Below are 57,671 nucleotides of genomic sequence, written 5' to 3'. Positions count from 1 at the left end.
GCTGGAGCGCAACGCAGTGATGATTGCATTGAGTTCGGTTTGGCTGTCGTTCAGGAGGGCCACCACACCCTTAGTGACACCATCGCCACTAGCACTGCTATGTGAGGCGGCAACCGCACTTTGCAGGTGCTGGGACAGGTTGGCAAAGCGCGTCGCCAGGTCGTTGATGCCTTGTTCGGTCTGCGAGCGCGCCATTTCGATCTGGCTGGACCAGACCGGCAGCACGCCCACGCACAGGGGTTCCAGGCCCGCTATGGACTGGGCTAGCACGCCGTGTTCGACGCGCCGGCGCAGGGCACGGGCTTGCCCCATGGCCCACCAGGCTGTGCCCATCGTGAGCAACGCCATACACGCTGCCAGAACCAAAGGGGGCAGGTCCAAGGGAACCACGATGGCCGCAATGCCGAACGCACCACATGCAACAACCGGTCCGCTCGCCTGGTAAATACCACTCCAACTTACAGTCTTTCGCATGCTCGTCCATTCCCAGGGTTGCCTTGTACGGTGGCTGTCTCAGTCCAAAAAAAGACCCTGACACTGGCATGGAGAATGAACGAATTGGGAACAATGGACTATCAGGCGATCTTGATTTGCATGTAAGGAAATGTGTCAAATGTGTAGGGATTGAGCCAAAAATTGGTAGGCCCATTCCTACACCAAGAAGAGAGTATTCGCTCTCCCCATCGGTTCAATGCAGCGTTCGGGCCACCACCCCCATCTCGGCGCTGCCCATGAGCGTGACGATGTCCAACAAGATCAACATGCGGTCATCCAGCGCACCAAGAGCCAACAGGTGCTCGTTTCCTATGACCGACGACAACTCGGGCACCGCACGCAGTTGGTCTGGCATGAGAGTCATGACATCCGACACTCCATCAACCACCATACCTATCACCCGCTCGCCGATGTTGAGCATGATGACCACCGTCGCGTCGTCATAGTTCACCTGCTCCAGGTTGAACTTCATGCGCATGTCAACGATCGGCACAATCACGCCGCGCAGATTGATCATTCCCTTGATGAAAGCCGGTGCGTGCGCCATGCGGGTGGGCTCCTCATAGGAGCGCACCTCTTGCACGCGCAAGATGTCGATGCCGTATTCCTCGCTTCCGAGTTTGAAGGCCAAGAATTCTCGGATGGAGGTGATTTGCTGTTGCTGCATGCCATCGCTTCCAACAAGGTTGTTGAGTGATTTAGGTCATCAGCCCTCGCCTAAAGGGCGCGAGAAGCTATCAAAACAGTAGCGTTTCTAGGTTGACTCCTGCCGATCGTGGGTATCCCACTCAAGCGAAAGACGCCCACCATTCGTGACAAATCACTGGCCTTGTCCTGCAGGGCGCTGGCCACGACCCCGGTTTCCTCCACCAGCGCGGCGTTTTGCTGCGTAACCGAGTCCATCTGCGCAATGGCGATGTTGATCTGCTCGATGCCCAGGAACTGCTCTCGGCTGGCGATAGTAATTTCACCCATGATGTCGGTCACCTTTTTGACGCTGTCGACGATGTCACCCATCGTCGCCCCAGCTTCGCCAACCAGGCGGCTGCCAACCTCAACCTTGCTGACCGAGTCATCGATCAGGGTCTTGATTTCTTTGGCGGCGTCGGCCGAGCGTTTGGCCAAGCCACGTACCTCGGACGCCACGACGGCAAAGCCGCGGCCTTGCTCCCCGGCCCGGGCCGCTTCCACGGCGGCGTTCAGGGCCAGGATGTTGGTCTGGAACGCAATGCCATCGATGACACCAATGATGTCCACGATCTTGCGGGAAGAGTCGTTGATGGAACCCATGGTCCGAACCACCTGCGCCACCACCTCACCCCCTCTGACGGCCACTAGCGACGCCGAGGTCGCCAGCTCGTTGCCCTGGCGCGCATTGTCCGCATTGGCCTTCACAGTACTGGTCAGCTCCTCCATCGCGCTGGCCGTATTCTCCAACGCGCTGGCCTGGTTTTCGGTACGTGTCGCCAGCTCCTGATTGCCTGCGGCAATCTGGCTGGTAGTACTGACGACGATGTCGGTGCCCGCGCGTACCCCACCCACGATGCCGACTAGACTGTCGCGCATGGCTTTCATAGCCGCCATCAAGCTGCCGCGGTCATTGGGCTCGGTATGGATGGCCACCGTCAGGTCGCCAGACGCAATCCTGGTGGCAATGTCGGCAGCATCGTTGGGTTCGCCCCCCAGTTGAGCGAGCAACCCGTGCGCGATTCTCCAGAAGATCAGGGCGACCAAACCACTGGAGGACAGCAGTAGCACCAGCATGACCCAGTTGGCGTTCTCGATTGCCGATCTGGCATTAGCTTCGTCGGTTGCATTGCGTTTGTTGGCCAGCTCCACCAGGGTGTTGATGGCGCTGCGATGCGCATCGTAACTTTGCTTCATGGCGTCCAGCGCAGCATTGGCCGCGGCCATGTCATCCTTTTCCAAGGCAGGTATCAATTGACCCAAGGCGACTTGGTAGAACGCCTGTGCTGGCTTGTCGGCTTGGTTGAGCAGTTGGTCCTTGAGCGCCGTATCCAGATTTTCCTTGACCCAAAAGTCGTGCCGAATGTCATAGTCCTTTTTTAAGGCTTTGAAACTGTCAATCAGGGCCGGGCGCTGGGCGGGCGGTGCGGCCATCAGCTGCAGGGTCACCAGATAGGACTCGATGATGTATTCAGGGGGTGGGAGGATGTCGGCAATCAGATCCTTGCCCTGCACAATGCGCTGATAGAACGGTCCATTGACCTTCAGGTTGCTTAGTACCTTGAACGACCAGGCGCCATAGGCTACAAAGCTGAGTAGGATGATGAGCAACAAAGCCAGCAGACGCTGGGACAATTTCATACGTTTGAAAATCATGGGGACACTCGGTGGGAATAGCCGGAAGACGACAGACTACAAAAATCCTTCCCATCAGACCATCGGACCGGTCTGATTTACTTGTAGGGATATGCAACTATGCCCATAGGGATGGCCCTACGGCAACCCACTCCTATCACACGCCAACGATGCGAATCTTCAGCGTGGTGCCATGATCAAGAGAGGATTCAATAAATAGCTCGCCACCCAGGTGGAGCGCTCCCTCGGCCAGACCGATCAGCCCAAAGCAATCATTGTCACGCGGTGCCGCTGGGTCAAAGCCACAACCGTTGTCGTGCACAACCAGGCAGCAGACGCCATCGGCGGCAACGAGCGAAACAGACACCTGCGTGGCCGCCGCATGCAGGGCGACATTCAGCAGGGCTTCCTTCGTGGCACGGTACAAGAATGTGCTCGACGCATCGCTGAACACAATGCCATCTTGTAAGGTCAGGACGAAGTCGAGTCCAACGCCCTTGAAATCGTCCGTAAGCCATTGCAAGGCGGAAACCAATCCCAAGTCGAGTACCGCAGGCCGCAGCGCGGATACCATACCGCGAATGCGGACGATGCCATAGTCTGCAATGCCGTGCATAGTTTTGAGCACTTGCGCGTGTTTGGCGTCGGCATCACCCATCTCCAGCGATGCGAGGTGCAAGCGCAGGGCCGCAAAGTTCTGGGCCAAGTCTTCATGCATTTCGTAGGCCAGCCGTCTGCGCTCCTTCTCGCGCTCGGTTTCTTGGTGCGCGGCCAGTGCGCGCACAATATCGCGGGATCTTCGCAGGCGCTCCTCCGCGATCCTGCGCTCCGAAATATTCAAGACAAAACAGGTCAGGCCCACGACCACACCGGCCTCCGAACGGATGGGTGCCCAGTGGTTCAACCAATGCTGGCGGGAAAGCAGCTCGCTGCCATAGGTTTCTTCCAACACAAAACTCTGGCCTGCCAAAGCGCGGTCCATGCTAGTTTGGGCTACTAGGCGGTCTGGATGGTCGCCAATCACATCCAGCATGTTCATGCCAATGCTGATGTCATTTCCCCAAATGGCTTGCATCGTCACCCGGTGTTTTTGGTTGAAGGCCAAGTAACGGTACGTTGTATCCAGCGCAAAAATGATGATCTCGGGCGAGCTCTCAACGATGGCCTGCAAGAGCCCATTGCGCGACTGAATGTGCGCCTCGCTGGCCCGCAAGGCCAGTTCAGCTTCCTTTCGTTCAGTGACATCGCGGGCCATACCGATCACACCTGCAACCTTCTCATCGGCTCCGTAGACCGGCACCTTGCGCGTTTCAAACAAGGCGCATTGCCCCTCGCTGGCGTACTTGACCCGCTCCTCCAGTCAGCAGGCCAGCTTTCCGGAATAGGAATCGAACTTGCTTGAGTCAACCCGCCTTGAGTAGCTAAGCTCACTCTCATGTGAACTCAGATACTTCTTCAGGGCGTTTCGAGCCATGCCTGTACGCTCGGAAATATCGTTGATGGACATGTTTTCCCGCAATGCCCAACGCCTGATGACATTCAATGTCTCCACGTTTACCCTTCCTAAGGCCCCCTGCTTTCAAAACTAGCAGGGTAGGTCTTACGTGAGTCAGATCTCGGCGGAAATCGACGCTGACAATAGCAATCAGTTGCAATTCACCCATGGATTTCCTTACGCTATGGCACGTTCGCCGAACGAATCGTAGAGACGCTGCGCCCGGATAACCATAAGGAATTCTTGTTTTTGGTGTAAGGAGAAAAGCAACACCCGTAAGGATTGCCTTCATGTGGCTAGTCCACTAGACCATGGGCAAGTGCATATCGCACCAGCTCGGCATTGCTGCGAATGCCCATTTTCTCCATGAGACGCGCCTTGTGTGTGCTAACCGTCTTATTGCTGATGGCCAATTCCTCGGCGATGTTATTGATACTTTTGCCAAGACTCCACAGCCGCAGGATGTGGAGCTCGCGATCCGTCAGGCGTTGGTGACGGGGCGCCTGGCCATCGTTACTCCCCGCAAACGCAATGCGTTCAGCCAATTTCGGGTCAATGTACTGCCCCCCAGTAGCAGCCTTTCGGATGGCGGCCATCAGGTCTTGCGGATCGTTGTCCTTGGTCAGGTAGCCGGTTGCGCCGGCCCGCAGCACCCGTACGACGACTGTTGGTTCGTTATGCATGCTCAGCACCAGAATGGGAAGTGCCGGGAATTTGGCTTGCACCCAGCAAATCAGGTCTACGCCGCTGACGTCGGGCATGGTGAGATCGAGCAACATCAAGTCGAACGCCCCCTCGCGCAGCAGCTCCATGACCCGAGCACCATTCTCGGCTTCAGCCGCAACCACCACGTCGTCGCTAAGGGCAACTATCTGCTTCAGGCCCTCTCGCATAAGGGCATGATCGTCAGCGACCAGCAATCGGATCATTGTCAACTCGATACTGCATATACCGAGAGCGTATCGGTAATCAAGCCTTTGCGCTGTCAGGCGATCTTGATTGTTGGTAGGGATTTACTCAATCAGGCCATGCGCGACGGCATAGCGCACCAACTCAGAGTTATTCTGAAAGTTCATTTTCAGCATCAGCCGCGCCTTGTGGGTGCTTACGGTCTTGTTGCTAATAGCCAGCTCTTCGGCGACGTCGTTGACGCTCATGCCCCGAACCAACAAACGCAGAATATGAAACTCACGGTCCGAAAGAAGCTCATGGGGCGGGCGTTGCGCAGAACTACCCACTTCGAACACCATTTGCTCAGCCAGACTCGGATCAATGAAGCGCCCGCCAGTTGCCACCTTGCAAATGGCCGCAATCAAGATCTCAGGCCGACTGTCCTTGGTCAGATAACCCGATGCTCCCGCATTGAGCGCACGCCGAGCAACTTGGAGTTCGTTGTGCATGCTGAGCACCAGAATGGGGGGCGCTCCGTCTTGCGCACAGATACGGTTAATTAGATTCACCCCGCTTACTCCAGGCATGGTCATGTCGAGCAGCACCACGTCAAAACGCTCTCTACGCAAAACATCCAATACCTGAGCACCATCGGTCGCCTCACCCGCCACTACGACATCGACGTCCAATGCAAACAGTTGCTTCAACCCCTCGCGCACGATGGCGTGGTCATCAGCTATCAATACCCGTATCATGTCTCTACCGCATTCATTGGCTGATGGTGAATAGGAAATTCCAAACAGACTGTTACCCAGCCCGGTGTACCAGATATCTCCACCTTCCCTCCCAAAAGCAGGGCCCGCTCTCGGATACTGACTAGTCCGAAGGATTTTTCGTGGCGCAGGGAAGGGTCAAATCCCCTGCCATTGTCACGCACTTCTAACCAAACGCAATCGCATTTTTGCTGCAACGTAATATTCACTTGAGTAGCTTGCGCGTGCCGCACGATGTTGGTGAGCGATTCTTGGACAATTCGGAAAATCGCTGTGGCACGCTTATCGTCCAGCGGGATATCGTCCTCGCAGAGATGGAGTTCACACTGAATGCCGGTTCGTTCAGCATAGTCGCCGGCCAACCACTCCAGGGCCGAAACGATGCCCATGTCGAGCGCCGCTGGACGCAGTGAAGTCACGACATTGCGCACCACTTTGATGGTGGAATCCACCATATCGACCAAACGCAGTGTTTTCTCCCGCAGAGACGCATTGCTTGCCCCAAACTCCAAGTCCACCACCGAAATGCCGAGACGCAGCGCCAACAAGTACTGCCCCAACTCATCGTGCAATTCCCGTTTGAGATGCAGACGCTCATCCTCGCGTGCAACCTCGTTACGCGCGGCCAACTGGCGCAGCAAATGCTGTGACTCTTCAAGATGGCGCTCCATCTGCCTGCGTTCGGTAATGTCGCGTGAGATACCCACAATCCGATGAATGCGACCGCTGTCGTCGCGCACAGGAATAAGGGTTGAATGGTAATGGCGTGGCCCACTGGGCATATCGAGCGATACTTCTTCCTCAATCGCCTTGCCTGCCGCAATGCATCTGCGGTATTTGGCAATGACGGGTTCGGCAATTTCTTGCGGCACCGTTTCTTCGATGAACTTTCCTACGAGTTCTGTGTTGGAGATGCCTGACGACTTCTCAAATGCTGGATTGACTTCAAGATTACGAAAACGCCCGTCGGGAGTCACTTCAAGTAAATAGAGTGTATCGAGAACATTGTCGAAAATTCCTCGGAAACGCTGCTCCCGTTCGCTCAGCGCCTGCTCCATGCGCTTGCGCTCGGTAATGTCCCGAGAAAGACCTATGAAGCGCGGTTCTCGCCCCGCAACGACATTTTTGCGAGCGACCGAGAGTTCAAACCAGAACGTTCCGTGGGGAAGTTTTAGTTCCAACTGTTTACCAAACGACGTGCCGGTTTCGTGAGCCTCGCGCAGTGCCGACATGCAAGCCTCCGCCGACTCAGCGGACATAACGTCAAACACCGTTTTTCCGATGAGATCTTCAGGTGGTGCAACCAGCAAACTGGATTGGGGGGGATGCACGCTGTAGTAACGGCCATCCAGCCCCAGCTCGAACAACAAGTCCGGCATCGCATCCAGGGTAGCCTGTAGCTTGTTCTGAGAGCGCCGCACTTTCTCATTCAGTATCTTCAGCTTGCGATTGGAACGCCGCAGATGGAGCAAGAAATACGCGCCTCCGGTGCAAACAAGAGCACCGTTTCCGAACAGTGTCCATAACCAGCGCTGCTGAAATTCGCGTTGGCGCAGCTCGGCCGTCTGTTGTGCATTGCGTTGCGTTAATGCATCAATTTCTCGTTGCTTGCCCTCCGCCTCATGCTGTTGGGCGAGTTCGACTGCGTGTACGCCGGTTCTTCCTGCCCATACCGCAGTTGGCAGGCCAAGGCACCCACACAACGCCAACCAACCAACCAACGCTTGCACAAACGTCGGACAGATGCTTCTTGCACGTAGCAAATAGACACCCGCTTTCAACCACTTTGTCGGTTTCACGTGCATCAAGTTCATCCAAACAGATTTGCGGTCAATGAATCGTGTTGAAAATGGGCTAGCACATCGATTCGTCTATAAAACCTTCGCTACAACACTACTTTTTTGCGAAAATGAACGCTATGGATTGTAGTTCCGTGGTGTTCATTTTGTTAGGGCTAGACCCTTAACAAATCTTCAAAACATCCACTTCTATATGGAACTTAGACACGCCATTGTGAATGGCTTTGAAAAAAGCAAGAAAGGCGAATGGACTTATCCATGAAAACTTTTCTGCTGTAGTAAACCGGACTTACCTGAATAGGCTTGAACGGAGGCAGAATGCCCCTACCCACGGACAAGGTCCATGTGCTCACCTAAACCCTTGACGTTCCTGCCCAGAACCTTGTGACATTGACCCCTCTTTGTTCGAACAAGGAATCCGATATTGATTTGATCTTTGGAAAGATCAGAGCTGAAATTGATGGCCTCACGAGGAAGGCTAGAACTAACTCAAAAATCCAGTTCTCGTTTTCTTCTCAACAACTCTTTCAGTTCGTCATGTGGCAATGGTTTGCTGAAGTAATAGCCCTGCATCTCATCGCAATCGTGTGCCAGCAAAAAATCCAGTTGCGCACGTGTTTCCACACCTTCTGCAATGACCTTCATTCCCAAGGAATGTGCCATGTCAATAATGGTTCGAACAATGGCGCAGTCATTCAAATCGTCGGGCAAGTCCGCCACAAAGGAACGGTCTATCTTGAGATAGTCCAGCGGAAATGTCTTGAGGTAACTGAGCGACGAATAACCTGTTCCAAAATCATCAATGGAGAGGCGGACTCCAATCTCCCTCAATGCCTCCAGCGCTTGTAAAACCCGCGCCGTATCGTGCACCAACATGCTCTCGGTCAGCTCAAGTTCGAGCAAGTGAGCGGGCAAGCCCGTTTCCTCCAGTACACGAACGACCAGCTTGAAGATGTCGGTGTCCCGCAGTTGGCGAGCCGATAGATTGACCGCCACGTTGACTGCGACATGGCCCTCGTCCTGCCACTGCCGTGCCTGGTGGCACGCCTCCAACAATACCCACTCCCCTATGGGCAGAATCATGCCATTGCGTTCGGCTATGGGGATGAAGTCGGCGGGAGAGATCTGACCCGCATCCTGCGCACACCAGCGGATCAGCGCTTCAACCCCGGTCACTTTCCCATTGCCCAGCGACACGCGTGGCTGAAAATGCAAGGTGAACTCAGACTTTTTAAGCGCACTGCGCAACCGGCTACTGAGGTCAACGCGCCGTTGTATGGCTGAATCCATTTCGGGGGTGAACCACTGGGCTCGATTTCTTCCGGCGTCTTTCGCTCGGTACATGGCGGCCTCAGCGTTACGCAGCAGCGCATTGCCATCACCCTGATTGAAGGAATAGATCGCGACGCCAATGCTGCAACTCACAATGATTTCGTGGCCTTCAATGACGCGTGGTCGAGCAACTTCGCTCAACAGAGCGTTCACCCGCTGGCCGATTGCCGGTTGGCTACCGCCGTCCCCGATCAGCACAGAAAACCCATCCGCCCCCATCCGAGCCGCGGTGTCAGACGCGCCCATTGAGGCCATCAGTTGCCAGGCCACGGCTTTGAGCACCTCATCCCCTATGGCGTGCCCCAATGTGTCGTTGATATCCTTGAAGTTGTCGAGATCAATGAACAAAATGCCCAGCACTTGGTCACGGCACAGCGCAATTGCCCGCTCCAGTTGCTCACAGAAGAATCTGCGATTTGGCAAGGCGGTCAAAGCATCGTAGCTGGCCTGAAACAGCATCTGCGATTCGTATTGCCGCAGGTCCGTTGCGTCGCGCAACACAAAAAAAATGCCATGCACATCACCCGTCGCGTCACAAAATTGCGTCGCATTGCAAACAATATCCGTCACGTCACCACTTGCATTTACGACTTTCCAAGCGTTATCGCGCACTTCCCGCTCCAGCAATATCCGCTGAAGAATCAGCCGAACCAGTTCAGGCTGAGAAAAATAAAGAACAAACTCGCTGCCCAGCAACTGAGCGCACGAAACCCCTGTCATCTTGGCCATGGCTGCGTTGGCTTCAATAATCGTACCCCGCAGATCAACAACGACCAATGGGTCCGAGCTGAACTCGAACACATCCGTAAACAAGCGGCCTCTGGCGGACATGTCGATCCACGCGGACTGGGTGAGCGAATGGCCCATTAGCGCCTACCCTGCAGCGCCCGAAGAATCTCCCCGGGGATGTCATCCAACGGCAACACCCGATCCACAGCCCCGAGTTTCACCGCCTCCTTGGGCATGCCGTACACCACGCAGGTCTCTTCATCCTGGGCCAGCGTGCGGGCGCCGGTGTCATGCAGCTCCTTCAACCCACGCGCACCATCGTCCCCCATGCCGGTCATGATGATGCCCAGTGCATTGCGGCCCGCGCACTTGGCCACGGAGCGAAACAGCACGTCAACCGAGGGACGGTGGCGGCTCACCGGCGGGCCATCGACGATCTCCACGTGATACTGGGCGCCACTGCGCTTGAGCAGCATGTGGCGCCCCCCAGGTGCAATCAGCGCCCGCCCCGGTATGACGCGGTCGCCATTTTTTGCTTCACGCACTTCGAGCTTGCACAAGCTGTCAAGCCGGTTAGCAAAGGCCTCTGTGAATTTTTCCGGCATATGCTGAACTATCACAAGACCTGGACACACCCGAGGCAGCGAGGTGAGCACAGCTTCGAGCGCCTGGGTGCCCCCGGTGGAGGTTCCAAGGGCCACCACCCGATCTGTGGTCTCCGCCATGGCGTGGGTGGATGCGGGGAGTACCGCGTCTGCCGACAGCTTGGGGGGAACGGTTTGCTGTACACCAGCCGGGACCAAGCGGCGCACATTAGAGCGCGCCGCGACCTTCACCGCGCTGATCAGATCATTAGAACTGTCTTGCAAGAACTGCTTGAGACCCAGTGTGGGCTTGGTGACGATGCAGACCGCCCCGGCAGCCAGCGCGTGCATGGTTGTGGCCGCGCCCTTTTCGGTCAGCGTGGAACAAATCACCACGGGTGTGGGATGTTCGGCCATTAGTTTTTTTAGAAAGGTGATTCCGTCCATGCGCGGCATCTCCACATCCAGCACAATCACATCCGGCCATTGAATGCGCATACGCTCCATGGCAAACACGGGGTCGGACGCAGCCCCAATCACTTCGATTCCCGGGTCCTCACCCAGCGTTGCCGTGAGCACCTGGCGTACCACGGCGGAATCATCGACGATCAACACCTTCACTGCTCGCATAGCAAGCCTTTTGAAATGTCGCCAAGCACCGGTGGTTGGTGGCGCATCCAGACGCGACCATTCCACAAGTCAAACATCAGGTTGCGATGTCCCGCCCCCCCTAAGTGTTCGGCGTGTGTCAAAAAGCCATGGCGCTTCATTAACGCGTGCGCCATCTCCACATTTTTTCTTCCCACATGATCAACGCCAACGGTTTGGTATGCAGAGAACATATGTCCGCCACCAAAAAGCTTGACCTGGTATTCCATAGGTGTGGTGCCGGCTTCGCGTATCTCGCGCAACATTAACTCCATGGCTTCATCGGCATAGCGGCCGTCCAGCGCATGCGGTCTTTCACGCGGGATGCGTGGCAGCATGTAGTGACACATGCCACCGACAAGCATGCCCGGATGCCACATCGTGATGGCCACGCAAGAGCCCAACAGGGTTCGTATGCGTGTGTCGCGTCCCCCAAAAAAGACATCGCCCGGCTGCAGAAAAATATCGACAGTGTGCGCCGGCTTGTACATCAGTCTGGCTTTCTGTATATCGCCGGCGCAACGGGTTTAACCTCGGATGTGATCCCATTGAGCGTCTCTGAATGTCCCACCAAGAAATAGCCACCAGGACGAAGCAATGGCAACAGATTTCTCACCACTTTTTGCTTGGTTTCCTGATCAAAATAAATCATCACGTTGCGCAGAAATATCACATCGAACTCACCGAGCTTACCGGGCGCGTCCGTCAGGTTGTGCGGCAAGAAACGTACACGTTCACGCAAGGTTTTATCAATCAACAAGGTGCCGTCATATTCGCCAACTCCCTTGAGACAATGGCGACTCAGATACGGCTTGGGGATCTCAGGTAGGCGCTCCAGACTAAACAGACCATTACGAGCCTTGTCCAGAATACGGGTACTGATGTCCGACGCCACCACCTCCCACGGCTGGTTTCCCAGCAGCTCATCGAGAACCATGGCAATGCTGTAGGGCTCCTCGCCACTGGAGCACGCCGCACTCCACACACGAAAACTCGTGCCTTTGCGGCGCTCAGGAAGGATGCGCTGGCGCAAAAAATCAAAGTGTTTGGGTTCGCGAAAGAAGTGCGTCTCGTTGGTGGTCAACATGTCCACCGCCATCTGTAATTCGTTCTTTCCCTGGGGCGAATTGATCAACCGGAAGTAGTCAGCGTAACTGTCCAGGTTGTAGTGTTTCAGTCGCTTGGCTAGGCGACTGGAAACCAGCGGCTTCTTGGTCGGCGCCATGTTGATGCCGGCAATGCGGTACATCATGTCACTGAACTGAGCGAACTCCCTATCCTGCAAGACCACCACACCCGCCAGCACACCATTGTTGTGATTTGGCACGGACATATTTTTTTCTGCCGACACCGACATTGATTTTCCCCGCTATCAAAATCCGTTCACCTTGAAACGAAGAACAGTGGAGGAAGAATGGCCCAGATTGGGGATGCCGCCTATCAGGCAATCTTGTTTGTTCTGTAGGGATTCAGCAATCGCATGTAGGGATTTCTTTACCCGCAGACCGACAACTTTTCTTATTTGCAATTGCACAATCCCACTCCGCAGCGGCAATAATCCAGTAGGGCGTGTGGCACACGACCTTAAAAACAGAATTTTCAGGCGTGTTGCTGCCTTGGCACAAGCCCGCCAGAAGCACCTGAATCAAGATAGCGAAAGCAACCCCACCATGGAAAGCCCTCCGAGCGCGCAGGTACCGCTGTCAAACATCTTGGACGAAAACCGGGAAACGGTCGAAAAAGACCTTGCCCGGCGCTTGGGCAAGCAAGAGATGGCATCCGGTTTGTTTTCATTTCTCGGATACGTGCCACAGGCGCTGTTTTTGAAGGATGTGATTCGTCACGATTTTCTATTGACATGGCTGGCCGTGGTGGTGACAGCGGAAATGACCAATGCGGCGATCAGTTTCTTTCTGCAAAAATCGTTCGAACAACCCGCCCGGCGCCGGCGTCTCACGGGCTTTCTCATGGTCAGCCAGGCGATCAGCGGCAGCGTCTGGGGAAGCGTCATCCTGCTTCCCGGTTTGACAGACGCCCCCATTACCTTGGCTCTGCAGCTGGTTGCCATCGGAATCGTTGCCATTGCGTCCACACAGGCGCTCGCAGCGCACCGGGGCTGTCTGGCCATATTCACCTCTGGGATGCTCGCGTCGACGATCCTGTCGGGCCTTTTCGGAACAACCGTTCCCCTTCCCTTCGGCATCATGGCCATCGGTCTCCTCATCATGTGCCAGCTATACGGTTGGACGACGCGCAAACTGATGATCGACACCATCGTGGCGGAGCTGAACATCCGCAAGGCCAAGGATGCCGCAGAGACCGCCAACAGCGCCAAAAGTGTGTTCCTTTCCAACATGAGCCATGAGTTGCGCACGCCACTCAACGCCATCCTGGGCTATACGCAAATACTGTCCCGGGAAGACAACATGACGGGGCAGCAGCGCAGGCAGCTCGGAGTCATGCATGCCAGCGGCGAGCACCTGCTGACCCTCATTGGTGACATACTGGACCTCAGCAAGATCGAAGCGCAAAAGATGGAGATCACCCATGCGCCCTTTTTGCTGGGCAAGCTGTTGGAGCATGTCATTGATATCACGCGCCCTCGGGCGATCCAGAAAGGCCTTGACCTGTGGCTTGAGGTGGATTCGTCGCTTCCGCTCTGGGTGCTAGGCGACGAAATCCGGGTCCGGCAAGTCCTGCTCAACCTCTTGGCCAATGCGGTGAAGTTCACCCCCGCAGGCAGCGTCACGCTGCACGTCCGCCACTCCGCACACAACGGCGGCACCCTGGTCTGCGAAGTGGAGGACACGGGAATCGGCATGCCCGAAGACACGCTGCAGGAGATCTTCGAACCCTTCACGCAACTGGCTCCCGAAGCCCAGCGACGGGAAGGCGCGGGCTTGGGTCTGACGATCTGCCGCCGCTTGGCCGCACTGATGGGCGGAAACGTTACGGCCACCAGTCGCCTTGGCTTGGGCAGCGTATTTCGCTTCCATGCCTCGCTGCCCGCTGCCCTTGCTGGCGAAACGGTCAGCGCACCGCTGCAGCAAAAAATCTTCGGCTATCTTGGGGCACGCAAACATGTGCTGGTGGTGGACGACAACCCGATCAATGTCATGCTGCTGGCGGATATCCTCGTACCCCTCGGTTTCGAGGTGAGGATGGCAAGCTCGGGGAGAGAAGCCATACGCCTTGCCCAGGAATCGCCCCCCGACCTCTTTTTGCTGGACTTGGTCATGCCGGACCTGGACGGCATCGAAACGGCCCGCGAACTGCGGAGCCACACAAAGTTCGATGCCATGCGTATCATTGGTGTATCGGCGACGGTCACTGACGGCGAGCGCAAACAGGCATTTGCCGAGGCTTGTGATGCCTTTCTCGGCAAACCCGTGCAGTTGGACGCCTTGCTGAAAACTATCGGCAACTTGCTCGGTCTCGAATGGCAGATGGCCGACCAGGCCGCACCGAAACAACCTGCAGCAAAACTCACTCCTGACATGCTGATCGCTTTGGCGCCCGATGTCCGCAAGGATCTTGGCGATGCCGCCTTGGCTCTCGACGGCGAGCGCATTGCAGCCCTTGTCACCCATATAGCGACCCTTGCCCCCGCCTTGGCCCGAACCTTATCCGACCTCGCCGAGCGTTTCGATTACCAATCGATACTGAACGCGCTCGGCGAAGAGCACATCTAAGCGAAGAAACACCATGCTGAGCAAAGGGAGCATTCTCGCGATTGACGACACCGAAGCGTCGCTGAAGGTTCTCTCCGATCTCTTGAAGGAGGCGGGCTACTCGGTCCGTTCGGCGATCAGCGGAGAACTGGCCTTGCGCTCGGCTGCCCATCAGGCGCCCGACCTCGTGTTGCTCGACATCCGCATGCCGGACATGGACGGATTCGAAGTTTGCCGGCAACTCAGGGTACGACCAGAAACGCGGGATGTTCCGGTTATCTTCTTCAGCGCTTTGACTGAGACTGCCGACAAGATCCGCGGATTCGAGCTCGGTGCGGTTGACTACGTCACCAAGCCCTACCGCCGCGAAGAACTGCTGGCCCGCATCGCGACCCATGTCAATCTGCGACGAAGCCAGTTGCAGATAACAGCCCAGAACGAGGAATTGCGGCACTATCGGGCAGAATTGGAAGAGCTGGTAGCCCAGCGCACAGCGGAACTACAAGAGAGCAACAGGCAATTGGTTTTGGCGAGTTTCGCGCTGGATCAGGTGCGCGAAGCGGCCTACTTGTTGGATGGAAAAGGCCGCTTCTCCTACGTCAACCAGGAGGCATGCCGGGCACATGGCTACGGCGCCGAGGAGTTGTGCCGCATGAACGTGACTGCGATCGATCCCGACTACTCACCGGAAATGTTTGCCTCGGTCTGGACACAGGTCCTAGCAGAGGGCGCAGTTACTTTCGAGACCAGGCACCGTCGATGCGACGGCACGATATTCCCCGTCGAAATTACCTCCAGCGCTATCCGCTTCGAAGATCGCGACTTCGTTCTTGCTCTTGCCCGCGACATAAGCGAGCGCAAGGAAGCCGAACGACGTCTGCACGAGTCCTACGCCCAGCTTCATGAGCTGAGTTCCCGCCGCGAACTCGACCGGGAACAGGAACGCAAGCGCATCGCCCATGAACTTCACGATGAACTCGGCCAACACTTGACAGCCCTGCACCTCGGACTCAGTACGATTCTCTATCGCATGGGAAACGAAAATGCCTGGTTGACCGAACGTCTGGAGGTATTGACTTCCAACGCGCACGAAACCATCCAGGTGGTGCGCAATGTTGCTGCTTCGCTTCGCTCGCCCGTGCTAGACATGGGTATCGGGGAAGCATTGGCTAGCCTAGCCGAACAATTCCGAACGACTACAGGGCTGATCTGCAACGTCACCCTACCCACACCGTTCCGCACCTTGACCGAAGAGGCATTGATCGCGCTGTACCGCGTCGTGCAGGAAGCTCTGACCAACGTTGCCCGCCATGCGCAGGCTACCACTGTCGACATTACCATCGGGCAGAACAACTCTCAGTGCTGGCTCGAAATATGTGATGACGGCCAAGGATTTGATCCGTCAGTGAACCGGGGCAAGTCATTCGGATTGCTTGGTATGCAGGAACGTATCGAACTACTTGGCGGAGAATTTTCTATCAGCACCACCTCCGGGAAGGGCGTACGCATCGAAGTACGCATCCCCGGTTAGCAACTCGCCTAGGGTGGGTCTGCAAAACCACTGCTGAATTGGCAGTTCTGCGCATGGTCTCACGGCAAACGGCAGACATCCGCCCATTTGCCGACCTTCCCTAGGTCATTTGTGCGACAAAACATCCGCTAACTGACGCTGAGCACTCTCGGGGGTGATCTTTGGATCATTGAAGAAATCTGCAACGATATCAATCCACCCCTGGGACATTTGCGATGGCATGATCATGGATTGAGCGGAAACCTGGGTATTCGGACGCGAAATCAAATCTAAACCGATTTTTCCGCAGGCATCCAGAGTTTTACGTTGAATATCGGTTCGCACCGGAATCGACCCCTTGGAGCGATTGAAGGCGAGTTGATTATCAACATTCATGACTTGGCGCGCAAAGCGAAGCTGGGATTGGCGGTCTTGGTCATTATTGGTAGACGGAAAAGCAAAAGCATCAATAACGACAAAATATACTGATTCTGTCCCCGGTGCCAACGAGCAACGATAGTCCTTATCGACAACAAGGCCGGCTGCAGTTAGTTCGCCCTTGGCATAGTCGCCCATAAACTGCATTCCAGCTTTCCCTCGACCAACAGAGAGTGCTGCGTCGGCCCACGACTTACCAGTGCGCTCAGTGGGAACAAAAGCACTGAGACGCCGCAAAATGCCAAGTGCTTTTAACATCTCTGGGCGCATTGCGAAACTCGGATCGCCTGCGGCCATCAAGCGTGCATACCCACCAGGGCCATAAACAGAATAAACAATGTCATTGAAGATGAGAGAGACCTCCCATGTGCCGGATCCAAGTGCAATGGGGGTATAACCGGCGGTTTTGATTTTGGCGGCACTATCCAGAATACTGTTCCAACTTGTCGGAGAGGGAAGTTTGAGTTTGTCGAATATCTTGGTGTTGGTCCATATCCAGTTTTCTGCGTGGATATTGGTTGGCGCAAAATAAATATGCCCTTTGTAACTTATCTGATTAAGCACAATTTGAGGAAGAAATTCTCGCCAACGATCGGCGGTTGCGACCTCTTCGATATCCTGGATGATGCCCATCATCGGCAACTCCTTGCTACCTTCATTCGCGTGCCATTGCATGACAGTAGGAGGATAGCCATTGGCAATCCGATCTGAAACCATTTTCAATTCAGCTTGCTTATCCTTGGTCGGCGTATCGATCCATTTGCCACCAAGATTCTTCCAAGCGCCGCGATATACGTCAAGGGCATTGCTTTCACTTCGTGAAATCCAGAAATGCGTCACCTCTATGCTGGGTTGAACGGTACTATTGGTAGGCACTGAAGGTGATTCAGCATGCACGAATGATATTAGGGACAATGGGAACAGCAAGGCCACGCATCGCGGAAGAAAATAATATATGTTTCTTGTCATTACCAACTCTTTTTAGTAAGGGGTTTTTATAAAATTACATTGAACCGCTGCATACAACGGCTTGACTTCGATATTGTGTTGGATCAAACGAATCATACGGAAATTCACCTAATTCCAACCCACGCGTTACCATTTCGAATGGTTGCGGTTGTGCGAAGAAATATCCTTGCACAATATTGCACCCTGCTTGTTGCAAAAACAGCAACTGTGCCTCAGTCTCCACGCCCTCTGCAATACTGCTATTTCCCAGGTTTCTGGCGAGATCAATCATCGATTTAATAATTTGTTCTGATTTTGCATCAACTCCTATATTAAAAATAAAACTGCGATCAATCTTGATGTCATCAAATGGAAAATCCCGCAGATTGGTTAGAGATGCAAAACCAGTCCCAAAATCGTCTAGCGCGATTGACACTCCAAGCTCGCGCAATTTGATGACGGTTGCCGAAATTTGTTCTGTATATTTACTCATAAAAACATCTTCCGTAATTTCAATCGCAAAATCACTCCACTCGAGTGCGTGATGTTTCACTGCATGGGCCAGCATGTCAAAGGCCACTCCGGAAATCAAAATCGCTTCGGGCATATTGATGGCCACACTTCCTGGAGATAGCCCCTTATCACGCCAACGTCGGATGTCTTGGGCCACCTGATTGACGACACACTCCGTCATCGACGTAATCGAGGATCCGGTATTGAAGAGATGCAAAAAACGTCCCGGCGATAGAATGCCGTATTCGGGGTGAGGCCACCGTACCAGTGCTTCAAATGCCACTTGGTTATTTTGAATATTAATCTTAGGTTGATAATAAACAACGAGATCATCATTCTCGACAGCTTTGAACAACGCGGTTCGGAGCTCACTTTCTGCAAGACGGTCCGCCATCATTTCCTCATTGAAGATGACCACGTTGTTACGCTTTGTTTTTGCCGCATAAAGTGCCAGATCGGCACACCGAATAATATTACTGGCGCTCGTACCATGGTCAGGGAACATGGCACCACCGATACTGCCTGATATACGAAGCGTGTGTCCATCGGTAATAAAAGGTTTCGATAAATTTTTGCGTATTCGCAAAGCGACTTCTTCGGCCTCGACGGGGTTGGACAGATTGGGTAATAGAATCGCAAATTCATCTCCTCCCAAGCGTGCGGCGAAAGATCCGCCCTCCAAAGCTGAGGAGATTCGCTTTGCAGCTTCGACCAACAGCGCATCGCCGGTCTGATGCCCAAATATGTCGTTAACCGACTTAAAATGATCCAGGTCAATCAAAAGAAGTACGAACGAGTCACTTTTCAAATATCCTTCATCTGGATTTTTGAGTTTGACAAGTCGATCAAACATTTGATTAAATGACATTCGGTTAGGTAGATTAGTTAGCTCATCCCTATGTGCACGAATTGATAATTCTTGTTCAAATATCTTCTTTCTCTCATACTCCGCCCGTAGTTTTTTTTGTAATGGCATTAAGACAAAAACACCCACGATGAATAGTGCGACCAGAGGTGACAGGATCAGCAACGCGCTGATGCTCTTTGCCGTACTGATACTCTCCTCGCTCATGGAAAATGATTTTTGAATCTGCTCTTGAAAGCTACGCATGATGAAACCATCCGACGCAGTGGCAAAATCAATGGGGCCCCAAAATGCATAACGGCGACCACGACTGATATGGTCAATATCGGCCAGCCGCTCTGCCCGCTCTAAAAATGTTTGAAGACGAAGATCAAGATCGCTGGGCGCAGAATTCTTGTCGAGACGGAGATGAAGAATAAGTAATTGGGCATTAATATCTCTGAGTTCTATGATCTCGTGGTGCATCTCTTCGGTTAACTTATCAAGCACTTTGCTTGGAATAGTTTCGTCTGCAGATGCTCGCATTAATGCGCGCGCCGTATTGGCCAGTTGCTGAAATTTAATGAATTGATTACTGGTGAGAAAACTGACGTTTTGCTGCACAGAATGCCGGTCAAGGACAAGCTGCATGCCCGCATAGATAATGAGCGCTACGATCGTAATCGCAGTTAATGCACTCACATAATAGCGAGAAGCCGATTTAATATACTGATCAAGTGAAACGCGATCAATTTTTTCGATATGGCTATATTTCATGAGAGGATCTCAATCTTTTTTCATGCTCCCATTGCGTATTGGCCTGATCTGTCATCAGATTTGCTTGCAGAGTTCAGAATCGCCTTCCTAACGACTGCTGTGAAGCAATATGTACCCCGGCTCCCTCCAAGAATGAAGGAACGGAAGAACTATGGCTATCAGACATTCCTGAAATTCACGTCAGCAAATGACTACAGATCGTAGGGATGAAAGGGTGGTGTTCGGCGCGGTTTTTTAGATGTCGCAACAGGAACTAGCCGACCTGCGCAAGGTCACGAGGCTGAACCGCCACAATTCCCTGCTCAAGACTCTCTGGCCATGTCTTCGGAAAGATGGGCCGTAGGGATGCGCTGGTGACCCACAAGCTCTTTGTCCAAGCCATCCCATTTTTAGAGCAACACACTCTTCACAGTTCTTTGCAATCGGCCAAGGAACCCCTCTAGAAATTTGCACCTCTCACCCTACCTGTGGGGCAGTCGCCCGCGCAATCGGTGTGCGGCGCGGCGTTCCATAGCCATGTTCTTTCTGACGGAGGTACTTCACCATGGAAGCCAAAGAGAAATTGATGTACGTCAAAGCCACGGTGGCTGGGTTGCTGATCTCCAGCTGCCTCATGGGAGGCTACGCGCTCTCCCAGCGCAGCCTGCCGCCCCCTGTGGAGGAAGCAGCTCCCGCGGCACTGGTACGCAGCGCCGATGCGCACACGCCAGCCCCGCCCAACTTTGCCGACATTGCCGAGCAGCAGGGCTTGGCCGTGGTCAACATCAGCGTGGCTGGCATGGTCAAGACCAGTGGCCGCCCCGGTGTGCCCCAGCTGGACCCGGGCGACCCCTTCTACGAGTTCTTCCGCCGCTTCCAGGCGCCGCAGGCTCCCAGCGACACGCCCACGCGTGGCACGGGCTCGGGTTTCATCGTCAAGTCTGACGGTGTGGTGCTGACCAATGCCCACGTGGTCGCCGACGCCAATGAGGTGACGGTGAAGCTGCGCGACAAGCGCGAGTTCAAGGCCAAGGTGATTGGGCTGGACAAGCTATCTGACGTGGCGGTGCTGAAGATCGACGCCAAGGACCTGCCCACCGTGAAGATTGGCGACCCCAAGGCTGCGCGCGTGGGTGAGTGGGTCGTGGCCATCGGCTCGCCCTTCGGCTTCGAGAACACGGTCACCGCGGGCATTGTCTCGGCCAAGTCGCGCACGCTGCCGGACGAGGGCTATGTGCCCTTCCTGCAGACCGATGTGGCCATCAATCCCGGCAACTCGGGCGGCCCGCTGTTCAACCTGGCGGGCGAGGTGATCGGTATCAACTCGCAGATCTACAGCCGCAGTGGTGGCTACCAAGGCCTAAGCTTTGCCATTCCGATTGACGTGGCCATGAAAGTGGAAGGCCAGTTGCTCGCGCACGGCAAGGTCACCCGCGGCCGCCTGGGTGTGACCATCCAGGAAGTGAGCCCCGAGCTGGCGGAGTCCTTTGGCCTGGACCAGCCCACCGGCGCGCTGGTGAACTCGGTGGAAAAAGGTACGGCGGCTGACAAGGCTGGCCTGCAGCCCGGCGATGTGATCCTCAAGTTCAACGGTACGGCAGTGAGCCAGTCGTCTGAATTGCCGCCGCTGGTGTCAGACACTGCACCCGGTGCCAAGGTCAGCGTCACCGTATGGCGCAAGGGCCAGGCCAAAGACATCAGCCTCAGTCTGGGCCAGATGGAAGTCGCCCAGGCCGCGCCCGAAGCCAGCCCCGCGTCAGACAAGCAGCTGGGCCTGGCCGTGCGCCCACTGACGCGCCAAGAGCGGTCGGAGGCCCAGGTGGCGGGCGGGCTGGTCGTGGAAGACGTGGCCGATGGCCCAGCCAAACGCGCGGGCCTGCGCCCGGGCGATGTGATCCTGTCGGTGAACGGCGAGATGGCGGGGGTGGACAGCCTCAAGGCCCAGCTGGGCAAAGAACGCAAGAAGTTGGCCCTCTTGGTGTTGCGCGGTGACGACCGGCTGTTTGTGCCCCTAACCCTGGGCTAGCCCGCGTGGAACCTGCGCCAGCAGCTATAGTTTCAGGAGCATTTGCGCCAACACCAGGCGCGCACTGGACAGGTTGGTGGCGCAGGGTACATCGTGCACATCGCAGGCACGCACCAGGGCATTGATGTCGGGTTCATGCGGCTGAGGGGTCATGGGGTCACGCAAAAAGATCACCACGTCCACCTCACCCACGGCCAGCCGCGCGCCGATCTGCAGGTCACCGCCCCAGGGGCCGCTGAGCATGCGCTCCACATTCAGCCCCACTTCATTGACCAGGCGCCCGCCTGTGGTGCCGGTGGCCATCAGCGTGCACCGCTGCAGGTACGGCGCGAACTCGCGGGCGAGCTCAACCATGGTGTCTTTTTTGCGATCGTGCGCAATCAGCGCGATACGCGGCCGGTCAGAGAGGGTGGGGGTGGCGGGGGCGTTGCTCATGCCCCCAATGCTAATCCAGCAGGCGCGAGGACTTGGGCACGTGGGCCATCAAAAACTCCATCTGGTCCGCCAGAATGCGGCGGTTGCGCAGGATGAAGTCTTCCCACAGGCTAGGCACATACGGTGTGTAGAGCAAGGGCATGTGGGCCTGCTCTGGCGTGCGGTGGCTCTTGCGGTGGTTGCAGGGCTTGCAGGCGGTGACCACGTTCATCCAGGTGTCGATGCCGTGCTGGGCGAAGGGAATGATGTGCTCGCGGGTCAGCTCACTCTCGTGGAAATGGCCGCCGCAGTAGGCGCACACATTGCGGTCGCGGATGAAGAGCTTGGCGTTGGTCAGGCCGGGGCGCAGGTTGAAGGGATTGATGTTGGGCACACCGCGTGTGCCGATGATGCTGTTGACCTTGATGATGGACTGCTGGCCGGTCATGGCGTTGTGCCCGCCGTGGAACACGGCGACCTCGCCCCCCGACTCCCAGCGTACCTCGCCGGAAGCGTAATGGATCACCGCCTGTTCCAGCGAGATCCAGGACTGGGGAAGCCCCTGGGCCGACAACTTCAAGACTTTCACGCAACGCCTCCATCAACGGTAAAACCTACCACCAACACGGACTGCCAAATGTCTGCAAGTGCGCGCCAGACATGTGTCTGGGCCCTGCTAGGTGACAATATACAGTGTTTCCATGACAAATTGGCTTCAAGCCCCGGCAGCGTTTGCGCGGCCTGCTATCAAAAAGATAACAACCCATGAAGGTTTTCCGCGGTTTCAAGCACCCTGGCGTTGCCAGCGCGAGTGCGGTCACGATTGGCAATTTCGATGGAGTCCACCGGGGCCACCAGGCCATGCTGGCCCTGCTCAAGGGCGAAGCCCAGCAGCGCGGCGTAGCCAGCGTGGTGCTGACCTTTGAGCCCCACCCGCGCGACTATTTCGCCGAACTGCACAAAAAGCCCGACCTGGCCCCGGCCCGCGTAGGCACCCTGCGCGACAAGCTGGAAGACCTGGCCACGGCCGGCGTGGACCAGACCGTGGTGCTGCCCTTTGACGCCCGGCTGGCCAACCAAAGCCCGCAGGAGTTCATAGACCAGGTGCTGCTGGGCGGCCTGGGCGCCCGCTACGTGCTGGTGGGGGACGACTTCCGCTTTGGCAAGGCCCGCGCGGGTGACTATGCCCTCTTAGACGCCGCCGGCGACGCCCAAGGCTTTGACGTGGCGCGCATGAATTCGTATGAAGTCCACGGTCTACGCGTCTCCAGCTCTGCCGTGCGCGAGGCGCTGGGCCAGGGCCGCATGCAGGACGCGGCGCGCTTGTTGGGCCGGCCCTACTGCATCAGCGGCCACGTGGTGCACGGGCGCAAGCTGGGCCGCACGCTGGGTTTCAAAACGCTGAATTTGCGCTTTGCGCACTGGAAACCGGCCGCCAGCGGCATCTTTGTGGTGCTGGTGCATGGCCTGGCCGACAAGCCGCTGCGCGGTGTGGCCAACCTGGGGGTTCGCCCTTCGCTGGACCCCACGGATGTGAACGGCGGACGCGTGTTGCTGGAAACCCATTGCCTGGACTGGCCCGACGCGCTGGGGGCCGAGGGGGCCTACGGTAAAATCATCCGCGTGGAACTGCTACACAAACTGCACGACGAGCTGAAATACGACGGTCTGGAAGCCCTCACCAAGGGCATTCACCAAGACTGCGACGACGCACGCGCCTGGCTCGCTGCGCGAATTTGACGGGGCCGCCCGACGCACTTTGCCCCGCGTCTTGCCCCCACCGCCTGCCGTGACGACCACCGCAGGCCGTTCAACTCCCATTGAGATTTCGCCATGACTGACAAAGTTGATTACCGCAGCACCCTGAACCTGCCCGACAGCCCCTTCCCCATGCGCGGCGACCTGCCCAAGCGCGAACCGGCTTGGGTGAAAACCTGGAACGAAGAAGGCCTGTACAAAAAACTGCGCGATGCGCGCCACGGCGCTCCCCTGTTCGTGCTGCATGACGGCCCGCCCTACGCCAACGGCAAGCTGCACATCGGCCACGCGCTGAACAAGGTCCTGAAGGACATGATCGTCAAGAGCAAGCAGCTCGCAGGCTTTGACGCGCAGTACATCCCCGGCTGGGACTGCCACGGCCTGCCGATCGAAAACGCCATCGAAAAACTGCATGGCCGCAACCTGAGCCGTGACGACATGCAGGCCAAGAGCCGCGCGTTTGCCACCGAGCAGATTGACCAGCAGCGCGAGGACTTCAAGCGCCTGGGCGTACTCGGCGACTGGGAGCGCCCTTACCGCACCATGGACCCCGCCAACGAAGCCGGAGAAATTCGCGCGTTCAAGCGCGTGATCGAACGCGGCTTTGTCTACCGCGGCCTGAAACCCGTGTACTGGTGCTTTGACTGCGGCTCGTCCTTGGCCGAGTTTGAAATCGAATACGCCGATAAGAAGAGCGACACGCTGGACGTGGCGTTTGAAACCGACGACGCCGCCAAGCTGGCTGCGGCGTTTGGCCTCTCCGCCCTGCCTGCAGGCCAATCGGCGTTTGCGGTCATCTGGACCACGACCGCCTGGACCATCCCTGCCAACCAGGCACTCAACGCCCACCCCGAACTGAGCTACGCGCTGGTTCAGACCGAAAAAGGCTGCCTGGTGCTGGCCGAAACGCTGGTGGACAAGTGCCTGGAGCGCTTTGGCCTGACCGGCACCGTACTGGCCACCGCCAAGGGCGAAAAACTGGGTGGCCTGAACTTCCGCCATCCGCTGTACGACATGGATGCGGGCTACCGCCGCCTGTCACCCGTCTACCTGGCCGACTACGTCAGCGATGGCGACGGCACCGGCATCGTGCATTCGGCGCCCGCCTATGGCGTGGATGACTTTAACTCCTGCGTGGCCAATGGCCTGAAATACGACGACATCCTGAACCCCGTACAGGGCAACGGCGCTTACGCGCCCGAATTCCGGCTGTTTGGCGGCTTGCACATCTGGAAGGCCGTGCCGGTGATCCTCGACGCACTGAAGGTCGCGGGCCGCCTGATGGCCACGGTTGGCATCCAGCACAGCTACCCGCACTGCTGGCGCCACAAGACGCCGGTGATCTACCGTGCCGCAGCCCAGTGGTTCATCCGCATGGACGAAGGCCCGGGCGTGTTCACCCAAGACAAGGCGCCCAAGACCTTGCGCCAGCTCGCGCTGGATGCGATCGAGCAAACCAGCTTCTACCCCGAGAACGGCAAGACCCGCCTGCGCGACATGATCGCCAACCGGCCCGACTGGTGCATCTCGCGTCAGCGCAGTTGGGGTGTGCCTGTACCCTTCTTCCTGCACAAGGACAGTGGCGAGCTGCATCCGCGCACGATGGAGATCCTGGACCAAGCCGCCGACATTGTGGAGAAGGGCGGCATCGAAGCCTGGAGCCGTGTCACGGTCGAGGAAATCCTCGAAAAATTGGGTTGTGGGGCAGATGCCCCCAGCTACACCAAGAGCACCGACATTCTGGAGGTCTGGTTCGACTCCGGCAGCACCTTCCAGCACGTGCTGCGTGGCAGCCACAAGGATGCGTACGACCGCGTGCCCTTCCACACCGAAGGCCCTGAGGCCGACCTGTACCTGGAAGGCCACGACCAGCACCGCGGCTGGTTCCACAGCTCGCTGCTCTTGGGCTGCGCGCTGTATGACCGCGCGCCGTACAAGGGCCTGCTGACCCACGGCTTTGCCACCGACGGCCAGGGCCGCAAGATGAGCAAGAGCTTGGGCAACACGGTGGACCCGCAAACCGTGACCAGCAAGATGGGCGCGGAGATCGTGCGCCTGTGGGTCGCCAGCACCGACTATTCCGGCGATCTGAACATCGACGAGAAGATCCTGGCCCGCGTGGTGGACACCTACCGCCGGGTGCGCAACACACTGAAGTTTTTGCTGGCCAACGTCAGCGACTTTGATCCGGCCAAGGATGCGGTGCCATTTGAGCAATTGCTGGAGATCGACCGCTACGCGTTGAGCCGCGCGGCACAGCTGCAGGCAGACATCCTGGCGCACTTCAACGTGTACGAGTTCCACCCCGTGGTGTCCAAGCTGCAGGTCTACTGCAGCGAAGACCTGGGCGCGTTTTATCTGGACATTCTGAAAGACCGCCTATACACAACGGGCGCCAACAGCCTGGCCCGCCGCTCCGCACAAACTGCGCTGTGGCAGATCACGCAAGCCATGCTGCGCTGGATGGCACCCTTCCTCAGCTTTACCGCCGAGGAAGCCTGGGCCGTATTGGGCGCCGAGGGCAAGACGCGCGCCTGCAGCCGAGAGTCCATCTTCATGGATGGCTACGTGGCGTTGACTGCCGCTGATGCAGCCCTGCTGGCCAAGTGGGACCGCATCCGCGCCGTGCGCGAAGCCGTCAACAAGGACATCGAAACCCTGCGCACTGCGGGCCAGGTGGGTGCATCGCTGCAAGCCGAAGTGACGCTGACTGTGCCTGCCGAAGAGTTCGCGATTCTGAGCAGCCTGGGCGACGACCTGAAGTTTGTGTTCATCACCTCTGCTATCACTTTGGTAGCTGGTAGCGCACAGTCCATAGGGGTTACCGCCTCAAATGGCACCAAATGCGAACGCTGCTGGCACTACCGGGGCGACATTGGTGTGGACGCAGCCCACCCCACGCTGTGCGGCCGCTGCACCAGCAACCTGTATGGCGCCGGCGAAACCCGGACGTTTGCCTGATGGCCCGCGGCTTCAAATCCGCTGGCGGCGGCAACAACAGCCTGTGGCAGTGGCTGGGCCTGGCCTTCATCATGCTGCTGGTGGACCAGTTCACCAAAGTGCTGATCGTGGGCTACTACCACCTGGGCGACAGCACCTATGTCACCAGCTTCTTCAACGTGGTGCGGGTGCACAACGCAGGCGCGGCGTTCTCGTTCCTGGCCGGTGCCTCCGGCTGGCAGCGCTGGTTCTTTACCGCGCTGGGCCTGGTAGCGGCGGCCGTCATCATCTGGATGCTGCGCTCGCACGCCGGGCAAAAGTTGTTCAGCTTCGCAATGGCCTGTATTCTGGGCGGCGCGATTGGCAACGTCATCGACCGCCTGATGCATGGCTATGTGGTGGATTTTCTGGATTTCCACTGGAACGGCATGCACTTCCCGGCTTTTAACGTGGCCGATGCCGCGATCTCTATTGGCGCGGCCTGCCTGATACTGGACGAACTGCTGCGCGTACGCCGCACCCGCTAACTTCTCAAGGATTGCCCGCTTGACCCATCTGCTCAATCTGTTCGCCGCCATTGCGTTGTTGGTCTGGGGCACCCAGCTGGTGCGCACCGGCATCCTGCGGGTGTTTGGGGCCAACCTGCGCAGCATCCTGGCGCACAGCACCAGCAACCGGTTCACGGCGGCGGTCTCCGGCATAGGCGTTACGGCCGTGGTGCAGTCCAGCACCGCCACCGCACTCATCGTCTCGGCCTTTGTGGGCCAGGGCCTGATGAGCCTGCCCTCGGCACTGGCCGTGATGCTGGGCGCCGACGTCGGCACCAGCCTGATGGCCGTCGTGTTCTCGCGCGACCTGTCCTGGCTCTCCCCCCTGTTTATCTTTGTGGGCGTGGTGCTGTTCATCTCGCGCCAGTCCACCACCTGGGGCCGTGTGGGCCGCGTGCTCATTGGTCTGGGCCTGATGCTGCTGGCGCTGCGCCTGGTGACGCAGTCGGCCAATGTGCTGATCCAGGCCGCCCCCGTCAAGGCACTGCTGGGAACGCTGACCAGCGACCTGCTGCTGGAAATCACCGTCGGCGCCGCGCTGGCCCTGGTGTCCTATTCCAGCCTGGCCATCGTGCTGCTGACGGCCACGCTGGCATCTTCGGGGGTGGTACCCGTCGACGTGGCGCTGGGCCTGGTACTGGGCGCCAACCTGGGCAGCGGTGCATTGGCCGTGCTGACCACGCTGAGTGCCAATATCGAAACCCGCCAGGTGCCACTGGGCAACCTGGTGTTCAAGGTGCTGGGCATTGCGGGCGCCGCCCCGTTCGTGGGGCTGTGGGTGCGCTACGCTGGCCCCTACCTTGCCGACACGGCCACGCTGGTGGTGATGTTCCACCTAGCCTTCAACCTTGCAGTGGGCACCTTCTTCATTGGCATCACCCAGACCATTGGGCGCTGGGTGGCGCACTGGCTGCCCAAGCCCACGCAGGCCACGGTGGCCGGGCGCCAGCGCCACCTGGATGCGTCGGCCCTGGCCACGCCATCGCTGGCCATCTCCTGCGCAGTGCGCGAGGCCATGCACCAGGCCGATGTGGTCGAGTCCATGCTGCTGGGCGCGCTCAGCGTGATCCGCGACAACGACGTGGAACTGGCGCGCCAGCTGCGCCACATGGACGACACGGTGGATGCGCTGTACAGCGACATCAAGTACTACCTGACCAAAATCTCCCGCGAGGCGCTGGGCGAAAACGAAGCCAAGCGCTGGACCGACATCATCAGCTTCACCATCAACATGGAGCAGATCGGCGACATCATCGAGCGCGTGATCCAGGACGTGGAAGACAAGAAGATCAACAAGGGCCGCGAGTTTTCTGAGGCCGGCATGCGCGAGATCTGCGAGCTGCACGGCCGCCTGGTGGACAACCTGCGCCTGGGCATGAGCGTGTTTTTGAACGGCAATGTGCGCGATGCGCGCCGCCTGCTCGAAGAGAAAACCCGCTTCCGCGATCTGGAGCGCGAATACGCCGCCACCCACATCGAGCGCCTGAGCGACAACACCCTGCCCAGCATCGAGACCAGCTCACTGCACCTGGACCTGATCAGCGACCTCAAGCGCATCAACTCCCACATTTGCTCCATCGCCTACCCGATCCTGGATTCGGCCGGCGAACTGGCCCCCAACCGCCTGCGCTCCGCCCAAGACCCGCTGATGGGAAAATAGGCGCAGACCCACATGGCCACCATTGAGACACTCCCCCATGCAAACCCTCTCCAAAAAAACTCTGGTCGCGGCCGCTCTGGCGTGGTCGTGCTCCGCCGTGATGGCCCAAAGCGTGGTGTTGGCGCAAGCCACCCCAGCCGCTGAGGCAGCCCCGGCCAAGAACGCCACCACGGCCAACTTTGACCGCACGCTGAACCAGGACGGCAACTGGTACTTCTCGTGGGGCTACAGCCGCCAGCAGTACGCGGCCTCGGACATCCATGTGTCCCAGCCCAGCCAGGGCAACGACTTCACGGTGCACAACGTCAAGGGCAGTGACTTTCCGTCCAGCATTCCCGACACGCTGAACTCGCTCTTCAACCTGGACTTCACCAACCCGCAGGAGAACCTGCGGATCGGTAAATTCCTGAACGAAGACAAGACCTTCGCGATCGAGTTTTCGCTGGACCACAGCAAGTACAACGTCGATGCGGACCAGACCGCGGATGTGAGCGGAACCATTGCGGGCAGCCCTGCCGCCAGCAGCATGGTGCTGAACTCACAGAACTTCAACTACGCGCTGCACAACGGCCTGAACCACGTGATGATCAACGCCGTGTGGCTGCGCCACCTGGCTGGACCCGAGCGCAAGCCGGGCGACCTGCAGCTCATCAGCCGCGTGGGCGCGGGTATCTTGCTGCCGCATGCCGACAACACCATTCTGGGCAAGGCCAACCAGGTCGGCCCCAAGAACGAAAACGTCTGCTGCTTCAACAGCAACGACTGGTGGCAGATCAATGGTTGGACGGCAGGCGTGGAAGTGGGCTTCCGCTACCGCGTCTACAAAACCATGTTCCTGGAGCTCACGCAAAAGTTCGCCTACGGCGTCTTGAAGGGCGTGCCCGTGTACCAGGGCACGGCCGACCAGAAGCTCTGGATGAGCGAACAGGTCCTGTCCGCCGGCTTCCTGTTCTAACGCGAAGCGCCCAACCGTTTCACAGCGTCAGGATGGTGCAGCCCGTGGTCTGGCGGGCTTCCAGATCGCGGTGCGCCTGCTGCACGTTTTCCAGCGAGTAGCGCTGGGCGATGTGGATCTTCACCGCGCCGCTCTGCACCACCGCAAACAAATCGTCCGCCATGGCCTGCGTGGCCTCGCGCGTGGCGATGTGGGTGAACAGGGTTTGGCGCGTCACGTAAATGGAACCCTTGGCACCCAGAATGCCAGGCGCGAATGGCGCCACCGGACCTGACGCGCTACCAAAGCTGGCCATGAGGCCAAATGGGGCCAGGCAGTCCAGCGACTGCTCCCAGGTGTCTTTGCCCACGCTGTCGTACACCACCTTCACTCCCTTGCCGCCGGTGATCTCTTTCACGCGTTTGGCAAAGTCCTCCGCTGCGTAATTGATAGCGAACTCCGCACCATTGGCGAGGGCTAGCGCACATTTTGCGTCTGAACCTGCCGTGCCAATGAGGCGCAAGCCCAGTGCCTTGGCCCACTGGCTGGCGATCAGGCCCACACCACCGGCCGCGGCGTGGAACAGCACAAAATCACCGGGATTCAGCCCGCCCTGAGGCAGGGTGCGCTTGAGCAGGTACTGCGCGGTCAGGCCCTTGAGCATCATGGCCGCGCCGGTCTCAAAGCTGATAGCGTCAGGCAGCTTGCACACGCACTTGGCGGGCAGCACGCGCACCTCGCAGTAGGCTCCGGGCGGGTTGCTGGCATAGGCGGCGCGGTCGCCAGCCTTCAGGTGCGTCACGCCCTCGCCCACCGCCTCAATCACACCCGCGGCCTCCATGCCCAGCTGCACGGGCAACTGCTGCGGGTACAGGCCGCTACGCTGGTACACGTCGATGAAATTCAGGCCCACCGCATGGTGGCGGATGCGCACCTCGCCAGCCCCGGGCTCGCCCACGGTCACGTGGACCAGTTGCAGTTGTTCGGGGCCGCCGTGTTGGGCGATGTGGATGGCGCGAGAGGCAATGGCGGTCATGGAAGCTCCAAAAAAAGGATAACGGTGCGTGGCCGGAATGGTGCCAGAAATGCGCGTCAGCCGCTCGCAAGCGAGGGCATTCATGCCTTGCTACAGTGGGCGCATGACCCAACGCCTGACCCCGACCGCAGCACTGCTGCTGGTAATTCCTCCGCTCATGTGGTCTGGCAATGCCGTCGTGGGCCGCCTGGTGGCGCCGCTGATTTCCCCGATGACGCTGAACCTGCTGCGCTGGAGCCTCGCCTTCCTGTTATTGCTGCCTTTGGCCGGCGCCGTGCTGCGCAAAGACAGCGGTCTGTGGCCGCAGTGGCGCCGCTTTGCCCTGCTGAGCCTGTTCAGCATCGGCGGCTACAACGCCCTGCTGTACCTGGCGCTGAACACCTCCACCGCCATCAACGTCACGTTGGTGGGCGCCAGCACGCCGGTGTGGATGCTGATCATTGGCCGGCTGTTTTTCAAGGTAGCGGTGACGCGCCGCCAGGTGCTGGGCGCGCTGCTGTCCATCAGCGGTGTGGTGCTGGTGCTGGGCCGGGGCGACTGGCAGGTCATCACCCACCTGCGCCTGGTGCCCGGCGATGTGTATGTGCTGCTGGCCTCGGTGGCCTGGGCGCTGTACAGCTGGCTGCTGGCCCACCCCACGGCAGAGTCCGCCAGCATCCGCACCGACTGGTCCAAGTTTTTACTCGGCCAGATCGTGTTTGGCCTGGGTTGGTCGGCCTTGTTCACCACGGGCGAATGGACCCTGACCGCGGCCCACATCGCCTGGAGCTGGCCGCTGGTGGCGGCCTTGGCGTTTATTGCCGTGGGCCCTGCCGTGATTGCCTATGGCGCTTGGGGTGCGGGTGTGGCACGCACAGGGCCGGCGGTGGCGGGGTTTTTCATCAACCTCACGCCGCTGTTCACTGCCGTGCTGTCATCAGCCTTTTTGGGCGAGACGCCGCGGCTGTATCACGCGCTGGCGTTTGTGCTCATCGTCTCAGGCATCGTGCTGTCCTCACGCAAGTGAGGGCTGGCCCGCGGCACCTTCGGGCTGCTTGTCGGGCACGTAGTGCGCGCTTAACGCCAGGATGCTGGCCGCAACGATCACGACCACCATGGCCGCCGTCAGCGATGCGTGCTGGGCGATGCCGCCAATCAGCGGCGGCCCGATCATGAAGCCGCTGTAGCCAATCGACGAAACCGCCGCAATGGCCGCGGCCGGTGTGGTGCCTGGCACGCGGCTGGCCGCGCCAAACAGAATCGGCACCACCATCGCCAAGCCAGCCCCGATGACGGCAAAACCAATGACAGAAATGACCGGGCTGCCACTGAGCAACACAATGGCCATGGCCACCGCGGTGACGGTGCCGCTGGCACGCAGCAGCAGCCGTTCGCTGAAGCGGGCCCGCAGGCTGTCGGCAATGAAGCGCATCACCGCCATGGCTCCGGCAAAGGCCGCGAAGCCAATGGCCGCTTGGTCCTGCGGCATATGCACCTCCTGCTGCAGGTAGAGCACGCACCAGTCCTGCATCACGCCTTCGGCGCTCATGCCGGCAAAAATTAGCAAACCCATGATCAAGAGCGCACCACGCGGCCAGGCGAACTGCGGCGTCTCGGCCGACGCCTCGGTGGTGGGCGCGGTGGGCAGCATCCAGCGCGAGGCCAGCACCATCCACCCGCTGACGCACAGGCCCACGCCACCCAGTTGCCAGGCTGGCGACACCTCCAGGCGCAGCAGCAACGCCGCCAGCGCCGCACCCGACATGGCGCCCACGCTGAACATGCCGTGCAACCCACCCATGATGGGGCGCCCGCCCGCAGCTTCGAGCGCCGAGCCCTCGGTGTTGATGCCCACGTCGTACACGCTCATGGTGGAGCCAAACACCACCATGGCCAGCAGCAGGGGCACATAGCCGGGCCAGTGCAGGCTGAGCGCCAGCATGAGGCCCATGACCGCACCGGCCACGGCCACGGCGTTGCGCGTGCCCAGTCGGCCAATCGCCCGGCCCGCAAAAAACAGGGCGCTCACCGCGCCAATGGCAGCCGCTACCAGCACAAAGGACAGGGAGCCCTCGGTCAAGCCGTACATCGCTTTGACCGAGGGGATGTGCACGCCCCAGGCACCGGCGACCACGCCCAGCGCGGCAAACAGCGAACGGGTGGCCCAGGTGGCCTGGCGGATTTGCGCGGGCGTGCCGTGGAGGGCGGCGCTCATGCGGCAGCTCCGGCGGTGGTATTCATCAGAATAATCAGGTTTATCTTGTGTGACATGCAAATTGGACAGGGAATGGTAAAAAGCAGCAAAATGGGCTTTTCTCCATAGCTGTAGCGTACGGGCATGCACCGCGACAGGCAACGCCAATCCATACCAGCAATATGTCAAAAATAGCAAAATTCTTAGCTACATCGCCACAACCGGATTGCAATAGCGTAGCGGCCATCTCTCCCGACGACCCCGCCGCCCCCGCACACGCCCAGCGCATGCGCCAGGACCTGGGCGACTTCATCGCGCGTGCGGCCAACGGCAGCCTGCGCCTGGTCTCGCCACCACCGCAACCGGGCTGGACGACGCGCGGCGCGGGCCATCTGCACCTGAATGCCGAGTTGTTTTTGCAGGTGCACGGCCACACCGAGTTCCGCTTTCCGCAAGGCCAAGTCACGTTGCAGGCGGGCGAGGCCCTGGTGATGCCGCCCAAGCTGTTGCATGACGAGTGGGTAGCCGGCGGCAACGGCCAGCCGTTTTCCAACCTGGTGATCTACGCCGACCACCAAAGCATGTCCTGCCACCTGGCCAACGAGGCCAAGCCCGGCCGCCCTGCCAACCTCTACCTGGAGGTCTACCCGCATGTGGACGCGGTGCGTATCGAGGCCTGGCTGAACGACGCGGCCAAGCCACCCGCGCAGGACGCGCATGGCCTATGGGTGGTGCAACAGCGCGCGCTGGTGCTCACGGCGCTGTCCGCCGTGTCACGCCTGCTGGATGCGCCCGAGAAAACCGTCTCCAGCGAACCCGCCTTGCTGGGCCGCCTGCGCGTGCTGGTGCAAAACCGCCTGGGCGAGGTGGAGCTGACGGTGGCCAGCCTGGCCGAGGAGCTGGGCTGCACGGCGGACTACCTGTCGCACCTGTACAGCCGCAGCACTGGGGAACATCTGTGGCAGGTCATATTGCGCCAGCGGCTGGCACGTGCGGCGCGGCTGCTGGCCGAGAATGATTCGGCGGTGAAGGAGATTGCCTGGTGTTCGGGCTTTGCGAGTGCCAGCTATTTCATCCGCAGTTTCAAGCAGCAGTTTGGGGTGACGCCCAAGGTGTTTCGCACCCAGGCGCAGGCCACGGTGCACTAAGGGCCTGCCGGGCGCCTAGTAGGTGCCAGGGTAAGCGCCGCCGTCCAGCAACACGTTCTGCCCCGTCATATACCCCGCCTGCTGGCTGCACAAGAAAGCGCACACCTGCCCAAACTCCTCCGGCGTGCCATAGCGCCCCATGGGAATTTGCGCCTGCTGCGCCGCACGGATGTCGTCCACCGACTTGCCCGTCTTGGCCGCCGCGGCCTTGACTGTGGTGGCAATGCGATCGGTGTCGAACTTGCCGGGCAAGAGGTTGTTGATGGTCACGCCCTTGGCGGCCAGGCTGCTGCGCGCCACGCCGGCCACAAAGCCGGTGAGGCCACTGCGCGCGCCGTTGGACAGGCCCAGGATGTCGATGGGCGACTTCACCGAACTGGAGGTGATGTTGACGATGCGCCCAAAGCCGCGCGCGGCCATGCCGTCCACCGTGGCCTTGATGAGTTCGATGGGGGTGAGCATGTTGGCGTCCACCGCCTTGATCCAGGCCTCGCGGTCCCAGTCTCGGAAGTCACCGGGCGGTGGGCCACCGGCGTTGGTCACCACAATGTCGAAGTCTTTGCGCATGGCAAAGACCGCGGCGCGACCGGCCTCGGTCGTGATGTCTTGGGCACAAAATAGCACCTCAGCCCCCGTGGAAACTGCGTAAGCAGCTTCCAAATTCATAGCACTGCGTTCCAGCGCCTCGGCGCCGCGCGCCACGATCAGCACGTTCACGCCCTCGGCCACCAGCGCCTGTGCGCAGCCCAGGCCCAGCCCTTTGCTGGCGCCGCACACCAATGCCCATTTGCCCTTGATTCCCAAATCCATGGTTCTCTCCTGTTCAGCGTTTACGGCTCACCACATACACCCCGGCCAGCACCAGCACGGTGCCGCCGGCCACCCACACGTTCATGGGCTCACCCAGCAGCAGCACGCCCATGAGGATGGTGGACATGGGGCCCACCATGCCCACCTGCGCGGCCAGACCCGCGCCAATGCGCTCAATCGCCATCATCACCATAAGCACGGGCACCACGGTGCACAGCGTGGCGTTCAGCACTGAGAGCCAAACCACCTGCGGCGCCACGGCCAACACGGAGTCCAGCGGACGCAGCACCACAAACTGGGCGATGCACAGCACGCAGGCCACGCTGGTCGCCAGCCCCACCAGACGCAATGAGCCGAGGCGCTGCACCAGCTCGCCACTGTAGGCCAAGTAGATTGCATAGCTGATGGCACTGCCGAACACCAGCAGCGCCCCCAGCGCCACATCGCCACCCGCCAAATTCACCTCATGGCCAAACACCAGCAGCACGCCCGCGTAGCTGATGGCCATGCCCAGCGCCTGCGCGCCGCTGATGCGCCTGCCGTACAGCAACAAGCCCAGCAACAGCACCAGCGTGGGGTTGAGGTAGAGGATGAGTCGCTCCAGCGAGGCCGAGATATACGCCAGCCCCGCAAAGTCCAGAAAGCTGGCCAGGTAGTAGCCGGTCAGCCCCAAGCCCAGAATGCCCCAGATATCGTGCGTGGTCAGGCGCGGCAGGGCTACGCCAGAGAGGCGCGCCTTGCGCCCGGTCCACCAGACGATGGCCAGAAAGAACGGCAGCGCGAACAGCATGCGCAGCATGATCAGCGTGACCGCGTCGACCCCGTGGCGGTAGGCCAGCTTGACGATGATGGCCTTGCCGCTGAAGGCAATCGCCCCTGCGATGGCCAGAAACAAACCAGTTGCTATGGATTTGGGAGCTGCTTGCGCACTGTTCATGGGGGCCAGAGGCACTTTCTATTACTATTTATCGAAAAATCCGGGTCACCCGCTTCACACCGATCACACCCAACAGCACCAGCGCGCCGGCCGCCACGCCCACCACCGCCTCACCCAGGACGGACAGCGGCAGGCCTTCGAGCAGGTGGTGCAAAAACGGCAGGCCGTGCACCAGAATGCCGCCGCCCACCAGGAACATGGCCGCAGTACCCGCCACCGACAGCACCTTCATCAGGATGGGTGCTGCCCGCAACAGGCCGCGGCCCAGGGCCTGCTTGCCGCGTGCGAAAGCGCTGATGCCGGATTGTCGGCTCAGATACAAACCCGCGTCGTCGATTTTCACGATGCCCGCCACCACGCCATACACGCCCACCGTCATCAGCAGCGCCACACCGGCCAGCACCGTGAGCTGCGTGGTCCACACGCTGTTTTGCACCGTGCCCAGCGTGATGGCAATGATCTCGGCCGACAGGATGAAGTCGGTGCGGATGGCACCCTTGATCTTGTCCTTCTCCACCGCCATCAGGTCCACGCTGGGGTCGGTCAGCGCCTGCATCAGGGCTTCTTCATGCGCTTGGTCGTCTTCAGCGCGGTGCAAAAACTTGTGCGCCAGTTTCTCAAAGCCTTCAAAGCACAGGAACGCGCCGCCCACCATCAGCAGCGGTGTGACCAGCCAGGGCGCCACGATGCTGATGGCCAGAGCGGCCGGCACCAAAATCGCCTTGTTCACCAGCGAACCCTTGCACACGGCCCACACCACGGGTAACTCGCGGTCGGCGCTCACGCCGGCCACTTGCTGGGCGTTCAGCGCCAGGTCGTCACCCAGCACACCGGCGGTCTTTTTGGCGGCAACTTTGGTGAGCACGGCCACGTCGTCCAGCACGGTGGCGATATCGTCGATCAGGGCAAGAAGGCTGCTGGCCATGGTGTGTGGGGTGGGAAGTGAAAGAGGCGCCCATTGTCACCCGTTTGGCGTATGCCCCTTAGTGCTTACCCGTACAACACTGGCGCAATGCTTGCTGGACAATGCCCATGACTATGGCGCCGCCCCTCTCCCCATGACACAGACTCCCCCGGTGCCCCACGACCCCCTGATGCCCAGCCCCACGGTGCTGGACATCGAGGCCTCTGGCCTGGGCCGCAGCAGCTACCCCATCGAAGTGGGCTATGTGCTGCCCGACGGCCATGCCTACTGCACCCTGGTACAACCCGAACCCGAATGGACCCACTGGGACGAAGCCGCCGCCGCGCTGCACCGCATCCCGCGCGACCTGCTGCAAGCCCGTGGCCTGCCCGCCCGCGAGGTGGCCCAGCGTCTGAACGCGCAGCTGGCCGGCCAAACCGTCTATTCCGATGGCTGGGCCAATGACTACACCTGGCTGTCCGCCCTGTTTGAGGCGGCCGAGATGAGCCCCCACTTCAAGCTGGAAAACCTGCGCAGCCTGCTGACCGAGCAAGAAGCCGACCAGTGGCACCAGGTGAAGGCGCAGATTGCCAGCGAACGCGGCACCCAGCGCCACCGCGCCAGCTCGGACGCGCGGCTGCTGCAGCTCACGCTGCAACGGCTGCGCGGGCCACACTGACCCCCACGCTTTCTAGGCAGCCGGCTCCAGACCGGCCCCGGCCAAGCGCAGTAACATCCGCCGACCACCATTCACAACAAGGAGACACACACCATGGCCGTTACCGTCGAGATCAACCTGGGTTACGAATTTGAAGTGAAGGCCAAGGCCGCTGAGGTCTTTGAGGTTTTGTCCGACGTGCCCACCTCGGCCAGCCACTTCCCCAAGGTCGACAAGCTGGTGGACCTGGGCGGCGGTGCCTACCGCTGGGAGATGGAAAAGATCGGCATCGCCTCCATCAGCCTGCAAACCATCTACGCCTCCAAGTACGTGTCCAACAAGGCCAAGGGCACCGTGGTGTGGACCCCCGTGAAGGGCGAAGGCAACGCGCTGGTGTCCGGCAGCTGGAAGATCACCGATAACAAAAAATCCACCAAGCTGGAGCTGGAGATTCAAGGCGAACTGACCCTGCCCTTGCCCGGCCTTATGAAGATGGTCGCCGGCCCTGTGGCCGAGGCCGAGTTTGAGAAGATGGTGGAGCAGTACATCGACAACCTCACCAAGCGGTTTGGTGGGGAGGCGTAAGGCTTCTTCTCTGGATCTTTGTTTGGCGCAGTGATGCGCTATGAAATAAGGAGCTGCTAGCGCCCGATTTACGGGGGCTAACGGCTCTTTTCATTGGAGATTGAGACTCCACAGAGTTTGCGCTGCGTTCATTCGCTGTACTTCTTTTGCAGGGCCGCAAATACGCCAGACGCTTTCAATCCGTCTAGCGCTTTTTGCCAAAGCGCAATCTCACGGTCGGGTATGTCGATGCTGCACGCGATGTACAAAGGTGCCCCCACCAATTTGACCGATGTCTGAACCAGTGCGTTGGCCGGCAAAGCCAGCTTCTTCAAAAGATGCTTCACGCCCAAGGGCGTATCGCTGATGGCCAAGTCGCACCGATCCAGCAGCAGTTTTTTGTAGACGGACTCCCCGTCGGTCGAGGTCGGATCCAGGTTCATAAAGCCGGAAGACTTCAGGGTGTTGAAGACAAGTCCAGCATGCCGACACCCGATCAGTTTGACTTTTTTGGCGTCGTCCAAGCTGGCAATCTCCAGGGGGCTGCCGTTCTTCTTGTAGAAATAGATGGCGCCATCTCCCAAGGGCCCGATCCATTTGTACTTCTCCTCACGTTCCGGTGTCCTCAGCATGGTGATCATCATGGTTCCGGGCACGTTGCTGAGCATCAATGTGGTCCGCATGCTCGGATACATCTCAATCACTATCTTCAAATTCAGTCGCTCAATGATGTTCTGCACCACCTCGACCGAAAATCCTTTGAGAACCCCATCCTCGAGAAAGTTGTACGGAGCCCACTCCTCGGTAATGACGCTGAGTTTTTTCTCATCGGCCCACAGCGACGAAGAAGCGCCCCCTGCCAGCAGCATCAGGCCGAGCAAGGTGATTCTTCTTTCGTTATAGGCGTCGTTTTGAGCCATGGAGGGAAGTGTGCGAGGTCGACCAAAGCGAGACCCCATCCCGCATCGGCCCTCGAAGCCCCGCTGAGAGGTACCTCCTGCACCCGACACCTCGGGCAGAACCGACGCATCCATTTTGGTATGGGAGGCCAAACCGGTCAATCGCCATGCGACACCGTGGGCAGACTCCATGGCCTGTGGCGTCACCCGCTGAGTTTTTGCTATTAAATCAGTAGCTTCTAGCGCAACATCTATTTGGGCTAGAGGCCTATTTGACTCGCAAATAGGCGCCAGCCACTCACACCTTGAGTGTGCGCTCGATATCCGTGAGCTTGTAGCGCGCCAAGGCCAGGTTGCCTTTGGCCTTGTCCAGCACCAGGTACAGAAACAGGCCCGCGTTGTTGGGCACCAAGCGGATCAGGTGGTACTGGTCGCCCAGGGTGATCAGGATGTCTTCAATGCCACGGCGCAAGCCCAGCGACTCCATGGTGGCGAGCTTGGCTTTCACCACTTGGCTGTTGCCGGCGGCTGCCAGTTCCAGATTCATGCCGCCACCCGCTTGCGCCAGGCACATGCCGCTGCGGTAGTCGACCAGGGCGGTCGCCAGGGCGCCGTCAATGGTCATGGTGTCGATCATGCATTGCTTCAAATTGGAACTCATATCGTCTCTCAGGGAAGGGGGAGGTTGAAGGGCCAGAAAATCTTTGAAATCGAGCTTGCCCAGTTGCTCCATCAAGATGAACCACAGGGTCTGCGGGCTGCTGTCGGGCAGCTTGTAGATCTGGATACGTTGTGCTTGCGCAGGGGGGAGCGCCTTGAGCACTGCGTCTTCCATGAGCGCATTGGGCATGAGGAAGGCCCAAATTTTTGGCGGTGCCACCGCTGCCAGCGACTCCAGCACGGCACGGAGTCGGTTGATGGAGCCAGGACCAATGAGAAGAGTGACGGCTGCAGTGTCTGCAGCTTGGGCGGCCAAGTCCAGGTTGTTCTCCGGACGGTGCCAGTCCAAGCGCAATGGGATGGACCCGCCACCCAGCGCGATTTGTGACCAAAACCCATGCCCTGACGTGTGGGCAACGCCAAGCTGCGTCAGCGCGTGGAGCCCAAGGCTTGCGGTGAGATCAAGAACGGTAACAGTGGGTAGAACCATAGTTGTCTTGCATGAAACACCTCGCAAGGGCCTCATGAAAGAACCAAGGATTCGCGATGCCAGCTGTGATTGAAATGGTTTTGAATGGTGTCGGTGTCAGAAAATATTGCGTTTGCGACCCGACTAATCCTATCACCAAATAAGGGTATACCCGCATTCGATTACCTATTGGCAATGCACGCCACACCAAGAGATGAACCCCAGCGACCATGGATTGCTATCAAATACGTAGCGGCTCGCACAGCATCCACGTAGGCTATCAGCCTATTTCATCGGCACCCCTCAAACGCAACTGCAACACCTGCGCCGCCACTTGCGGATCATCCGGGTCCGTCACCAGCGTTAGCAACCAGTCGGTCCCATCGGCTTGCACCGCAATCCCTTCCACCTTGGGTGCGCCCGGCAGGCGCTGCATCCGGCGCACCAACCCATCGGGCCCCACGATGCCCACCGCAGAGGCCACGCAGGTGCCGTCTTTCACGCTGTCATCCGTGTCCTCAGCCACCGCGCTGAACACCCATTCCCCACCCGCCAGGGCCGCGCCATCGGTCAGGCCCAGCGGCACGCCGTCCACCTCGCCCAGCGCAATGGTCTGCACGCTCTTTGCCGCTGGCGGCTCGGCGCGCTGACCACCGAGCCATGGGGCCACCTGGTTCCAGTCGTAGCGAATGCAGGCGTTGCGCGCATTGCCTTTGTTGCCGCGCTGCAGCAACAGCAACTCCCCGCTGGCCACCCAGGCGCCCTCGATGTTCAGATCGGCAAACTCTTTGTGCAGCGGCGCGTACAGCGCCTCCAGGTCCACCAGCGCACTGCGGCCATTGGGCACACCGTGTGCATCCAGCGCCAACAGCACCGCGGTGTGGCGTTGGGGCTTGGAACCCGAGCCCAGCGCCAGCAAACCACCCGCCGGACAGCCCGGCAGCGGCGGCAACAGCGCCAGGCTTTCGAAATCGGGTTTGGCCTTTTTGCGCTTGCCCTTGTCCTGCGGCAGCTCACCCTCCAGCAGGCGCAGCAGCGTGCCCTTGGTGGGTTTACCGCCAGTGACGGCAATGTCCTCAAACACGCCCAGGTGCAACTCGTCGTCCGCCACCACATACAAACGCTGCCCCACGCGGACCAGCCCGCTGGCCGCGCTGAGGTGCGGTTGTCCACGCGGGTGGTCCGCAGGGTCTATCTGCAATGTCTGCAGCAGCAGGGGCGTGTCAGGCGAAGTCGGCATCCAGCACCACGCGGTAGCGCGCCTTGCCACTGCGCAAGTGGTCCAGCGCGTCGTTGACTTTGGACATGGGGAAGTGCTCCACCTGCGGCGCAATCCCGTGGCGGGCGCAGAACTCCATCATCTTGGCCAACGTGGCGGGCGATGGCGTGGGCGATGCGGAAATGCTGCGCTGCCAGGACAACAGCCCGCCGGTGCGGATCTTCATGGCCTCAGTGACCACGCCCACCATGTGCAGGCGGCCTTTGGGCGCCAGCGTGCCGATGAGTGCATCCCACTCCAGGCTGGCACCCACCGTGACCAGCAAAAAGTCCAACTGGCCGGCAATGGCCTTGAGTTCTTTCACATCCACGCTGGATACCGTGCGGTGCGCGCCCAGCAGCAGCGCCTCTTCGCGCTTGGACGGGCTAGAGGTAAATGCTGTGACCTCGCAGCCCCAGGCCTTGGCGAACTTGACGGCCAAATGGCCCAAGCCGCCGATGCCGACCACGCCAACCTTGTCCGTGGGTTTGATGTCGTGGATGACAAAAGGCAGGAACGCAGTGCCGCCGCCACACATCAGCGGGCCAGCGGCCGCAGGGTCCAGCCCCGCGGGAATGGGCAGGGCCCAGCTCCAGTGCGCGCGCACCTTGTCGGCAAAGCCGCCGTGACGGCCAATGATGGTGGGCTGGCGCGTACCGCACAGGTTTTGCTCACCGCCCACGCAAAACTGGCAGTGCAGGCAGCTCTTGCTGTGCCAGCCCAGGCCCACGCGCTGGCCCACGCTGCGGCCCTTGGCATTGGGGCCTACGGCCACGATGGTGCCCACCACCTCATGGCCGGGCACTACGGGGTAGCTGGTGGGGAACCACTCGCTCTCCACCATGGCCAGGTCGGAATGGCAAACACCGCAGTACTCGACGGCAATCTCCACGTCCTCGGCGTCCATGGGGCCGGGGTCAAAGTCCAGCCGTTCCAGCGGTGCGGTTTTGCTGTGGGCGGCCCAGCCGCGAAATGAGGTCATGGAGGTCTCCTGGTGGGGGTTCTGTGGCAAACGAATGGCTGGCAGGGTACAACGAAGCGCCAGCCTTGCACAGACCCGCTGTAACGCCCGTGACTGGCCCGGGTTCAGCGGATAATCCGCCCCGGCGCAGGCAGCCGCCCGCGCCGCAACCCCGACCCAGAAGACCACCATGCACCGTGTCGCCATCAGCAGTACAGGCCTGTTCACACCGCCCGACGTCATCACCAATGCCGAATTGGTTGAAGCCTACAACGCCTACGCCGCGCTGCAAAACACCCAGCACGCCGACGCCATTGCCGCCGGTACACGCACCGCAATGACCGATTCCAGCGTGGAGTTCATCGAGAAGGCCTCCGGGATCCAGCGCCGCTATGTGATGGAAAAGACCGGCGTGCTGGACCCCACACGCATGCGCCCGCACTTCACGCAGCGCCCCGACACCGAGATTTCGCTGATGGCCGAGATTGCCGTCAAGGCCTGCCAGGACGCATTGCAGGCCGCAGGCAAGACCGCCGCCGATGTGGACGGCGTGATTTGCGCCGCCGCCAATATGCAGCGGCCCTACCCCGCCATGGCGGTGGAGATTCAGACCGCACTGGGCGTGCAGGGTTATGGCTTTGACATGAATGTGGCGTGTTCGTCCGCCACGTTTGCGCTGGAGCAGGCGGTGAACGCGGTGCGCTGCGGCACGGCGCGCGCGGTGCTGGTGGTGAACCCCGAAATCACCTCGGCCCACCAGGCGTGGATAGACCGGGACTGCCACTTCATCTTTGGCGATGTGTGCACCGCCATTTTGGTGGAGCGGTTGGACCTGGCACCGGCAGGCGCCTTTGAGGTGCTGGGCACCAAGCTCTTGAGCAGCTTCAGCAACAACATCCGCAACAACCATGGCTTCATGTGGCGCGCCGAAGACCGCAACCCGGACGACCGCGACCAGCTGTTCCGCCAGGAAGGCCGAAAGGTATTCAAAGAGGTGTGCCCCATGGCCGCAGAGCACATGGAACAGCATTTGCAGAGCTTGGGGATGACGCCACAGAACGTGCGCCGTTTCTGGCTGCACCAGGCCAACCTGGGCATGAACCAGCTGATTGCGAAAAAGCTGCTGGGCCGCGAGGCCACGCTGGACGATGCGCCGGTGATCCTGGACGAATTTGCGAACACGGCGTCGGCCGGCTCCATCATCGCCTTCCACCGCCACCACGCCGACATTGCGGCGGGTGAGGTGGGGGTGATCTGCTCGTTTGGTGCGGGCTATTCGATCGGCAGCGTGGTCGTCAAACGCCTCAGTTCAACGGCCGCTTGAGGCGGATTTCTTCGATCTTCACGGTGCCAATGGGCACCGTCTTGGCGCTGGACATTTCGCGCTTGAAACCGGCCAGCTCGTGGAAGCGCATGGCGCGTTCGTTGGCAATCGGCAGCCACACGCTGACATGGGTGCAGCCTTCGTCCTGCAGGCCTTCGCGGGCCGCGTCCCACAGGGCCAGGCCCACGCCCTTGTCCCAATGGCTGGAAACCACGTAAATGGCCCAGATCTCACCCATGGTGGGGGGGGTGCCCTTGTCGCGCGAACGGTCAAACCCCACAAAGCCGACGATCTTGTCGTCGTCCAGGGCCACTTGGACCTGGGGCTCAGCGTATTCGATGGCCTCGCGCCAGTAGGCCTGGCGCTTTTCCAGGGGAACGGCGGGCACCGGGGTGTCGGCCAGCATGCTCTTAAAAGCTTCGCGAACGGTGGAGTTGTGGAGTTCGGCGATGGCTTTGGCATCGCGTAGTGTGGCGGGGCGAACCTTGAAAGTAGTCGTACTGGACATGTCTAAACGCAAACTCACGCAAAATTGAAAAAAAGAGCGTGATTGTCGCAGCATTCGTAGAAACCCTCTCTCCACCGCGTTTTGATGCCCGATTTCACCCCTCCATTCCAACCGCCAGAGGCCTTCCAGGTTCGCATCGAACCCGATGACTGGACGTTTGCAGCACCCGCCGCCAGCACCGTGTTGCAGGCCGGTCTGGCTGCGGGTGTGGAGCTGGTCAGCGCATGCCGCAATGGCACCTGCCGCACCTGCCTGTGCCGGTTGGTAGAGGGCGAAGTGGCGTACCAGATTGACTGGCCTGGCGTGAGCGCGGAAGAGAGGGCAGAGGGCTGGTTTCTGCCCTGCGTGGCGCTGGCCCGCAGCGATTTGGTGGTGGAGCAGCCCATGGCCTGGCCGGCGCCAACACCGTAAAAACACCAAGGTCGCCGCACCACGTCACCTAGGGTGAACACCATTGCCCCGCATGCGAGGCGCCCCAAGAATGGGCGATTCACCATAGGGAGCCTTCATGACCACGATCACCGTATCGCCCAGCGATTTGCCGTTGCAATGCCTGTACCGCTGGGAGAAAGAACGTGGCAACCAGATTTACCTCTCCCAGCCCACGGGCGGGGGCGTGGTGCAGGACATCACCTGGTCGGAGGCGGCATGGCAGGTGCGCTGCATGGCGACCTGGTTGCAAGCCCAGGGCTGGCCCCAGGGCAGCCGCGTGGCCATCATCGGTAAAAACAGCGCGCATTGGATCCTTGCCGACCTGGCCATCGTGATGGCGGGCCATGTGTCGGTGCCCATCTACCCCACCTTCAACGGCGAATCCTTGGCCTACATCCTGGCGCACAGCGAGGCCAAGGCACTGTTCATCGGCAAGCTGGACGACACCGACAACCTGCGCACCGGCGTGCCCGCCGACCTGCCATTGATTGCCCTGCCCCTGGCACCCACGGTGCCAGCATTGCAGTGGGCCGATCTCGTCAAGGCCAACGCCCCGCTGGCCGGCCACCCCACGGCGCCGGGTGAGCAGGTCAGCACCATCATTTACACCTCCGGCACCACCGGCCAACCCAAGGGCGTGGTCCACACCTTCAACACCATGGCCTGGGGCCTGTCCAGCGCCACGGCCCGCGTGCGCATGGACAGCGACGACCGCTACATCTCCTACCTGCCGCTGGCCCACGTGGCCGAGCGCATGCTGGTGGAGCAGGCCTCGCTGCGCTACGGCGGGCATATCTTTTTTGCCGAGTCGCTGGACACGTTTGTGCAAGACCTGCAACGCGCCCGCCCCACCATCTTCTTCTCGGTGCCACGGCTGTGGGTCAAGTTCCAGCAGGGCGTGCACAGCAAGATGCCGGCGGCCAAGTTGCAAAAGCTGCTGCGCATCCCGCTGATTGGGGGCCTGGTGCGCAAAAAAATCCTCAAGGGCCTGGGACTAGACCAATGCCGCCTGGCCGCCGGGGGCGCCGCCCCCATGCCTGCCGATGTGCTGCAGTGGTACCGCAACCTGGGACTGGATTTGATCGAGGTCTACGGCATGACCGAGAACAGCGGCGTGTCGCACTCCACCCTGCCGGGCTCACGCCAGACCGGATCAGTGGGTCTGCCCTACGCGGGTGTGGAAAGTCGCATTGACCCCGAGACCGGCGAGATTCAGATGCGCTGCCCCGCCCTCATGACGGGCTACTACCGCGAGGAGGCGCAAACTGCCGCCGCCTTCACCGCCGACGGCTGGTTGCGCACCGGCGACAAGGGCCAGATCGACGCGCAGGGCTTTTTGAGCATCACCGGCCGCGTCAAGGACATGTTCAAAACCAGCAAGGGTAAATACATTGCGCCTGCACCACTGGAAGACCTGCTGGTGCTACACCCCGACATTGAAGCCTGCGCCGTGACAGGTGCCAATTGCCCCCAGCCGTTGGCCGTGGTAATGCTGTCGCAAGACGCTGCTGCGCGCAGCCAGACCACGGAGGGCCGGCAGACCCTCACCGCGTCGCTGCAGCTACACCTGAAAACCACCAACACCAAGCTGGCTCCGCACGAAAAGCTGGACTGCCTGGCCGTAGTCACCACCGCCTGGACGCCTGAGAATGGCTTTGTCACGCCCACGCTGAAGGTCAAACGCCCGCGCATCGAGGCGGTGTACGGCCCGCAGTTTGATGCCTGGCTGGCCCAGGGCAAGCCCGTGGTGTGGGTTGACCCGCAGTAGGCATGCCCCTGGGGTAAGCTTGCGGCATGCCCGCCTGGATACGCCGCTTCGCGCCCCCCTCAATTTCTGTTTTTGCTTTTGTTTCGGCTACCCTGGCGCTGCTGACCGGCCTGGCCCCGCTGCCAGCCCAGGCACAGGACAAGCACCCCATGGCCGAACGCACCCAGGCCTGCACGGCCTGCCACGGCGACCAGGGCAAGGCCGGCCCCGATGGCTATTACCCGCGCCTGGCGGGCAAGCCCGCCGGTTACCTGTTCAACCAGCTGATGAACTTTGCCGACGGGCGGCGCCACTACGCGCTGATGGATGGGCTGATCGCCCCGCTCTCGCCCGAGTACCTGCAACAGATGGCCGACTACTTTGCCAGCCTGGAGGTGCCCTACCCACCGCCCGCAACTGCCACGGCCCCCGCAGCGGTGCTGCAGCGTGGCAAGGCGTTGGCACTGCAGGGTGACCGCGCGCTGGGCATTCCCGCCTGCGTGCAATGCCATGGAGCCGCACTGACGGGGGTGCTGCCCGCCACGCCCGGCTTGCTGGGCCTGCCGCGCGACTACCTGAATGCCCAGCTGGGCGGCTGGCAAACCGGCCAGCGCAAAGCCCGAGCACCCGACTGCATGGCCGAGGTGGCCCGCAAGCTCAGCCCCACCGATGTGAACGCGGTGACCCAATGGCTGGCCGCCCAAGTTGTGCCAGTACCTGCCAAACCCGCCATGGCACGACCGCCCGCTGCCGCCAACGGCCCCGCCCTGCCGACCTGCAGCCCAACACCCTGACCCATGAAAACACCTGCCAAAGTTGCGTGGACGCTGGCCCTGGCATTGGCCGTGGGGGCCGCGGCCGTATGGTGGTCGGTATCGCGCACCAGCACGCCTTCTGCGTCCCGCCCACCTGACGCGCCTGCCACCGCCACCCAGATTGCACGCGGCACCTACCTGGCGCGCATAGGCAATTGCGCGTTGTGCCACACCGCGGTGGGCGGCACGCCCTACGCCGGGGGCAAGGGCATTGCCACACCGTTTGGCACCGTGTACTCCAGCAACCTGACCCCCGACCCCAGCGCGGGCCTGGGCCGCTGGAATGCGAACGATTTTTGGCAAGCCCTGCACCACGGCCAATCGAAAGACGGACGCCTGCTGTACCCCGCGTTTCCGTACCCCAGCTACACCCACGTCACACGGGAAGATGCTGACGCGCTGTGGGCCTACCTGCAATCCTTGCCCGCCACTGCCACCACGAACACCCCGCACACGCTGCGCTGGCCCTACCGTACCCAGGCCGCGCTGTGGGTGTGGCGCACGCTGTATTTCACGCCTGCAGATACTGCGGCACCTTCGTCATCCGCCAGGCCTGAGACGGCACGCGGCGCCTACCTGGTCCAAGGGTTGGCGCACTGCAGCGAATGCCATGGCGCCCGCAACGCCTGGGGTTCGGTGGATCCGCGCAAATCACTGTCTGGTGCCACACTGCCCGGTGAACTCTGGTACGCGCCCTCGCTGACGGCATCCGACGAGGCGTCGGTGGCCGGGTGGTCCCAAGAAGACACGGTGTCGCTGCTCACCGCGGGCACCAACCGCCATGCCACGGTCAGCGGCCCGATGGCCGAGGTGGTGCGCCACAGCACCCAGTATTTGCTGCCGGAGGACGCGGCCGCCATGGCGGCCTACCTGGCATCGCTGGGTCCGCAGTCCGCCAGTGCACCAGCCGCGTCGCCCACAAAACCCAACAGCGCCCCGGCACCCACCCTGGGTGCACGCCTCTACGACAAACAGTGTTCACAGTGCCATGGCAAACAGGGCGAGGGGAAAGCAGGCGCCTACCCCGCGTTGGCGGGCAACCGTGCGGTGCAAATGGACAACACCAACAACCTGGTGCTGACCGTGCTGCATGGCGGCTTTGCACCCGCCACCGCGCAAAATCCCCAACCCTACGGCATGCCACCGTTCATGCTCACGCTGTCGGACACGGACATCGCGTCCGTACTCACTTTTGTGCGCAGCAGCTGGGGCAATGCCGCCGCGCCGGTGAGTGAGTTTGATATAAACAAGATACGCAATGCGCAACCGCGCTAGAGGCGCCGCCATGACCCCCTTTCGTTACGCCCCTACCCTCTTGATTGCACTGGCCCTGGTGGGCTGTGCCCCCTTGGGCGGTGTCGCCCCGGCCAAGGACACCACCTACGCCATCACCATCCTGCACACCAACGACCACCATGGCCGCTTCTGGAGAAACAGTGATGGTGAGTACGGCCTGTCGGCCCAGAAAACCGTAGTGGACCAGGTGCGCGCCGAAGTGGTGGCCAAGGGCGGCCATGTGCTGCTGCTCAGTGGGGGCGATATCAACACGGGCGTGCCCGAGTCCGACCTGCAGGATGCCGTGCCCGACTTCCGCGGTATGAACCTGCTGCGCTTTGATGCCATGGCCGTAGGCAACCACGAATTTGACAAACCGCGTGCGGTGCTGAAGATGCAGCGCGACCTGGCCACCTTTCCCATGCTGTCGGCCAATATTTACGACCAGGGCCAGCGCATGTTTGCGCCCTACAAGATCTTCAACCTGGGCGGTGTGCGCGTGGGCGTCATGGGCTTGACCACTGAAGACACCTTCAAGATGGTGCACCCCGATAACGTCAAGGGTGTGGAGTTCCGCAGCGTCATTGCCGAGGCCAACCAAGTCGTGCCCGAGCTGCGCGCCAAGGCCGATGTGGTGATTGCCGCCACCCACATGGGCCACTATGTGAACGGCCAGCACGGCACCCAGGCCGAGGGCGATGTGGAGATGGCGCGCGCCGTCAAGGGCATCGACCTGGTGGTGGGCGGGCACTCGCAAAACCCGGTGTGCATGAAGGCCGAGAACGTGCGCGACGAGGCCTATGTGCCCGGCACGCCCTGCGCGCCCGATCGGCAGAACGGCACCTGGATCGTGCAGGCGCACGAGTGGGGCAAGTACGTGGGCCGCGCTGACTTTGAATACCGCAACGGCGAGTTCAAGCTGGTGCACTACGCCCTCATTCCCATCAACCTGAAAAAGACCGTGAAGGACGCCGAAGGCAAACCCGCCAAGGCTTTCTACACCCAAGAGATTGCCGAAGACCCCGCCATGCTGTCCCTGCTCACGCCCTACCAAAACGTGGGACAGGAAAAACTGGGCGTGGCCGTGGGCAGCAGCGATGCCCGCATTGAGGGCGACCGCAGCATCATCCGCTCTCAGCCTGCCGCCATGGGCGTACTGGTGGGCCTGTCCATGATGGACCGCACGCGTGCCGACTTTGCGGTGGTGAATGCAGGTGGCGTGCGTGACTCGCTGCCGGCCGGCACGCTGACCTACAAGGACGTGCTCAAGGTCCAGCCCTTTGGCAACACCATCGCCACGGTCGATTTCACGGGCACGGAAGTGCTGGCTTACCTGAATGCGGTGGCCAAGATGTCGGCAGGCGCGGGCGCCTTTGCGCAGTTTGCGGGGGTAGAGCTGGTCATCAACGGTGGCGTCGTCAGCAGTGCGCGCATCCATGGCGCGGCGGTGGACTCTACCAAGACCTACCGCTTGGCCGTGAACAACTTCCAGGCAGTCGGTGGTGACGGCTATCCCAAGCTGATCGCCCACCCCACCTATGTGGACACCGGCTTTGTGGATGCGGAGGTGCTGCGCGCCTACATCGCGGCAAACAGCCCCCTGCAGGCGCAGCGCTTTGCGCCGGGCAACAACGTTGTGCGCCAGTAAATGGCCGCACTGTCTCGCCGTAAAAAAATACGCCTGACTGCGCGCACGGGCCACTTGCCCGAACGCGAGGGACGCACCAAGCAGCACATGATCGTTGACGGCTACGCGCCGTCGCAAATGATCGAAGACCTGCGCAAGTACCAGGCCGAGCTGGAGATCCAGAACAAGGCGCTGCGCTATTCGCAGCAAGAGGCCGAAGGCGCCTCTGAGCGATTTGCCACGTTGTTCTCCAACGTGCCATTGGCGCTGATGGTGGTGGACGAAGAGGGCTTGGTGCTGGCCAGCAACGCCATGGCGCTGCGGCTGTTTCAGCCACTGGAAAGTGACGCGCCGCTCAACTTTCTGCTGCCCTTTGTGGACGCTGAACATGCGGACGAAGTGGCGGTGGCGTTTTCCAGCGCCAAGCAGGAAGGCACCAGCGAGGTCAGCGAGGTGGCGTTCCTGGCTGGCTCGCGCGGCAGCTTCACGGGCGATCTGCACATTGCGCGCATTGAAAACCCGCTGGACGAGTTGGCGCACTTTATTTGCGCGGTGATTGACCAGGGCCCGCTGCTCACCCAGCGCCATGCGCTGCAGGAGAGCGCCGCTGTGCTGCGCCAGCGCAATGAGGATCTGCTGCTCAGCGAAAACCGCATGGCGGCCATCATCAACTCTTCGCTCGATGCGATTCTGTGCATTGACGAGAAGCAGTGCATCACCGTCTTTAACCCCGCGGCCACCGCCCTGTTTGAATGCCCGGCCGACCAGGCCTTTGGCGCCCAGCTGGGCCATTTTTTGCCGGATGTGGAACTGGCCCTGAGCGCGGGCAATGTGCCGGCGCAGGCCATGCTGGGTGAGTTCACCGCCACCACGCTGCTGGGCAAGCAGATTTATGTGGAGATCAGCGTCTCGCTGGAACGCCGACTGCGTACCCGTGCCCCGCTGCGCTTGCCCGACACCGACCCGGCGGACCGGCGCGGCGAGCAGAATGCCCACGGCGCAGTGACCACAATTTTCGCGCGCGACCTGACCGCCAAGAAACTGGCCGAGGCCCAACGCACGGCGCTGGAAACCCAGTTGCGCGAATCGCAAAAAATGCAAGCCATGGGCACCATGGCTGGTGGCATCGCACACGATTTCAACAACATCCTCAGCGCCATCCTGGGCAATGTGGATTTGGCCAAACAGGACACGCCCACCGACTCGCCCGCCCTGACCAGCCTGTATGAGATTGACAAGGCCGGGCGCCGCGCACGCGACCTGGTACGGCAGATTCTGACCTTCAGCCGCAACGAGCCGCCCAAGCGCACGCCCATCCAGCTGGCCGAAGTGGTGCAAGAAACCGCGCGGCTGGTCAAAGTGGCACTGCCCCCGGCGGTGGAACTGCGCATGGATGTGCCTGAGCAGTGCGACTCGGTGCTGGCCGACGCCACGCAGGTGGAGCAAGCCTTGCTGAACCTGTGTACCAACGCGCTGCTGGCCATTGGGCACAACAAGGGCTCGGTCACCATTGAACTCAGCAGCGCCGACATTGCCCTGCCGTTCAGCGACCGCGTCGGGCTGGCACCGGGCCGCTATGTCACGCTGCGCGTGCGCGACACGGGTGGTGGCATGTCGCAAGAGACCATGCAACGCATTTTTGAGCCCTTCTTCACCACGCGCCAGGTGGGTCAGGGCACGGGCCTGGGCCTGTCGGTGGTGCACGGCATCATGCAAACCCACCAGGGCGCCATTGACGTGCAGAGCACGTTGGGCCAGGGCAGCGTGTTCACGCTGTACTTTCCCGCCACCACGCAAGCGCCTGTGGCACCCGTCGAGCCCGAAGTCGCACAAGAGGTGCGTGGCCGCGGCCGCCATGTGATGTATGTGGACGACGACCAAGCCCTGGTGTTTCTGGTGGCACGTGTGCTCACGCGCAAGGGCTTTGCGGTCACCACCTTCACCGACCCGCACGAAGCCGAGGCCGCGCTGCGGGCCCAGCCCCAGGCATTTGACTTGCTGGTGACCGACTACAACATGCCTGGCTACAGCGGTGTGGATTTGCTGCGCCAGGCCAAGGCGATCCGCCCGGACCTGCCGGTAGCGCTGGCGTCGGGCTATGTAACGCCCGAAATCGAGCAACGCGCCCTGCAGGAAGGCGCCAACGCCCTGATCTACAAACCCAATGACGTCAACGAGCTGTGCGAAACCGTGCAGCGGCTTATCTCGCAAAACGATGCTCCCCACTGAAGACTTTGCCACCTTGCCGCTGGAGGTGGTCTATGCCGACGATGCCATCGTGGTGCTCAACAAACCCTCGGGCCTGCTGACTGTGCCCGGCCGTGGCCCGGAGAAGGCAGACTGCCTGAGCAAACGCGTGCAGGCGCGCTACCCCGATGCGCTGATCGTGCACCGGCTGGACCGCGACACCTCGGGCCTGGTGGTGCTCGCGCGCGGCCTGCCGGCCCAGCGTGTGCTGAACCTGGCGTTTGAACAGCGCCGCGTGGACAAGCGCTACACGGCAGTGGTAACTGGCAGCCTGACGGTGGACGAACAATGGCATGAAATTGACCTGCCCCTGCTGGTGGACTGGCCCAACCGGCCCAAGCGAACAGTCAATTACACCGATGGCCAGCGTGCGCTGACGCGCTGGCGCTGCACGGCGGTGGACGCTGCCGCCAACACCTCCCGCGTGGAGCTGGAGCCGGTGACCGGGCGCACCCACCAGCTGCGCGTGCATATGCAGGCCATTGGCCACCCCATGGTAGGGGACACGCTGTATGCGCCACCCGACGTACAGGCCCAGGCCGACCGGTTGCTGCTGCACTCGGGCCTGCTGAGCTTTCCGCACCCAGTGACGGGTGAGGTGCACGAATACACCGTCGCGCCAGCGTTTTAGTGCCTGGGCCTAAAATGGTTCGGTGACTACTCCACTCAACGCCGACCTCCATTGCCACTCCGTGGTGTCCGATGGCACCCTGACGCCCCAAGCCCTGGCCGCACGCGCCAGGGGCAATGGCGTGGAACTGTGGGCGCTGACCGACCACGACGAAGTGGGCGGCCTGCAGCGCGCCCGCGATGCAGCCCATGCTGAGGGCATGCAATACCTGACCGGCGTGGAGATCTCCATCACCTTTTTGAACCAGACGGTGCACATCGTCGGTCTGGGCTTTGACGCAGACAACGAGACGCTGCGCCAGGGCTTGCGCCAGACCCGTGGTGGCCGCAAAGAGCGCGCCATGGAAATGTCAGACGGATTGGCCAAGGTCGGCATCAAGGATGCCTACGAAGGCGCGCTGAAGTTCGTCGGCAACCCCGAGCTGATTTCGCGCACCCACTTCGCCCGCTTTCTGGTGGAGAGCGGCGTCTGCAAAGAGACCAACGAAGTATTCCGCAAGTACCTGACCGAAGGCAAACCAGGCTTCGTGCCACACCGCTGGGCCACGCTCAAGGACGCTGTGACCTGGATCACCCAGGCGGGCGGCATGGCCGTGATTGCCCACCCGGCACGCTACAAGTTCACGCCCAACGAAGAGTTTGCGCTATTCACAGAATTCAAAGGCTACGGCGGCCAGGGTGTGGAAGTGGTGACCGGCAGCCATTCGGTGCCCGAGTACCAAATCTACGCCGAGACTGCCAAGGAATTTGGCCTGGCCGCCTCGCGCGGCAGCGATTTCCACAGCCCCGATGAAAGCCACACCGAGCTGGGCACCCTGCCCGCTTTGCCGGGTGGCCTCACCCCCGTATGGGAGTTGCTGAGCTCCCGCATCCAATAAAAACACCAGGAAGAGCGCGCAAGCGTTTGCCGTGCCATGGCGCAGTATTTCGAAGTTCACCCCGACAACCCCCAACCCCGCCTGCTCAAGCAAGCGGTGGGCCTGCTTGAAAAAGGCGGCATTCTGGCCGTCCCTACGGACTCCAGCTATGCGCTGGTCTGCCACCTGGACGACAAGGCGGCGGCCGACAAGCTGCGCACCATCCGCGGTGTGGACGACAAGCACCACCTCACCCTGCTGTGCCGCGACCTCAGCGAGCTGGCCAGCTATGCCCGCGTGGACAACGCACAGTACCGCCTGCTCAAAGCAGCCACCCCTGGCGCCTACACCTTCATTCTGGAAGCCAGCAAGGAAGTGCCGCGCCGCGTGAGCCACCCTTCGCGCAAGACCATCGGCCTGCGCGTGCCCGAGCACAAGACCTTGCAAGACCTGCTAGCCCTTCACGGCTCTGCGCTATTAGCTACTACTTTGATAGCAGCAGGAGAGACGGAACCGCTCAACGATGCGCAAGATATTCGCGACCGCTACGAGCACCAGATCGCCGCCGTCATCGACGCTGGCGCCTGCGCACTGGAACCCACCACGGTGATCGACCTGACGGGCGATGCGCCCGAAGTGATCCGCCAAGGCGGCGGCAACCTGGCCGCCATCGGCCTCTAGTCCGGCATTTCGCCCCAATTTCACTCTGAGACAATTGCCCTGTGGACTTTGCACAACTGATCCAAACCGTTGCCATTTACGCCCTGCCCGTGCTGTTTGCCATCACGGTCCATGAAGCGGCCCACGGCTACGCCGCCCTCTACTTTGGCGACAAAACCGCCTGGTCCTTGGGTCGCATCACGCTGAACCCGGCCAAGCACATTGACCCCGTGGGCACCATCCTGATGCCGCTGTTGCTGTACTTCGCCACCTCGGGCACGTTTTTGTTTGGCTACGCCAAGCCCGTGCCAGTGCGCTTTGGCAACCTGCGCAACCCCAAGCGTGACATGGTGTGGGTAGCCCTGGCGGGCCCCGGTGCCAACCTTGCCATGGCGCTGGCGTGGGGTGTGGGCCTGTACCTGTTGCAAGGCGCGGGCGTCACCGAACCCTTCTTTTTGAAGATGTGCCAAGGTGGCGTGCTGGTGAACGTCGTCATGTTTGCCTTTAATCTGTTTCCGCTGCCGCCGCTGGACGGTGGTCGCATCCTGGTCGGCCTGTTGCCCCTCAAACAGGCCTTGCTGGTCTCGCGCATTGAGCCCTGGGGCTTCTTCGTGGTGATGGCTTTGGTCGTGGCGGGCGTCATCAGCACGCTATGGATGCAACCGGTGATGGCCTTGACCTTTGGCCTGCTCGACCTGTTGCTGAGTCCGCTCTCGGCCCTGGTGCACTGAGCACCCCTTCTTTGGTATTTTCTGACTGTCTGTTTCCATGAGCACTGTTCGCTTCCTCACCGGCATCACCACCTCCGGCACACCCCACCTGGGCAACTACGTGGGCTCCATTCGCCCCTCGGTGCGCGCCAGCCAGACCGCGGGCGTGGAGAGTTTTTACTTTCTGGCCGACTACCACGCGCTCATCAAGATTGACGAACCCGCCCGCATCCAGCGCTCCACGCTGGAGATTGCCGCAAGCTGGCTAGCCGCCGGCCTGAACCCTGACCACGTGACCTTCTACCGCCAGAGCGACGTACCAGAGATTCCGGAACTCACTTGGTTGCTGACCTGCGTGACCGGCAAGGGCGTGCTCAACCGCGCCCACGCGTACAAGGCCTCGGTGGACAAGAACACCGCGGCAGGCGTGGACCCTGATTCGGATGTCAACGCAGGGCTCTTCATGTACCCCGTGCTCATGGGCGCGGACATTCTGATGTTCAACGCGCACAAGGTGCCCGTGGGGCGCGACCAGATCCAGCACATCGAGATGGCGCGCGACATGGCCGCCAGCTTCAATCACCGCTACGGCGAGCACTTTGTGCCGCCGCAGGCCGAGATTGAAGAATCGGTCGCCACCCTGCCCGGCCTGGACGGCCGCAAAATGAGCAAGAGCTACGACAACACAATCCCGCTGTTCAGCAGCCGTGAGCAGCTCAAGAAACTGATTGCCGGCATCAAGACCGACTCACGCGCGCCGGGCGAACCCAAAGACACCGAGGGTTCGGCCCTGTTCCAGATCTACCAGGCGTTTGCCTCCGAAGAGGAGACCATCGCGCTGCGCACATCCTTTGCCGACGGCATTGCCTGGGGCGATGCCAAGGCCGTGCTGTTCGAGCGCATTGACCGCGAGATCGCCCCCATGCGCGCCGCCTACGAGGACTACATGGCCCACCCTGAAAAGGTGGAAGCCCTGCTGCTGGCCGGTGCGAAAAAAGCGCGTGCCATTGCCACGCCCTTCATGGCGCAGCTGCGTACTGCCGTGGGTCTGCGCGGCCTAGGCACCGCAGTGCAAGCCAACACGGGTAAGGCGGCCAAGGCGGCCCTGGCGTCGTTCAAGCAGTACCGAGAGAAAGACGGGCAGTTTTACTTCAAGCTGGTGGACACCGCGGGCGCCGTGCTGCTGCAAAGCAAGGGGTTTGAATCGCCCAAGGTGGCGGGCCAGGCCATTGGCCAACTACAAGCCCAAGGCGCCGCCGCGGTGACGGCCCTGAGCGCCCAGCTGGAGCCGCTGGATGCCAACGCCCTGGCGGCGGTCACCGACGCACTGCAGGCCCTGGCCGCAGCGGCCGAGAAAAAATAGGCGACCGCCTGGCCGCGGTACAACAAAGTATTGCCCAGCGCTATCGTTTTGGTAGCTGCCGGCGCAATATCTACGGGGGCTAGGCCCCGATTTTTATCTGAATAGGGGCAAGCTCTTGTTGCCTGCGGGGGGCCGCTGCAGTATAAGTTGGGGCATCACCCTTCACTCCCCAGGATTCACCATGAAGCCCTCCCTTTCCCTGTGCACCCTGACGATTTCGCTGGCGGCCCTGTGCCTGCCCATGGCCGCGCACGCGCAGGCCAAAGCCACGGCTGAAGAAGCCACCGCCATGGTCAAAAAAGGCGTGGCGGCCCTGAAGGCGGCGGGAGCCGACAAAACCAAGGTGTATAACGAAGTCATCGCCAAAGACCCCAAGTGGGTCGACCGCGACCTGTACCTGGTGGTCTATGGCCTAGACGGCACGGTGCGCGCCCATGGCGCCAACGCCAAGCAGGTGGGCGCCAACCTGATTGACATGCTGGACATTGACGGCAAGCCCTTTGTGAAAGAGCGTGTGGAGTTGGCCAAGAGCAAGGGCACGTTCTGGCAGGACTACAAGTTCACCAACCCCACCACCAAGAAGATTGAGCCCAAGAGCATGTACTGCGAGAAGCTGGACGACATGGCCGTGTGCGCTGGCATTTACAAATAACGCAAATAACGCGCGCCCTAGGCACTTGGGTGGCTGCAGGGAGACACCATGAAACTGGGTTTGAAATTGCTGGCGGCACCGCTGCTTACCGCGGCGGTAGTCTTGCTATTCGGCCAGACCAATGTGTTCTTCCTGGGCCGGCAGGCCGAACAGGGCCTGGGGGCCTCCCGCGCCAGCCTGGAGGATTTCAAAACCATTGCCAGTGCCCACCAGCAAATGGCCGAGGTGCACGCCAATGTGTACCGCACCGTGGCGCTGGTGGCGTCACTGGACGACGCCAAAATCAAGGAACTGCGTGCTGACTTTGCCAAGCAGCTGG

Annotated in this window: 51 protein-coding genes (2 of these 51 only partly in view); 26 read left to right on the top strand and 25 right to left on the bottom strand. The window is 60.4% G+C overall.

Annotated features, from left to right (window positions below; genetic code table 11):
* From AC097R_RS07790 to AC097R_RS07740, 11 genes are all read right to left on the bottom strand, one after another.
* Window positions 1-348: the start of a methyl-accepting chemotaxis protein gene (locus AC097R_RS07790; RefSeq protein WP_479597373.1), read on the bottom strand. Its footprint begins 705 nt before the window's first position; 348 of the gene's 1,053 nt are visible here — the first part of the coding sequence; it begins with the start codon at window positions 346-348; its stop codon lies off the left edge, out of view.
* Between the two features lie 340 nt (window positions 349-688).
* Complete coding sequence (locus tag AC097R_RS07785) at window positions 689-1,162, bottom strand: chemotaxis protein CheW (protein ID WP_479597371.1); 474 nt, start codon at window positions 1,160-1,162, stop codon at window positions 689-691.
* Between the two features lie 50 nt (window positions 1,163-1,212).
* Window positions 1,213-2,838, bottom strand: a complete 1,626-nt coding sequence (locus tag AC097R_RS07780) for a methyl-accepting chemotaxis protein (RefSeq protein ID WP_479597369.1) — start codon at window positions 2,836-2,838, stop codon at window positions 1,213-1,215.
* 136 nt (window positions 2,839-2,974) lie between these two features.
* Entirely contained in the window at window positions 2,975-4,135 is a 1,161-nt protein-coding gene (locus tag AC097R_RS07775; RefSeq protein ID WP_479597366.1) for a PAS domain-containing sensor histidine kinase, read from the bottom strand.
* Between the two features lie 473 nt (window positions 4,136-4,608).
* A complete protein-coding gene (locus tag AC097R_RS07770) occupies window positions 4,609-5,241 on the bottom strand; it encodes a response regulator (protein WP_479597364.1) in 633 nt (210 codons plus the stop codon).
* Between the two features lie 84 nt (window positions 5,242-5,325).
* A complete protein-coding gene (locus AC097R_RS07765; protein ID WP_479597362.1) occupies window positions 5,326-5,958 on the bottom strand; it encodes a response regulator in 633 nt (210 codons plus the stop codon).
* On the bottom strand, window positions 5,955-7,781 hold the full coding sequence (locus tag AC097R_RS07760) for a PAS domain-containing sensor histidine kinase (RefSeq protein ID WP_479597360.1): 1,827 nt from the start codon (window positions 7,779-7,781) through the stop codon (window positions 5,955-5,957). The genes AC097R_RS07765 and AC097R_RS07760 overlap by 4 nt, the downstream gene beginning before the upstream one ends.
* Before the next feature lie 483 nt (window positions 7,782-8,264).
* A complete protein-coding gene (locus AC097R_RS07755; RefSeq protein WP_479597358.1) occupies window positions 8,265-9,974 on the bottom strand; it encodes a putative bifunctional diguanylate cyclase/phosphodiesterase in 1,710 nt (569 codons plus the stop codon).
* Window positions 9,974-11,050, bottom strand: a complete 1,077-nt coding sequence (locus tag AC097R_RS07750; protein ID WP_479597356.1) for a protein-glutamate methylesterase/protein-glutamine glutaminase — start codon at window positions 11,048-11,050, stop codon at window positions 9,974-9,976. Before AC097R_RS07750 ends, AC097R_RS07755 begins: the two co-directional genes overlap by 1 nt.
* Window positions 11,038-11,559, bottom strand: coding sequence for a chemotaxis protein CheD (locus AC097R_RS07745; protein ID WP_479597353.1), 522 nt, complete (start codon window positions 11,557-11,559; stop codon window positions 11,038-11,040). Before AC097R_RS07745 ends, AC097R_RS07750 begins: the two co-directional genes overlap by 13 nt.
* Window positions 11,559-12,425, bottom strand: a complete 867-nt coding sequence (locus AC097R_RS07740) for a CheR family methyltransferase (protein WP_479597351.1) — start codon at window positions 12,423-12,425, stop codon at window positions 11,559-11,561. Before AC097R_RS07740 ends, AC097R_RS07745 begins: the two co-directional genes overlap by 1 nt.
* A gap of 214 nt (window positions 12,426-12,639) precedes the next feature.
* Here AC097R_RS07740 and AC097R_RS07735 point away from each other — a divergent pair, with 214 nt between their 5' ends.
* Window positions 12,640-14,760, top strand: a complete 2,121-nt coding sequence (locus tag AC097R_RS07735) for an ATP-binding protein (protein WP_479597349.1) — start codon at window positions 12,640-12,642, stop codon at window positions 14,758-14,760.
* A gap of 13 nt (window positions 14,761-14,773) precedes the next feature.
* On the top strand, window positions 14,774-16,270 hold the full coding sequence (locus tag AC097R_RS07730; protein WP_479597347.1) for a hybrid sensor histidine kinase/response regulator: 1,497 nt from the start codon (window positions 14,774-14,776) through the stop codon (window positions 16,268-16,270).
* Between the two features lie 105 nt (window positions 16,271-16,375).
* Here AC097R_RS07730 and AC097R_RS07725 read toward each other — a convergent pair whose 3' ends face one another.
* Both AC097R_RS07725 and AC097R_RS07720 read right to left on the bottom strand, forming a co-directional pair.
* Window positions 16,376-17,656 (bottom strand): ABC transporter substrate-binding protein, encoded by a 1,281-nt coding sequence (locus AC097R_RS07725; protein ID WP_479597344.1) that lies wholly within the window; start codon window positions 17,654-17,656, stop codon window positions 16,376-16,378.
* 34 nt (window positions 17,657-17,690) lie between these two features.
* Window positions 17,691-19,769, bottom strand: a complete 2,079-nt coding sequence (locus tag AC097R_RS07720) for a putative bifunctional diguanylate cyclase/phosphodiesterase (RefSeq protein WP_479597342.1) — start codon at window positions 19,767-19,769, stop codon at window positions 17,691-17,693.
* A 544-nt stretch (window positions 19,770-20,313) separates the two neighbouring features.
* Here AC097R_RS07720 and AC097R_RS07715 point away from each other — a divergent pair.
* Window positions 20,314-21,774, top strand: coding sequence for a DegQ family serine endoprotease (locus tag AC097R_RS07715; protein ID WP_479597340.1), 1,461 nt, complete (start codon window positions 20,314-20,316; stop codon window positions 21,772-21,774).
* A gap of 24 nt (window positions 21,775-21,798) precedes the next feature.
* Here AC097R_RS07715 and AC097R_RS07710 read toward each other — a convergent pair whose 3' ends face one another.
* Window positions 21,799-22,209 carry a methylglyoxal synthase gene (locus AC097R_RS07710; protein ID WP_479597337.1) on the bottom strand — a complete coding sequence of 137 codons (411 nt, stop codon included), beginning with the start codon at window positions 22,207-22,209 and terminating at the stop codon, window positions 21,799-21,801.
* Window positions 22,210-22,219: 10 nt separating this feature from the next.
* The gene (locus AC097R_RS07705) at window positions 22,220-22,777 is read right to left on the bottom strand and encodes an HNH endonuclease (RefSeq protein WP_479597334.1); all 558 of its coding nucleotides are present in this window, start codon (window positions 22,775-22,777) and stop codon (window positions 22,220-22,222) included.
* 176 nt (window positions 22,778-22,953) lie between these two features.
* On the opposite strand from AC097R_RS07705, the gene AC097R_RS07700 reads away from it, so the two are divergent.
* The 5 genes from AC097R_RS07700 to AC097R_RS07680 all read left to right on the top strand — a co-directional run bounded on the left by AC097R_RS07700 (window position 22,954) and on the right by AC097R_RS07680 (window position 30,049).
* Entirely contained in the window at window positions 22,954-23,928 is a 975-nt protein-coding gene (locus tag AC097R_RS07700; protein ID WP_479597331.1) for a bifunctional riboflavin kinase/FAD synthetase, read from the top strand.
* 93 nt (window positions 23,929-24,021) lie between these two features.
* Window positions 24,022-26,907, top strand: coding sequence for an isoleucine--tRNA ligase (gene ileS, locus AC097R_RS07695; protein WP_479597327.1), 2,886 nt, complete (start codon window positions 24,022-24,024; stop codon window positions 26,905-26,907).
* Window positions 26,907-27,413 carry a signal peptidase II gene (gene lspA, locus AC097R_RS07690; RefSeq protein ID WP_479597325.1) on the top strand — a complete coding sequence of 169 codons (507 nt, stop codon included), beginning with the start codon at window positions 26,907-26,909 and terminating at the stop codon, window positions 27,411-27,413. Before ileS ends, lspA begins: the two co-directional genes overlap by 1 nt.
* Before the next feature lie 19 nt (window positions 27,414-27,432).
* Window positions 27,433-29,094, top strand: a complete 1,662-nt coding sequence (locus AC097R_RS07685) for a Na/Pi cotransporter family protein (protein WP_479597323.1) — start codon at window positions 27,433-27,435, stop codon at window positions 29,092-29,094.
* Window positions 29,095-29,131: 37 nt separating this feature from the next.
* Window positions 29,132-30,049: a hypothetical protein gene (locus AC097R_RS07680; RefSeq protein WP_479597320.1), complete on the top strand. Its 918-nt coding sequence runs from the start codon at window positions 29,132-29,134 to the stop codon at window positions 30,047-30,049.
* A gap of 19 nt (window positions 30,050-30,068) precedes the next feature.
* Here the strand turns inward: AC097R_RS07680 and AC097R_RS07675 are convergent, their stop codons facing one another.
* Window positions 30,069-31,064 (bottom strand): quinone oxidoreductase family protein, encoded by a 996-nt coding sequence (locus AC097R_RS07675; protein ID WP_479597318.1) that lies wholly within the window; start codon window positions 31,062-31,064, stop codon window positions 30,069-30,071.
* 103 nt (window positions 31,065-31,167) lie between these two features.
* On the opposite strand from AC097R_RS07675, the gene AC097R_RS07670 reads away from it, so the two are divergent.
* A complete protein-coding gene (locus AC097R_RS07670) occupies window positions 31,168-32,070 on the top strand; it encodes a DMT family transporter (RefSeq protein ID WP_479597316.1) in 903 nt (300 codons plus the stop codon).
* On the opposite strand, the gene AC097R_RS07665 is transcribed toward AC097R_RS07670, so the two are convergent.
* Window positions 32,059-33,258, bottom strand: a complete 1,200-nt coding sequence (locus tag AC097R_RS07665; protein ID WP_479597314.1) for an MFS transporter — start codon at window positions 33,256-33,258, stop codon at window positions 32,059-32,061. The two genes, AC097R_RS07670 and AC097R_RS07665, sit on opposite strands and share 12 nt — an antisense overlap.
* 266 nt (window positions 33,259-33,524) lie before the next feature.
* Between AC097R_RS07665 and AC097R_RS07660 the strand changes: the two genes are divergently transcribed.
* The gene (locus AC097R_RS07660) at window positions 33,525-34,385 is read left to right on the top strand and encodes a helix-turn-helix transcriptional regulator (protein WP_479597312.1); all 861 of its coding nucleotides are present in this window, start codon (window positions 33,525-33,527) and stop codon (window positions 34,383-34,385) included.
* A gap of 15 nt (window positions 34,386-34,400) precedes the next feature.
* On the opposite strand, the gene AC097R_RS07655 is transcribed toward AC097R_RS07660, so the two are convergent.
* Genes AC097R_RS07655 through AC097R_RS07645 form a run of 3 tightly spaced genes read right to left on the bottom strand, consistent with a single transcriptional unit; the run spans window position 34,401 to window position 37,057 of the window.
* Entirely contained in the window at window positions 34,401-35,195 is a 795-nt protein-coding gene (locus tag AC097R_RS07655) for an SDR family oxidoreductase (RefSeq protein ID WP_315478638.1), read from the bottom strand.
* A gap of 13 nt (window positions 35,196-35,208) precedes the next feature.
* Window positions 35,209-36,132, bottom strand: a complete 924-nt coding sequence (locus AC097R_RS07650; protein ID WP_479597307.1) for a DMT family transporter — start codon at window positions 36,130-36,132, stop codon at window positions 35,209-35,211.
* A 28-nt stretch (window positions 36,133-36,160) separates the two neighbouring features.
* Complete coding sequence (locus AC097R_RS07645; RefSeq protein WP_479597304.1) at window positions 36,161-37,057, bottom strand: DUF808 domain-containing protein; 897 nt, start codon at window positions 37,055-37,057, stop codon at window positions 36,161-36,163.
* A gap of 133 nt (window positions 37,058-37,190) precedes the next feature.
* On the opposite strand from AC097R_RS07645, the gene AC097R_RS07640 reads away from it, so the two are divergent.
* Window positions 37,191-37,715 carry a 3'-5' exonuclease family protein gene (locus AC097R_RS07640; RefSeq protein ID WP_479597302.1) on the top strand — a complete coding sequence of 175 codons (525 nt, stop codon included), beginning with the start codon at window positions 37,191-37,193 and terminating at the stop codon, window positions 37,713-37,715.
* 93 nt (window positions 37,716-37,808) lie between these two features.
* Window positions 37,809-38,279: an SRPBCC family protein gene (locus AC097R_RS07635; RefSeq protein WP_479597300.1), complete on the top strand. Its 471-nt coding sequence runs from the start codon at window positions 37,809-37,811 to the stop codon at window positions 38,277-38,279.
* A 128-nt stretch (window positions 38,280-38,407) separates the two neighbouring features.
* On the opposite strand, the gene AC097R_RS07630 is transcribed toward AC097R_RS07635, so the two are convergent.
* The 4 genes from AC097R_RS07630 to ahr form a co-directional block, all read right to left on the bottom strand.
* Window positions 38,408-39,178, bottom strand: a complete 771-nt coding sequence (locus AC097R_RS07630; RefSeq protein ID WP_479597298.1) for a substrate-binding periplasmic protein — start codon at window positions 39,176-39,178, stop codon at window positions 38,408-38,410.
* Window positions 39,179-39,455: 277 nt separating this feature from the next.
* Window positions 39,456-39,818 carry a hypothetical protein gene (locus AC097R_RS07625; RefSeq protein WP_479598108.1) on the bottom strand — a complete coding sequence of 121 codons (363 nt, stop codon included), beginning with the start codon at window positions 39,816-39,818 and terminating at the stop codon, window positions 39,456-39,458.
* A 748-nt stretch (window positions 39,819-40,566) separates the two neighbouring features.
* Window positions 40,567-41,526, bottom strand: a complete 960-nt coding sequence (locus AC097R_RS07620) for a DUF6929 family protein (protein WP_479597296.1) — start codon at window positions 41,524-41,526, stop codon at window positions 40,567-40,569.
* The gene (gene ahr, locus AC097R_RS07615) at window positions 41,510-42,526 is read right to left on the bottom strand and encodes an NADPH-dependent aldehyde reductase Ahr (RefSeq protein WP_479597293.1); all 1,017 of its coding nucleotides are present in this window, start codon (window positions 42,524-42,526) and stop codon (window positions 41,510-41,512) included. The genes AC097R_RS07620 and ahr overlap by 17 nt, the downstream gene beginning before the upstream one ends.
* A gap of 169 nt (window positions 42,527-42,695) precedes the next feature.
* On the opposite strand from ahr, the gene AC097R_RS07610 reads away from it, so the two are divergent.
* The gene (locus tag AC097R_RS07610; protein ID WP_479597291.1) at window positions 42,696-43,829 is read left to right on the top strand and encodes a beta-ketoacyl-ACP synthase III; all 1,134 of its coding nucleotides are present in this window, start codon (window positions 42,696-42,698) and stop codon (window positions 43,827-43,829) included.
* Here AC097R_RS07610 and AC097R_RS07605 read toward each other — a convergent pair.
* Entirely contained in the window at window positions 43,810-44,337 is a 528-nt protein-coding gene (locus tag AC097R_RS07605) for an N-acetyltransferase family protein (RefSeq protein ID WP_479597289.1), read from the bottom strand. The genes AC097R_RS07610 and AC097R_RS07605 overlap by 20 nt on opposite strands.
* An 84-nt stretch (window positions 44,338-44,421) precedes the next feature.
* Here AC097R_RS07605 and AC097R_RS07600 point away from each other — a divergent pair, with 84 nt between their 5' ends.
* The 13 genes from AC097R_RS07600 to AC097R_RS07540 all read left to right on the top strand — a co-directional run.
* Entirely contained in the window at window positions 44,422-44,748 is a 327-nt protein-coding gene (locus AC097R_RS07600) for a 2Fe-2S iron-sulfur cluster-binding protein (protein WP_479597287.1), read from the top strand.
* Window positions 44,749-44,845: 97 nt separating this feature from the next.
* Entirely contained in the window at window positions 44,846-46,537 is a 1,692-nt protein-coding gene (locus tag AC097R_RS07595) for an AMP-binding protein (RefSeq protein WP_479597285.1), read from the top strand.
* Between the two features lie 26 nt (window positions 46,538-46,563).
* Window positions 46,564-47,310 (top strand): c-type cytochrome, encoded by a 747-nt coding sequence (locus tag AC097R_RS07590; RefSeq protein WP_479597283.1) that lies wholly within the window; start codon window positions 46,564-46,566, stop codon window positions 47,308-47,310.
* Between the two features lie 3 nt (window positions 47,311-47,313).
* Window positions 47,314-48,606 (top strand): c-type cytochrome, encoded by a 1,293-nt coding sequence (locus AC097R_RS07585; protein WP_479597281.1) that lies wholly within the window; start codon window positions 47,314-47,316, stop codon window positions 48,604-48,606.
* A 10-nt stretch (window positions 48,607-48,616) separates the two neighbouring features.
* Entirely contained in the window at window positions 48,617-50,254 is a 1,638-nt protein-coding gene (gene ushA / locus AC097R_RS07580) for a bifunctional UDP-sugar hydrolase/5'-nucleotidase UshA (RefSeq protein ID WP_479597279.1), read from the top strand.
* Window positions 50,255-52,462, top strand: a complete 2,208-nt coding sequence (locus tag AC097R_RS07575; RefSeq protein WP_479597277.1) for an ATP-binding protein — start codon at window positions 50,255-50,257, stop codon at window positions 52,460-52,462.
* Window positions 52,449-53,111 carry an RluA family pseudouridine synthase gene (locus AC097R_RS07570; RefSeq protein ID WP_479597275.1) on the top strand — a complete coding sequence of 221 codons (663 nt, stop codon included), beginning with the start codon at window positions 52,449-52,451 and terminating at the stop codon, window positions 53,109-53,111. The genes AC097R_RS07575 and AC097R_RS07570 overlap by 14 nt, the downstream gene beginning before the upstream one ends.
* Window positions 53,112-53,133: 22 nt before the next feature.
* A complete protein-coding gene (locus tag AC097R_RS07565) occupies window positions 53,134-53,988 on the top strand; it encodes a 3',5'-nucleoside bisphosphate phosphatase (RefSeq protein ID WP_479597273.1) in 855 nt (284 codons plus the stop codon).
* 36 nt (window positions 53,989-54,024) lie between these two features.
* A complete protein-coding gene (locus tag AC097R_RS07560; protein WP_479597271.1) occupies window positions 54,025-54,648 on the top strand; it encodes an L-threonylcarbamoyladenylate synthase in 624 nt (207 codons plus the stop codon).
* Window positions 54,649-54,689: 41 nt separating this feature from the next.
* Complete coding sequence (locus tag AC097R_RS07555) at window positions 54,690-55,358, top strand: site-2 protease family protein (RefSeq protein WP_479597269.1); 669 nt, start codon at window positions 54,690-54,692, stop codon at window positions 55,356-55,358.
* 37 nt (window positions 55,359-55,395) lie between these two features.
* Window positions 55,396-56,700 (top strand): tryptophan--tRNA ligase, encoded by a 1,305-nt coding sequence (locus tag AC097R_RS07550; protein WP_479597267.1) that lies wholly within the window; start codon window positions 55,396-55,398, stop codon window positions 56,698-56,700.
* Between the two features lie 181 nt (window positions 56,701-56,881).
* Window positions 56,882-57,352 carry a cache domain-containing protein gene (locus AC097R_RS07545; RefSeq protein WP_479597265.1) on the top strand — a complete coding sequence of 157 codons (471 nt, stop codon included), beginning with the start codon at window positions 56,882-56,884 and terminating at the stop codon, window positions 57,350-57,352.
* A 48-nt stretch (window positions 57,353-57,400) separates the two neighbouring features.
* Window positions 57,401-57,671, top strand: the 5' end (the start) of a protein-coding gene (locus tag AC097R_RS07540) for a methyl-accepting chemotaxis protein (protein WP_479597263.1). The gene runs 1,268 nt beyond the window's last position; 271 of the gene's 1,539 nt are visible here — the first part of the coding sequence; it begins with the start codon at window positions 57,401-57,403; its stop codon lies off the right edge, out of view.

The organism is Rhodoferax sp. ZS1R25 (assembly GCF_056521335.1).
This window is presented reverse-complemented; position numbering and strand designations above follow the sequence as displayed.

Coding starts and splice junctions, on each gene's coding strand:
- AC097R_RS07620 (WP_479597296.1), bottom strand. CDS start 41,526: ATGCCGACTTCGCCTGACACGCCCCTGCTGCTGCAGACATTGCAGATA.
- ileS (WP_479597327.1), top strand. CDS start 24,022: ATGACTGACAAAGTTGATTACCGCAGCACCCTGAACCTGCCCGACAGC.
- lspA (WP_479597325.1), top strand. CDS start 26,907: ATGGCCCGCGGCTTCAAATCCGCTGGCGGCGGCAACAACAGCCTGTGG.
- AC097R_RS07720 (WP_479597342.1), bottom strand. CDS start 19,769: ATGAAATATAGCCATATCGAAAAAATTGATCGCGTTTCACTTGATCAG.
- AC097R_RS07640 (WP_479597302.1), top strand. CDS start 37,191: ATGACACAGACTCCCCCGGTGCCCCACGACCCCCTGATGCCCAGCCCC.
- AC097R_RS07545 (WP_479597265.1), top strand. CDS start 56,882: ATGAAGCCCTCCCTTTCCCTGTGCACCCTGACGATTTCGCTGGCGGCC.
- AC097R_RS07610 (WP_479597291.1), top strand. CDS start 42,696: ATGCACCGTGTCGCCATCAGCAGTACAGGCCTGTTCACACCGCCCGAC.
- AC097R_RS07710 (WP_479597337.1), bottom strand. CDS start 22,209: ATGAGCAACGCCCCCGCCACCCCCACCCTCTCTGACCGGCCGCGTATC.
- AC097R_RS07655 (WP_315478638.1), bottom strand. CDS start 35,195: ATGGATTTGGGAATCAAGGGCAAATGGGCATTGGTGTGCGGCGCCAGC.
- AC097R_RS07575 (WP_479597277.1), top strand. CDS start 50,255: ATGGCCGCACTGTCTCGCCGTAAAAAAATACGCCTGACTGCGCGCACG.
- AC097R_RS07650 (WP_479597307.1), bottom strand. CDS start 36,132: ATGAACAGTGCGCAAGCAGCTCCCAAATCCATAGCAACTGGTTTGTTT.
- AC097R_RS07605 (WP_479597289.1), bottom strand. CDS start 44,337: ATGTCCAGTACGACTACTTTCAAGGTTCGCCCCGCCACACTACGCGAT.
- AC097R_RS07680 (WP_479597320.1), top strand. CDS start 29,132: ATGCAAACCCTCTCCAAAAAAACTCTGGTCGCGGCCGCTCTGGCGTGG.
- AC097R_RS07625 (WP_479598108.1), bottom strand. CDS start 39,818: ATGAGTTCCAATTTGAAGCAATGCATGATCGACACCATGACCATTGAC.
- AC097R_RS07750 (WP_479597356.1), bottom strand. CDS start 11,050: ATGCGAGCAGTGAAGGTGTTGATCGTCGATGATTCCGCCGTGGTACGC.
- AC097R_RS07660 (WP_479597312.1), top strand. CDS start 33,525: ATGCGCCAGGACCTGGGCGACTTCATCGCGCGTGCGGCCAACGGCAGC.
- ushA (WP_479597279.1), top strand. CDS start 48,617: ATGACCCCCTTTCGTTACGCCCCTACCCTCTTGATTGCACTGGCCCTG.
- AC097R_RS07590 (WP_479597283.1), top strand. CDS start 46,564: ATGCCCGCCTGGATACGCCGCTTCGCGCCCCCCTCAATTTCTGTTTTT.
- AC097R_RS07635 (WP_479597300.1), top strand. CDS start 37,809: ATGGCCGTTACCGTCGAGATCAACCTGGGTTACGAATTTGAAGTGAAG.
- AC097R_RS07740 (WP_479597351.1), bottom strand. CDS start 12,425: ATGTCGGTGTCGGCAGAAAAAAATATGTCCGTGCCAAATCACAACAAT.
- ahr (WP_479597293.1), bottom strand. CDS start 42,526: ATGACCTCATTTCGCGGCTGGGCCGCCCACAGCAAAACCGCACCGCTG.
- AC097R_RS07630 (WP_479597298.1), bottom strand. CDS start 39,178: ATGGCTCAAAACGACGCCTATAACGAAAGAAGAATCACCTTGCTCGGC.
- AC097R_RS07700 (WP_479597331.1), top strand. CDS start 22,954: ATGAAGGTTTTCCGCGGTTTCAAGCACCCTGGCGTTGCCAGCGCGAGT.
- AC097R_RS07665 (WP_479597314.1), bottom strand. CDS start 33,258: ATGAGCGCCGCCCTCCACGGCACGCCCGCGCAAATCCGCCAGGCCACC.
- AC097R_RS07645 (WP_479597304.1), bottom strand. CDS start 37,057: ATGGCCAGCAGCCTTCTTGCCCTGATCGACGATATCGCCACCGTGCTG.
- AC097R_RS07600 (WP_479597287.1), top strand. CDS start 44,422: ATGCCCGATTTCACCCCTCCATTCCAACCGCCAGAGGCCTTCCAGGTT.
- AC097R_RS07725 (WP_479597344.1), bottom strand. CDS start 17,656: ATGACAAGAAACATATATTATTTTCTTCCGCGATGCGTGGCCTTGCTG.
- AC097R_RS07675 (WP_479597318.1), bottom strand. CDS start 31,064: ATGACCGCCATTGCCTCTCGCGCCATCCACATCGCCCAACACGGCGGC.
- AC097R_RS07595 (WP_479597285.1), top strand. CDS start 44,846: ATGACCACGATCACCGTATCGCCCAGCGATTTGCCGTTGCAATGCCTG.
- AC097R_RS07765 (WP_479597362.1), bottom strand. CDS start 5,958: ATGATACGGGTATTGATAGCTGATGACCACGCCATCGTGCGCGAGGGG.
- AC097R_RS07780 (WP_479597369.1), bottom strand. CDS start 2,838: ATGATTTTCAAACGTATGAAATTGTCCCAGCGTCTGCTGGCTTTGTTG.
- AC097R_RS07670 (WP_479597316.1), top strand. CDS start 31,168: ATGACCCAACGCCTGACCCCGACCGCAGCACTGCTGCTGGTAATTCCT.
- AC097R_RS07755 (WP_479597358.1), bottom strand. CDS start 9,974: ATGGGCCATTCGCTCACCCAGTCCGCGTGGATCGACATGTCCGCCAGA.
- AC097R_RS07715 (WP_479597340.1), top strand. CDS start 20,314: ATGGAAGCCAAAGAGAAATTGATGTACGTCAAAGCCACGGTGGCTGGG.
- AC097R_RS07760 (WP_479597360.1), bottom strand. CDS start 7,781: ATGCACGTGAAACCGACAAAGTGGTTGAAAGCGGGTGTCTATTTGCTA.
- AC097R_RS07560 (WP_479597271.1), top strand. CDS start 54,025: ATGGCGCAGTATTTCGAAGTTCACCCCGACAACCCCCAACCCCGCCTG.
- AC097R_RS07730 (WP_479597347.1), top strand. CDS start 14,774: ATGCTGAGCAAAGGGAGCATTCTCGCGATTGACGACACCGAAGCGTCG.
- AC097R_RS07570 (WP_479597275.1), top strand. CDS start 52,449: ATGCTCCCCACTGAAGACTTTGCCACCTTGCCGCTGGAGGTGGTCTAT.
- AC097R_RS07770 (WP_479597364.1), bottom strand. CDS start 5,241: ATGATCCGATTGCTGGTCGCTGACGATCATGCCCTTATGCGAGAGGGC.
- AC097R_RS07785 (WP_479597371.1), bottom strand. CDS start 1,162: ATGCAGCAACAGCAAATCACCTCCATCCGAGAATTCTTGGCCTTCAAA.
- AC097R_RS07585 (WP_479597281.1), top strand. CDS start 47,314: ATGAAAACACCTGCCAAAGTTGCGTGGACGCTGGCCCTGGCATTGGCC.
- AC097R_RS07745 (WP_479597353.1), bottom strand. CDS start 11,559: ATGTACAAGCCGGCGCACACTGTCGATATTTTTCTGCAGCCGGGCGAT.
- AC097R_RS07550 (WP_479597267.1), top strand. CDS start 55,396: ATGAGCACTGTTCGCTTCCTCACCGGCATCACCACCTCCGGCACACCC.